General features: G+C 46.6%; 48 protein-coding genes and 1 riboswitch (1 of these 49 running past the window's edge). Of the genes, 15 read left to right on the top strand and 33 right to left on the bottom strand.

Features of this window, described 5'->3' with window-relative positions; genetic code table 11:
- Positions 1 to 332: 332 nt before the first annotated feature.
- The 6 genes from AC0YNT_RS12975 to AC0YNT_RS13000 form a co-directional block, all read right to left on the bottom strand.
- Positions 333 to 1,319, bottom strand: coding sequence for a Gfo/Idh/MocA family protein (locus tag AC0YNT_RS12975; RefSeq protein WP_475804960.1), 987 nt, complete (start codon positions 1,317 to 1,319; stop codon positions 333 to 335).
- A gap of 76 nt (positions 1,320 to 1,395) precedes the next feature.
- Positions 1,396 to 2,328 carry a DMT family transporter gene (locus tag AC0YNT_RS12980; RefSeq protein ID WP_475804961.1) on the bottom strand — a complete coding sequence of 311 codons (933 nt, stop codon included), beginning with the start codon at positions 2,326 to 2,328 and terminating at the stop codon, positions 1,396 to 1,398.
- A 126-nt stretch (positions 2,329 to 2,454) separates the two neighbouring features.
- Positions 2,455 to 2,619, bottom strand: a riboswitch (FMN riboswitch).
- Positions 2,620 to 2,703: 84 nt separating this feature from the next.
- A complete protein-coding gene (locus AC0YNT_RS12985; protein WP_475804962.1) occupies positions 2,704 to 3,759 on the bottom strand; it encodes an LLM class flavin-dependent oxidoreductase in 1,056 nt (351 codons plus the stop codon).
- A 205-nt stretch (positions 3,760 to 3,964) separates the two neighbouring features.
- Positions 3,965 to 4,861, bottom strand: coding sequence for an NAD-dependent epimerase/dehydratase family protein (locus AC0YNT_RS12990; protein WP_475804963.1), 897 nt, complete (start codon positions 4,859 to 4,861; stop codon positions 3,965 to 3,967).
- 3 nt (positions 4,862 to 4,864) lie between these two features.
- On the bottom strand, positions 4,865 to 5,632 hold the full coding sequence (gene rfbF / locus AC0YNT_RS12995; protein WP_475804964.1) for a glucose-1-phosphate cytidylyltransferase: 768 nt from the start codon (positions 5,630 to 5,632) through the stop codon (positions 4,865 to 4,867).
- Between the two features lie 14 nt (positions 5,633 to 5,646).
- Positions 5,647 to 6,405: a glycosyltransferase family 2 protein gene (locus AC0YNT_RS13000; RefSeq protein ID WP_475804965.1), complete on the bottom strand. Its 759-nt coding sequence runs from the start codon at positions 6,403 to 6,405 to the stop codon at positions 5,647 to 5,649.
- 401 nt (positions 6,406 to 6,806) lie between these two features.
- Here AC0YNT_RS13000 and AC0YNT_RS13005 point away from each other — a divergent pair, with 401 nt between their 5' ends.
- The 6 genes from AC0YNT_RS13005 (at position 6,807) to AC0YNT_RS13030 (ending at position 12,740) form a co-directional block, all read left to right on the top strand.
- Positions 6,807 to 7,670, top strand: a complete 864-nt coding sequence (locus tag AC0YNT_RS13005) for a PRD domain-containing protein (RefSeq protein WP_475804966.1) — start codon at positions 6,807 to 6,809, stop codon at positions 7,668 to 7,670.
- A gap of 46 nt (positions 7,671 to 7,716) precedes the next feature.
- A complete protein-coding gene (locus tag AC0YNT_RS13010) occupies positions 7,717 to 8,205 on the top strand; it encodes a PTS sugar transporter subunit IIA (RefSeq protein ID WP_475804967.1) in 489 nt (162 codons plus the stop codon).
- A 25-nt stretch (positions 8,206 to 8,230) separates the two neighbouring features.
- On the top strand, positions 8,231 to 9,676 hold the full coding sequence (nagE, locus tag AC0YNT_RS13015) for an N-acetylglucosamine-specific PTS transporter subunit IIBC (RefSeq protein ID WP_475804968.1): 1,446 nt from the start codon (positions 8,231 to 8,233) through the stop codon (positions 9,674 to 9,676).
- 96 nt (positions 9,677 to 9,772) lie between these two features.
- Positions 9,773 to 10,033: an HPr family phosphocarrier protein gene (locus AC0YNT_RS13020; RefSeq protein WP_475804969.1), complete on the top strand. Its 261-nt coding sequence runs from the start codon at positions 9,773 to 9,775 to the stop codon at positions 10,031 to 10,033.
- Positions 10,034 to 10,042: 9 nt separating this feature from the next.
- Positions 10,043 to 11,797, top strand: coding sequence for a phosphoenolpyruvate--protein phosphotransferase (gene ptsP / locus AC0YNT_RS13025; RefSeq protein ID WP_475804970.1), 1,755 nt, complete (start codon positions 10,043 to 10,045; stop codon positions 11,795 to 11,797).
- A 250-nt stretch (positions 11,798 to 12,047) separates the two neighbouring features.
- Complete coding sequence (locus AC0YNT_RS13030) at positions 12,048 to 12,740, top strand: hypothetical protein (RefSeq protein ID WP_475804971.1); 693 nt, start codon at positions 12,048 to 12,050, stop codon at positions 12,738 to 12,740.
- Positions 12,741 to 12,802: 62 nt separating this feature from the next.
- On the opposite strand, the gene AC0YNT_RS13035 is transcribed toward AC0YNT_RS13030, so the two are convergent.
- The 4 genes from AC0YNT_RS13035 to AC0YNT_RS13050 are packed head-to-tail and all read right to left on the bottom strand — an operon-like array spanning position 12,803 to position 18,613.
- A complete protein-coding gene (locus AC0YNT_RS13035; protein ID WP_475804972.1) occupies positions 12,803 to 14,383 on the bottom strand; it encodes a SagB family peptide dehydrogenase in 1,581 nt (526 codons plus the stop codon).
- 56 nt (positions 14,384 to 14,439) lie between these two features.
- Entirely contained in the window at positions 14,440 to 16,380 is a 1,941-nt protein-coding gene (locus AC0YNT_RS13040) for a TOMM precursor leader peptide-binding protein (RefSeq protein WP_475804973.1), read from the bottom strand.
- On the bottom strand, positions 16,377 to 18,272 hold the full coding sequence (locus AC0YNT_RS13045) for a putative thiazole-containing bacteriocin maturation protein (RefSeq protein ID WP_475804974.1): 1,896 nt from the start codon (positions 18,270 to 18,272) through the stop codon (positions 16,377 to 16,379). Before AC0YNT_RS13045 ends, AC0YNT_RS13040 begins: the two co-directional genes overlap by 4 nt.
- Positions 18,273 to 18,301: 29 nt before the next feature.
- The gene (locus AC0YNT_RS13050) at positions 18,302 to 18,613 is read right to left on the bottom strand and encodes a hypothetical protein (RefSeq protein ID WP_475804975.1); all 312 of its coding nucleotides are present in this window, start codon (positions 18,611 to 18,613) and stop codon (positions 18,302 to 18,304) included.
- Between the two features lie 451 nt (positions 18,614 to 19,064).
- Here AC0YNT_RS13050 and AC0YNT_RS13055 point away from each other — a divergent pair, with 451 nt between their 5' ends.
- From AC0YNT_RS13055 to AC0YNT_RS13065, 3 genes are all read left to right on the top strand, one after another.
- Positions 19,065 to 19,946 (top strand): pirin family protein, encoded by an 882-nt coding sequence (locus tag AC0YNT_RS13055; protein ID WP_475804976.1) that lies wholly within the window; start codon positions 19,065 to 19,067, stop codon positions 19,944 to 19,946.
- A gap of 112 nt (positions 19,947 to 20,058) precedes the next feature.
- Positions 20,059 to 21,318 carry an oxalate decarboxylase family bicupin gene (locus AC0YNT_RS13060; RefSeq protein WP_475804977.1) on the top strand — a complete coding sequence of 420 codons (1,260 nt, stop codon included), beginning with the start codon at positions 20,059 to 20,061 and terminating at the stop codon, positions 21,316 to 21,318.
- An 81-nt stretch (positions 21,319 to 21,399) separates the two neighbouring features.
- On the top strand, positions 21,400 to 22,065 hold the full coding sequence (locus tag AC0YNT_RS13065) for a cupin domain-containing protein (protein ID WP_475804978.1): 666 nt from the start codon (positions 21,400 to 21,402) through the stop codon (positions 22,063 to 22,065).
- Positions 22,066 to 22,194: 129 nt separating this feature from the next.
- Here the strand turns inward: AC0YNT_RS13065 and AC0YNT_RS13070 are convergent, their stop codons facing one another.
- Genes AC0YNT_RS13070 through AC0YNT_RS13080 form a run of 3 tightly spaced genes read right to left on the bottom strand, consistent with a single transcriptional unit; the run spans position 22,195 to position 26,109 of the window.
- Complete coding sequence (locus AC0YNT_RS13070) at positions 22,195 to 23,283, bottom strand: ABC transporter ATP-binding protein (protein ID WP_475804979.1); 1,089 nt, start codon at positions 23,281 to 23,283, stop codon at positions 22,195 to 22,197.
- Complete coding sequence (locus AC0YNT_RS13075; RefSeq protein ID WP_475804980.1) at positions 23,280 to 24,977, bottom strand: ABC transporter permease; 1,698 nt, start codon at positions 24,975 to 24,977, stop codon at positions 23,280 to 23,282. Before AC0YNT_RS13075 ends, AC0YNT_RS13070 begins: the two co-directional genes overlap by 4 nt.
- A gap of 1 nt (position 24,978) precedes the next feature.
- Positions 24,979 to 26,109 (bottom strand): ABC transporter substrate-binding protein, encoded by a 1,131-nt coding sequence (locus tag AC0YNT_RS13080; RefSeq protein WP_475804981.1) that lies wholly within the window; start codon positions 26,107 to 26,109, stop codon positions 24,979 to 24,981.
- A 168-nt stretch (positions 26,110 to 26,277) separates the two neighbouring features.
- Between AC0YNT_RS13080 and AC0YNT_RS13085 the strand changes: the two genes are divergently transcribed.
- The 4 genes from AC0YNT_RS13085 (at position 26,278) to AC0YNT_RS13100 (ending at position 31,216) form a co-directional block, all read left to right on the top strand.
- Positions 26,278 to 27,186: a LysR family transcriptional regulator gene (locus AC0YNT_RS13085; protein WP_475804982.1), complete on the top strand. Its 909-nt coding sequence runs from the start codon at positions 26,278 to 26,280 to the stop codon at positions 27,184 to 27,186.
- Positions 27,187 to 27,284: 98 nt separating this feature from the next.
- Positions 27,285 to 28,907 carry a spore germination protein gene (locus AC0YNT_RS13090; RefSeq protein ID WP_475805315.1) on the top strand — a complete coding sequence of 541 codons (1,623 nt, stop codon included), beginning with the start codon at positions 27,285 to 27,287 and terminating at the stop codon, positions 28,905 to 28,907.
- 22 nt (positions 28,908 to 28,929) lie between these two features.
- Positions 28,930 to 30,033 (top strand): GerAB/ArcD/ProY family transporter, encoded by a 1,104-nt coding sequence (locus AC0YNT_RS13095; RefSeq protein WP_475804983.1) that lies wholly within the window; start codon positions 28,930 to 28,932, stop codon positions 30,031 to 30,033.
- Entirely contained in the window at positions 30,026 to 31,216 is a 1,191-nt protein-coding gene (locus AC0YNT_RS13100) for a Ger(x)C family spore germination protein (RefSeq protein ID WP_475804984.1), read from the top strand. The genes AC0YNT_RS13095 and AC0YNT_RS13100 overlap by 8 nt, the downstream gene beginning before the upstream one ends.
- A gap of 65 nt (positions 31,217 to 31,281) precedes the next feature.
- On the opposite strand, the gene AC0YNT_RS13105 is transcribed toward AC0YNT_RS13100, so the two are convergent.
- The 5 genes from AC0YNT_RS13105 to AC0YNT_RS13125 are packed head-to-tail and all read right to left on the bottom strand — an operon-like array spanning position 31,282 to position 36,660.
- Positions 31,282 to 32,139, bottom strand: coding sequence for a TolB family protein (locus tag AC0YNT_RS13105; RefSeq protein WP_475804985.1), 858 nt, complete (start codon positions 32,137 to 32,139; stop codon positions 31,282 to 31,284).
- A gap of 29 nt (positions 32,140 to 32,168) precedes the next feature.
- On the bottom strand, positions 32,169 to 32,774 hold the full coding sequence (locus AC0YNT_RS13110; RefSeq protein WP_475804986.1) for a pentapeptide repeat-containing protein: 606 nt from the start codon (positions 32,772 to 32,774) through the stop codon (positions 32,169 to 32,171).
- Positions 32,775 to 32,828: 54 nt separating this feature from the next.
- A complete protein-coding gene (locus AC0YNT_RS13115; RefSeq protein WP_475804987.1) occupies positions 32,829 to 33,941 on the bottom strand; it encodes a GerAB/ArcD/ProY family transporter in 1,113 nt (370 codons plus the stop codon).
- Complete coding sequence (locus AC0YNT_RS13120) at positions 33,938 to 35,125, bottom strand: Ger(x)C family spore germination protein (protein ID WP_475804988.1); 1,188 nt, start codon at positions 35,123 to 35,125, stop codon at positions 33,938 to 33,940. The genes AC0YNT_RS13115 and AC0YNT_RS13120 overlap by 4 nt, the downstream gene beginning before the upstream one ends.
- A 2-nt stretch (positions 35,126 to 35,127) precedes the next feature.
- Entirely contained in the window at positions 35,128 to 36,660 is a 1,533-nt protein-coding gene (locus AC0YNT_RS13125) for a spore germination protein (protein WP_475804989.1), read from the bottom strand.
- A 99-nt stretch (positions 36,661 to 36,759) separates the two neighbouring features.
- Between AC0YNT_RS13125 and AC0YNT_RS13130 the strand changes: the two genes are divergently transcribed.
- A complete protein-coding gene (locus AC0YNT_RS13130) occupies positions 36,760 to 36,963 on the top strand; it encodes a hypothetical protein (RefSeq protein WP_475804990.1) in 204 nt (67 codons plus the stop codon).
- A 129-nt stretch (positions 36,964 to 37,092) separates the two neighbouring features.
- On the opposite strand, the gene AC0YNT_RS13135 is transcribed toward AC0YNT_RS13130, so the two are convergent.
- The 14 genes from AC0YNT_RS13135 to AC0YNT_RS13200 form a co-directional block, all read right to left on the bottom strand.
- Complete coding sequence (locus AC0YNT_RS13135; protein ID WP_475804991.1) at positions 37,093 to 37,479, bottom strand: GIY-YIG nuclease family protein; 387 nt, start codon at positions 37,477 to 37,479, stop codon at positions 37,093 to 37,095.
- A 363-nt stretch (positions 37,480 to 37,842) separates the two neighbouring features.
- Positions 37,843 to 38,805, bottom strand: a complete 963-nt coding sequence (locus AC0YNT_RS13140; protein WP_475804992.1) for a hypothetical protein — start codon at positions 38,803 to 38,805, stop codon at positions 37,843 to 37,845.
- Positions 38,806 to 39,036: 231 nt separating this feature from the next.
- Complete coding sequence (locus tag AC0YNT_RS13145; RefSeq protein ID WP_475804993.1) at positions 39,037 to 39,492, bottom strand: SRPBCC domain-containing protein; 456 nt, start codon at positions 39,490 to 39,492, stop codon at positions 39,037 to 39,039.
- Between the two features lie 222 nt (positions 39,493 to 39,714).
- Positions 39,715 to 40,815: an AbrB family transcriptional regulator gene (locus AC0YNT_RS13150; protein ID WP_475804994.1), complete on the bottom strand. Its 1,101-nt coding sequence runs from the start codon at positions 40,813 to 40,815 to the stop codon at positions 39,715 to 39,717.
- A 33-nt stretch (positions 40,816 to 40,848) separates the two neighbouring features.
- Positions 40,849 to 41,499: an MBL fold metallo-hydrolase gene (locus AC0YNT_RS13155; protein WP_475804995.1), complete on the bottom strand. Its 651-nt coding sequence runs from the start codon at positions 41,497 to 41,499 to the stop codon at positions 40,849 to 40,851.
- Positions 41,500 to 41,550: 51 nt separating this feature from the next.
- Positions 41,551 to 41,952 carry an RrF2 family transcriptional regulator gene (locus AC0YNT_RS13160; protein WP_167279913.1) on the bottom strand — a complete coding sequence of 134 codons (402 nt, stop codon included), beginning with the start codon at positions 41,950 to 41,952 and terminating at the stop codon, positions 41,551 to 41,553.
- 131 nt (positions 41,953 to 42,083) lie between these two features.
- Entirely contained in the window at positions 42,084 to 42,224 is a 141-nt protein-coding gene (locus tag AC0YNT_RS13165; RefSeq protein ID WP_475804996.1) for a hypothetical protein, read from the bottom strand.
- Between the two features lie 52 nt (positions 42,225 to 42,276).
- On the bottom strand, positions 42,277 to 42,822 hold the full coding sequence (locus AC0YNT_RS13170) for a hypothetical protein (RefSeq protein WP_475804997.1): 546 nt from the start codon (positions 42,820 to 42,822) through the stop codon (positions 42,277 to 42,279).
- Positions 42,823 to 42,920: 98 nt separating this feature from the next.
- Positions 42,921 to 45,284 (bottom strand): glycoside hydrolase family 95 protein, encoded by a 2,364-nt coding sequence (locus AC0YNT_RS13175; protein ID WP_475804998.1) that lies wholly within the window; start codon positions 45,282 to 45,284, stop codon positions 42,921 to 42,923.
- Positions 45,285 to 45,356: 72 nt separating this feature from the next.
- Positions 45,357 to 47,078 (bottom strand): ABC transporter substrate-binding protein, encoded by a 1,722-nt coding sequence (locus tag AC0YNT_RS13180; protein WP_475804999.1) that lies wholly within the window; start codon positions 47,076 to 47,078, stop codon positions 45,357 to 45,359.
- A gap of 80 nt (positions 47,079 to 47,158) precedes the next feature.
- Positions 47,159 to 48,067: a carbohydrate ABC transporter permease gene (locus AC0YNT_RS13185; RefSeq protein ID WP_475805000.1), complete on the bottom strand. Its 909-nt coding sequence runs from the start codon at positions 48,065 to 48,067 to the stop codon at positions 47,159 to 47,161.
- A 14-nt stretch (positions 48,068 to 48,081) separates the two neighbouring features.
- Complete coding sequence (locus tag AC0YNT_RS13190; RefSeq protein WP_475805001.1) at positions 48,082 to 49,044, bottom strand: ABC transporter permease; 963 nt, start codon at positions 49,042 to 49,044, stop codon at positions 48,082 to 48,084.
- A gap of 158 nt (positions 49,045 to 49,202) precedes the next feature.
- Positions 49,203 to 50,726 (bottom strand): response regulator transcription factor, encoded by a 1,524-nt coding sequence (locus AC0YNT_RS13195; protein ID WP_475805002.1) that lies wholly within the window; start codon positions 50,724 to 50,726, stop codon positions 49,203 to 49,205.
- Complete coding sequence (locus AC0YNT_RS13200) at positions 50,719 to 52,509, bottom strand: sensor histidine kinase (RefSeq protein WP_475805003.1); 1,791 nt, start codon at positions 52,507 to 52,509, stop codon at positions 50,719 to 50,721. Before AC0YNT_RS13200 ends, AC0YNT_RS13195 begins: the two co-directional genes overlap by 8 nt.
- Positions 52,510 to 52,678: 169 nt before the next feature.
- On the opposite strand from AC0YNT_RS13200, the gene AC0YNT_RS13205 reads away from it, so the two are divergent.
- On the top strand, positions 52,679 to 55,492 hold the full coding sequence (locus AC0YNT_RS13205) for a glycoside hydrolase family 3 protein (protein WP_475805004.1): 2,814 nt from the start codon (positions 52,679 to 52,681) through the stop codon (positions 55,490 to 55,492).
- 120 nt (positions 55,493 to 55,612) lie between these two features.
- Here the strand turns inward: AC0YNT_RS13205 and yicI are convergent, their stop codons facing one another.
- On the bottom strand, positions 55,613 to 57,671 hold the 3' portion of the coding sequence (gene yicI / locus AC0YNT_RS13210) for an alpha-xylosidase (protein WP_475805005.1). It continues 254 nt past the right edge of the window; 2,059 of the gene's 2,313 nt are visible here — the last part of the coding sequence; the start codon falls outside the window, past its right edge; its stop codon occupies positions 55,613 to 55,615.

Raw genomic sequence — 57,671 nt, forward strand, 5'->3', positions numbered from 1 at the left:
TTGAAATTGATGCCTCCAGCAAAGTTTTCCGAATGGGTAATGAAGCTGGAGGATCGAAGTATGTTCTATAGAGCCATGTAAATTGCTGAAATAATGAGCATGGCTACGTAAATTCGTTATTTGGTCGGAGATACTCCGGATTTAAGGGGTCGAGCCGGAAATCCAACGTAGAAGCTATAGCAGTTGAGGCATACAATTATGGTTGTATAAAATCCAATCTAATGTGTTTGCACGACAATTCCACAACCTGCTGATAAGATTGTGATCCACTTCAAAATAAAAAAACACTGCTTCAGTAGCTGAAACAGTGTCATTGTAACCTATAATATTTATTATTCAAATGGATAACGAAGTCCCCATTGCTGACGGATACCATCCATCATACGCATCAGTTGCAGCGTTTCATCCAGTGAGATGATATCGCTCTCGAGCTTCCCTTCGCGCAGATATTGTCCTGCTGCCTCTGCTTCATAAACATAACCAAGTGTTGTACGATCATCAGCAAACGTCTCTTCCGTTCCGTCTTCTGCAGTAATGGTCGCAGTTTTCGCATTAAAGAAGGATGGAACACGAATTGAACCTGCAGTACCAATTATGTAGGCGTCGCTTCCTGAATTCAGCCTGATCGCTGAACTCAACATCGCGGTTTGACCACCCTCATACGATAAAAGGATGTTGCATTCCTCATCAACGCCAGTCTCACCGAGCTGCGCAGTGCTTAATACTTGCTTTGGATTCGCACCAAGTAACATAGAAGCAAAGGATAACGGATAAATACCAACGTCAAGGAGCGCGCCGCCGGCAAGTGCCGGGTTAAACAATCGTCCTTCAGGGTTCACTCCTGTACGGAAGCCAAAGTCTGCTTTAATCAGGCGTACCTCGCCAATTCGGCCTTCAGCAATCCATTCGCGGACTTTACGGATAACTGGCAGGAATCTTGTCCACATAGCTTCCATCAAGAAAATCTTATTCTCTCTGGCGAACTGTACAACTTCCTCTGCTTCTTTCACATTTACCGTAAACGGCTTCTCACAAATGACTGCTTTGCCTGCACGCAGACACTGCAGTACATGCTCTTTATGCGAAGGGTGAGGCGTTGCTACATAAATAATATCGATCTCAGCATCATTAACTAATTCTTCATAGCTGCCATAGGCACGCGCAAAGCCGAACTTTTCTGCAAAAGCATCAGCCTTTTCCTTTGAACGTGAACCAACTGCAGTAAGCTTCACATCTTGTGCATGTGCCAAGTCACGGGCAAATTGGGATGCAATCCAGCCTGCTCCAAGAATACCCCATTTTATCGTTTTATTTTCCATTATTTCTACACCTCCAACCGCAGTATATCAGCATTTCAGCTGATATGAAAGCGGTTTAAGACTCAGAATCCAGTCCTTAATTCTGCTGTCTCGAAATGAAAAATAACGTAAACCATATAAATACAAAGCCAACAAGTTGCGCCATTGTAATCACTTGCCCAAATACTGTCCAGTTGAGCAGTACGCCTACCATCGGGAAACTAAGCTCGGCAATGGTTGCATAAGACGCTTTAATCACACTTAACCCTTTATAATAAACAAGCAAACTAAGAAGTCCCGGCAGCAGTGCTTGCAGCAGCAAATTGACGATAACAGCCGCAAGATCACTTCCTTCGGACATCTTCCATGCGGCCCCTTCGGACCAAGTAATAACCAATAACAAAGGTAATGCCAGCATGAAGCGAAGCGATGTAACCGTCTCATATTTCATGCTGCCAAGCAGGTAACGTCCCATTACCGTTGAGCCGCCCCATAATGCAGCTGCACCAAGTGACAACAAGCTGCCTACCTGAACAAATTCGTTCATATGGCCAAATGGCAGCGTAAAGCCAAACGTAAGCAAGTATGTTCCAACAAGTGCGATTACAAGCAGTGGTCCAATCTTTGCTGGCAGCAGTTCTTTCAGCAGCACCCTTGCCAACACGATGGCAAACAAAGGCTGCAGCTTCTGCAAGAGCAGTACGGCATTGGGGTTTCCGTGCGCAAGCCCTTGCGTGAACAAGATCGTCGCCAGCGCCGAGCCTCCCCAAGAAATAAAGAGCAAAGCACCTAGTTGACGGAGTCGGACTCCTCGCAGCTCTGCACGATGTTTCCATAATACAGGCGCTGCCGCAAGGAACAAGATCACATGCTCCAGTAATACGATTTGTGTGGAAGTGAGTGTTTTCAGCAAAATAATACGAAATACCGGATCAACGCCCCATAGCGCTGCCCCCAGTACGACCAGCCAGAATTCTGCCCGGATTGGTGTTTTTGTCCGAATCATTGGTGATGCGGTAACATTGTTCATCTTAATTACTCCTTCTGAATACAGGACGAGAGCAAAAAAGCCCCGAATCACGCTTATCGCGCGAATCGGGGCCGACTTAAATAAACATGCATTCGAACGGTTTCCCGCCTTCTGCAAGCTTAATCAAGTGATCTTCTATCATCCGGACTATACCGTCGGCCTTGGAGTTCCACCAAGTCAGTCCCCTTGCCGAAAGTCAGCTCAGGGAGTCGCGGGCTTTGCCTTCACCTCTTAATAGATAGATAAGCATTTACCGCCGGTCAGGAATTACACCCTGCCCCGAAGATCCTTATTCCATTTTTTTAATTGATTGGATTGAGTATAACGCCATTTATCCGAGTTGTCTAGTGTGAATAGTAAGATTTAGGAAGCAGCTTATTTCTTTAATGCCTCTCTAACGAGAGGAGCTACTTCCTTGGCCAACAACTCCATCGAATTCATGACTTGAGACAGTGGCATACCACCGATGTCCATCTGAGCCATAAACCGGGAATGACCAAACAGCTCATGCTGTGAAATAATTTTCTCCGCAATCAGCTTAGGGCTGCCTATAGCAAGAAACTGGGCAATCACTTCAAACTCCTCTCGCGAAAGAGGCTTTCCACTGTCCTTGCCACCCATAAACTGCGAATAATAGGTGCTATAACCTACGAAGAATTCATCCAATGCCTGCTCTGTCGTCTCCGCAACGTAGCAATGTCCGGTAATGGCAACTCGCAATTCTTCCTGCCGATATCCAGCAGCAATGCCCGCTTCTCTATAACAATCGACCAAATGCTTATATTTAGACGGTTCTCCCCCAAGCAGCGCAAGTGCCATACCTGCCCCTTGTTTACCTGCGAGAGCTGCACTTTCTGCCGTACTGCCAACACCAACCCATAACGGAAGCTTTGGCTGTGCCGGACGTGGTGCAATCTCCGCTTCATCCAGTGGAGTCCGAAGTCGGCCTCTCCATGTAACTCGTTCAGATAAATTGAGCTGATTCATTAATTCCAGCTTCTCTGCGAACAGCTCTTTATAATCATCCAGTTCGTAACCGAACAAAGGAAAAGATTCAATATAAGCGCCGCGTCCGGCGATAATCTCCGCTCGTCCATCCGAGATGAGATCAAGCGAAGCAAAGTCTTCAAACACTCTGACTGGATCCGCAGTTCCAAGGACCGTTGTTGCACTCGTTAGTCGAATGCGGGATGTAGCCTGTGCGATCGCCGCCAATACAACCGGAGGTGAGGAGAGAACAAAGTCCAGCCGATGATGTTCACCAATCCCAAATACATCAATCCCCGCTTTATCAGCGATAATTGCAGCCTTAATAATTTCTTTCATGCGATCTCCGGCATTTTTTAATTCCCCGGTTTCGGAATTAACCGCAAGATCACCTAGTGTATAAATACCAAATTCAAATTGTCCGTTATTCCGTGATGAATCCATCTGAATGTCCTCCTCAGCAAAGCTAAACGTGATGACATCATCTAATGATTAGCCATGCTTCCGTTCCTATCCAAATACGTAAAGTAAGTTATATACGTATAGTAAGTAACCTTTATAAGTAATTGTGCCTAATATTACAGCTTTCGTCAAGCAAACCCGCAAAAAAAGAAGCGGCCAATTCCGTGCAGGCGATGCAGAATAAGGATTACTCCATCTGCGCGGCATGCCATTGAATTGTTCGCTTGAGCCCTTCAGTTAGTGTGTACCCTGGCTTCCATTGTACTTCATTCGTCAGCCTTGTGACATCCGCCCCTATGAATAGAGGCTCAATTGGCTCATCTTTTCCGAATCTAATGAGACTATCTTCCCCCATCTGTTCTCCTATTAAGCCTACGAGCTGCTGTAATTGGACAGACTTTCCGGAAGCTATATTAACAACACCTTGGCAACGGCTTTCCAACAAGGCAACAAGCGCATCTGCTGCGTCCTCAATATATAAGTAATCCCGATATATTCCGCCATATTTGCAGAATGCTTCTTCCTTCTTCAATAAAGCATTAACTATTGTACTAACAAGCCGGTTTCCTGGATCATGTGGACCGTATAGATGGAACACTCTCCCCCATGCGGCACTAAATCCTGCCATTTCGGCGTAAGATTGCAGCCAGATTCGAAGACTATTCTTACTGGCCGCGTATGCATGGGTATACGAATCACGAGAGGTTGTCTCTGACAAAATCCCTTCTTCCCATACATATTCTGCTCCAGTACCAGCCACAACTACTCTCTGACCACCTGACTGGACAAAATGATGAATCAGCGCCATACTGCTCCTTGTCCATTCATAATTAGATAAAGAACGGTAGCAATGAGGCGGCACCGCGTCCCAAGCCAGATGAATAAGCGAGTCAGGCTTTACCTTTTCAATAAACTTAATGGCTTCCTCTCCACTCAGTAAATTCACCTGATGCCAGGTTCCGCCGACAAATGGAAGCGGCGACCGTCTATAGGTGGCATGAACCTCATAACCTTTGGCAAGCAATTGGTTTACAACATATCGACCGATCCACCCAGTACCACCGGTAACCGCTACCTTATGCACCTTCTACCACACCTTCCACGGCGCTGAACCGCTTTCCCACAGATCAAGCAGTTTTTTCTTATCACGGAGCGTATCCATCGGCTGCCAGAAGCCTTTATGCCGATAAGCGGAGAACTGATCAAGTTTCACTAGCTGGACGAGAACATCCGTCTCCCATACGGTCTGGTCACCATCAATGATGTCAAATACATTTGGCTCCAACACAAAAAAACCGCCGTTTACCCAGCCGTTATCCCCCGCCGGCTTCTCCTCAAATTCCTTCACCGACCGATCCTGCAATTGCAGTGATCCGAACCGGCCCGGTGGTTGGACAGCCGTTACCGTTGCCAGTTTCCCTTGTTTCTTGTGATAAGCAATCACCTCTGTGATATTCACATCACTCAGCCCATCACCGTAGGTAAGGCAGAACGTTTCATCTCCAACGTAAGAAGCGATTCTTTTTACCCTTTCTCCTGTCTCGGTTCCTTCTCCCGTATCAACAAGAGTAATGGTCCATGGCTCAGTATGGCGCGTATGGTAGATCGTCTCATGATTTCTCCAATCAAAGGTAACGTTCGACATCATTAAATGATAATTGGCGAAATATTGCTTGATGACTGGCCCCTTATATCCTAAGCATATGATAAAATCATGAATACCGTAATAGCTGTAAAGCTTCATAATATGCCATAAAATTGGTTGTCCGCCGATCTCAATCATTGGCTTTGGGATAAGGTGAGTCTCCTCGCCGATTCTTGTACCATATCCGCCTGCCAGAATGACAGCTTTCATCGTATCACCACTTTCTATTTAAGCCTTAACATCCGGTATTCAGGTATTTTTCGCAAATCCGCTGTAATATTCGCTAAAGCCAAATAGCTAAATTCAAGTTCCTGACGGTTCAGAAGATGGTGATTGCCCATGCCTAGGATCAATAACTCCTTAGCTAAGGTTGGACCAATCTGCAGCTTCCTCTTAAGCATGGCGTCATTCCATGGGCTGAATGAAAATTTAAACACGAATGCAGGATAGACCAATACCTGATAAGGTTTTTTTGTCCAGTGCCTTCCCGGGGTGTATTCTCCGCTCTCATATTTATGAATGTATCTTCCAATAAACATCACATTTGGATCGGGAGGAAATAAACCGTGATGTCGCTGCGTTACAAGCGGCTTAGAGTAAACGGGATCGCCGTAATAGCCGGGAGGATCAACCATCGTAATGATTCGGATGGAGTACATCTTCCCACCTAGCGAATCCAGGACCGGGAATAGCTGCTTCCCCTGGCGACTGACTAGGAACTCCGTAGTATTCAGCACCATTTTCCAGCCTGATACCTGTTTCTCTATATCCATGACTTCACGATCGACCTCGACCGCATGGAAATCGAGCACCCTTGAATTCCGAATTTCCCAATGGGGCGCCATCCTCTGGATAATCTCTACAGATCGGTCCGTAGAACCTCGGTTAATTAATATACCATGATCAAACAAAGGGACATGGTGCATGAGCCACCAAGGCAGCAAATATTCTTCATTGTAGAAATGAGAAATAACCGTTGTCATCTTTTCACCCCCAAGGATCTGTTTCTATTAAACTACCTTCACATAATCTGCGATACTTCCTATCTACTACTATATGAAATCCGATTAGAAGGGGTTCTCCAAAGCTCCTAGTTAAGCGTGGATTTGACGGCCAGAGAAAGCGTTATCATTACAGACCCTTCTTGAACTTCCGATAGAGTGAATCATTGTGAAGGAAAAAGACAATTGAATATTTTTCAATTGACGTAAACGGTTCCATGTTTTATAGTGATATCGAGCCAAATATATAACAAGCCTTTTGGCATGTTACTAGTCCGACTAGGCATGAGCCAAGGAGAGTATCCGCCCGTAATACGGCGGTCTCTTTCCTTGGTTTTTTTGTGCTCAAAATGGGGAATTTACTACTGAGAGGAGGGATTGGCGTGGGACTTACGGGGCTGCTTCGGATCGATCGGATTGTTGGGAACAATGTCATACTTACGATGGAACCGAACTCATCGAGAGAATATGTGCTGTTTGGCAAAGGCATCGGCTTCTCGTGCAAAGGCCAAAAACATATCGATGCGGAGGACCCACGAATTGAGAAGCGTTACCGGCTGGACGACCGTGACAAAGCCTTGCAATACCACTCATTGCTTGAGGAGCTGGATCAGGATGTGGTTCACATCTCTGAACAGATCATTGATGAGATTAGGGAAAGGCTTGGGACACCTGTCGATCCAAAAGTGTATTTTGCCTTGCCAAGTCATATCCAGTTTGTCGTCTACCGGTTAAGAAATGGCATGGAAATCGTCAATCCTTTTCTATACGAAACGAAAATGTGTTATCCCCAAGAGTACAAAATTGCAGCTAAAGCAGCCAAGATGATTAGCGAGAAATTCGACGTCATTATCCCTGAAGATGAAGTTGGATTTCTAACGTATCACGTGTATTCAGCAGCAGGGTCCGTAACAGCGGGACAGCTTGTTCAGCTAACGGAGCTGATGAACGAGATCGTTGAGCGAATTGAAGAATGGCGCGGAGTACCTCTGCAGAGGAAAAGCTCTGATTACGCAAGGCTGATCATGCATCTTAGGTACATGATGGAACGCATTCTGCAAAGCAAAGAGTCAGCCAATCCGTTCGCTGCAGAGATTAGAGACAAGATACCTACTGAGCATCGTCAGGCGGAAGTAATTGCTCAAATGATTGGAGAAAGACTTAGTGTTACAGTCTCTCCCGATGAAGTTGGTTACCTCGCCATGCACTTGTATCGGTTATTCCGGTCAGTAGATGCAGACAATTAAACATACAGACAACATGACTAAACATGGATAGCAAGGAGTAGATCATATGAAATGGTTTGGCAAAAAAACAAATAATGCTGTAAGCGTAGCTGCACCAATCAGCGGTAAAGTTGTTCCACTTAGCGAGGTGCCGGACGAAGCATTCGCACAAGGCTTAATGGGTGACGGCGTTGCGATCGAGCCTACTGAAGGTCTGGTCATTGCACCTTTCGACGGAACCGTAAGCCATCTGATCGATACGCATCATGCCTTGATTATTGAGCATTCATCAGGACTGCAGCTGCTCATTCACGTCGGTATCAACACCGTGGCGCTGAACGGCGATGGCTTCAGAGCACTCGTGAAGACTGGGGATGCCTTCAAAGCTGGTCAAGCACTTCTCGAATGCGACCTGGACAAAATCCGCAGCGCGGGTTATCCGGTTGTAACGCCAATTATCGTGGCGAATGAAGACGGTGCAGAGAAAGTGGAAAGCACCTATAAGACGGTAAAAGCCGGTGATCCGGATACCATTACGGTCGTTATGAAAACATAAACTAATGAACATGGAGTGAGATAAGATGCTCGGATTTCTGCAAAAAATCGGTAAATCTTTAATGCTTCCTGTCGCAGCACTGCCTGCGGCAGCTCTGTTACTACGCTTTGGTAATATCGATTATGTCAAAGATTTTGGATTTGGTAACTTCGGTGAATTCCTGAACCAATATATCGCCCCGTTCCTCGCTGCAGGCGGATCTGCGATCTTTGACAACCTGCCTCTGATCTTCGCCATCGGTGTTGCGATTGGGATGGCCGGTGACGCGGTTGCGACACTCGCTGCCGTAATTGCTTACCTCGTCCTCACCAACGTGCTTAGCAAAATCCCTACTGTATTTTCGGGACTTGTTGAGAAAGACACGACGCTTAATATGGGCGTGCTAGGCGGTATCATTGCAGGTCTTGTTGCTTCTTACCTTTATAATAAATACCATGATATCAAACTGCCGGACTGGCTCGGCTTCTTTGGCGGCAAGCGGTTTGTACCGATTGTTACCTCGTTCGCAATGGTTATCGTAGGTCTAATCTTTGGTCTGATCTGGGGACCTGTCCAATCGTGGCTCGATACGTTCGGCCGCTGGATTGTAGACCTTGGCGGAGTTGGCGCATTCCTGTTTATGACGGCGAATAGACTTCTTATTCCATTTGGTCTGCACCACGTTATTAATGCAATCGCTTGGTTCCAAATTGGTGATTACACAGATGCAGCAGGTAATGTTGTTCATGGTGACCTGCATCGCTTCTTCGCAGGCGATCCAACTGCGGGCATGTTCATGACAGGCTTCTTCCCAATCATGATGTTCGCCCTTCCGGCTGCAGCGTTTGCGATCATTCACACAGCTAAACCGGAAAAACGCAAGCTCGTCTCTTCCATCTTTATTGGCTCGGCTCTTGCCTCCTTCCTGACAGGTATTACAGAGCCGCTTGAATTTGCTTTTATGTTCGTAGCACCAGTACTTTATATCATCCACGCCGTATTGACCGGTATCAGTGCATGGCTGGTTGTTGAGCTTGGTATTCACCATGGCTTTGGCTTCTCGGCAGGCTTCCTTGATTACGCGATCAACTATCCGCTGTCAACGAAGGGCTGGTTGATTATTCCAATTGGTCTGGTATACGCTATTGTGTATTACGTCCTGTTCCGCGTCGTTATCGTGAAGCTAAATTTGAAAACACCTGGACGTGAAGATGATGTCCTCGAGGAAGAAGAAGGCAGTGGTGAAGTCGTTAACGCCGACGATAAAGCAGGCAGAGTACTTGCCGCACTTGGCGGTTCCGGAAATATCGAGAGCATCGATGCTTGTATCACCCGCCTTCGCTTGATCGTAAAAGACGAAAAAGCCGTAAATGACGCAGAGCTCAAAAAGCTTGGCGCAGCAGGCGTAATGCGTCTTGGCAAAGGTGCCGTTCAGGCTATTTTTGGTACACAATCGGAACGTTTGAAAGAACAAATTAAAAAACGCATGTAAGATACATGTAATTAGAGAATGCTTTCGAAGTAAGAATCGCCAGATATGGCTAGAGGTAAGCCACATTAGTGGCAATTCTTTTTAGGAGGATCTATAGTGGAGAAATCATACGTAGTTGCAAACCCGACGGGCATTCACGCCCGTCCTGCTAAAAAAATTGTTGAAGCAGCAAAGCTGTGTGAAGGTACGGTTCATATCGAGAAAGGCGGACGCAAAGTAAGTGCGAAAAGCCTGGTTAACGTGCTCTCGATCGGCGCCAAACAAAATGATACGGTAACGGTTAGTGCCGAAGGAGAGAAAGCTGAAGCAGCGGTTGACGCCATTGGTGCTGTTCTAGCTTCTGCGGAAGCAGAGTAGGAGGCAGTTATGATGGCAACCGAGATTAAAGGGATCGCCGCATCGGAAGGTTATGCAATCGGCCGAGCGGTCATCCTCCGTGAAGAGACCATCCCGCAAGGCGTAACTTATGTCGATGCGGGAGAAGAACAAGCCGAGCTTAGCAGGTTCAATTCTGCAGTAGCTGCTGCCCGCGGCGAGCTTGAAGAGCTTTTCGAGAAGATGAAAGCGGATGGCCGTGAGAATGAAGCCGAAATCTTCGAAGCGCATCTGATGCTGCTTGAAGATGAGGAGTTAATCGGAGCTGCGCAGGAGCGGATTAAAGGACAACGTTACAGCGCAGAGGCTGCCATGAATGAATCGGGCGAAGAAGTTGCTGTGATGCTTGCCGCTCTTGACGATGAGTATTTGCGGGAACGTGCGGCAGATGTTCGTGATGTCAGCCGTCGTGTAATCCGTAAACTTAGCAATAGCACTGAATCCGAGGCCGTTCAAACCTCGGCAGCTGGATCAACTGAAAAGTCCATCTTGTTCGCCGTTGATCTGACTCCATCGGATACGGCTCAGCTTGACCCTTCCGTTATTGGCGGATTTGTAACGGCAGCCGGAGGACGAACCTCCCACTCTGCCATCATCGCTCGATCCGTTGGTATTCCTGCTATCGTTGGCGTTGGTGATGCTGCACTTCAGATAGAGGATGGACAGCTAGTTATCGTAGATGGTACTGCAGGGATTGTTCTTGTCGAACCTGAAGCAGAAGAACTCGCTCGTTATCAGTCGCTGCAGCAGCATGCGGTGAATCAACGCGCAGAGCTGGACCAATTCCGCGGCAAACCTTCCGTTAGTGCGGACGGTCACCAGGTTGAGCTCGTTGCCAACATCGGTTCTGTGCAAGATGCTCGCCAAGCTCAGGAGCGCGGCGCCGAAGGCGTTGGCCTTTTCCGTACAGAATTCCTGTATATGGGCCGTCCTGATCTGCCGACCGAGGATGAGCAGTTCACAGCTTATAAAGAAGCGGCAGAAGCATTTGGCCAAGATGCTCCAATCGTCATTCGGACGATGGACATCGGCGGCGACAAGGAGCTTCCAAGCCTTCAGCTCGAGAGAGAAGACAATCCGTTCCTCGGCTATCGGGCAATTCGGATTTGTCTAGATCGTCCTGATCTGTTCAAGACACAGCTTCGAGCCGTCTTAAGAGCAAGTGCATTCGGCAACCTGAAAATTATGTTTCCGATGATCGCCACTCTTGGTGAATGGCGTGCAGCTAAGGCGTTGCTCGAACAAGCTAAAGAAGAGCTTAAAAACGAGAACATCGCCTTTAACGAACAGATCGAAGCCGGTATTATGATTGAGATTCCAGCTGCTGCTCAGATGGCTGATCGTTTCGCGCGTGAAGTCGACTTCTTCAGCATCGGGACCAATGATCTCGTGCAATATACGATGGCGGCAGATCGGATGAATCCGAAGCTTGGCTATTTATCCGATCCTCTACACCCTCCTGTCTTACGTCTGATCCATCAAGTGATACGGGCAGCGCATCAAGAGAACAAGTGGGTTGGCATGTGCGGTGAAATGGCCGGCACACCAATCGCCCTTCCTATCCTTCTTGGTATGGGCCTGGATGAGTTCAGTATGAGTGCTTCTGCAGTCCTCCCTGCCCGGGCTATCCTCTCTCGTCTCGATCGTTCGAAGCTTGCCGCTCTTGCAGAAGCCGTGCTTGATATGGACGATGCAGAGGCGGTACGGACTTATGTAGAACTACAGGTTCCGGAACTTATGGCTTAAAAATAAAAAGACGACTTTCAACCAATCATCATTGACGAAAATCCCGATCAGAATTTCTGATCGGGATTTTGACTTATTTTATTTCCGATTACCGCGGTTCGCTAAAAACAGAGATTGATATAGAAAATAGATCATATCACAGCCATTCGTCCTATTCTTACATACTTAGGGTTACAGCCTATTTTATAGGGATAAGTGCCCTTTTTTCGTTCAAAGCATATTGTAGAGTATAATAAAAAGGAGGCACACCATGTTACGCAACCAATCTTTTATGCCACAATCGGCTGTTATGCCTGAGTATCACCAACAAATGCAAACAAACCCGAATCAGGCCAATTGGGGACATCAAATGATACAATCAAGCCCAAATCAGGAAAATTGGAGTCCTCAACTGCAATCAAGCCCGAATCAGGTCAATTGGAGTCCTCAACTGCAATCAAGCCCTAACCAGGAAAATTTGGGACCTCAAACTGTTAAAGAGCAGCCAGCTCCCCCCTCATATCATTGCTGCGTTGATGTTAGTCAGATGCATCACTTTCCTTACATGTACGACGACTTCCACCACATGCATTACTACCATCCAATGATGGATGACTATCATCCAATGATGCATGACTACCATCCAATGATGCATGACTACCATCCAATGATGCATGACTACCATCCAATGATGGATGACTATCATCCAATGATGCATGACTACCATCCAATGATGCATGACTATCATCCGATGCATGACTATCATCCGATGATGCATGAAATGTGGGATGAGCACATGCTCTTCGATCATCATCACGATGGATGGGAGCTCGATACATTAGATTATCATCATGCTTGGTTCCATCCTATGATGCATGTTCATCATCACCTGCATTACCCAGTCAATTGCCAGCCAACTGGTGAACTGCAAAAGAAGGCAGAATTTCATCAGCCTGAAGGTTAATATTATAAAAGAGTAGATTGAATGGTAATGACATTCAATCTACTCTTTTATTTCAAAATCATTTATTGTGATAAACTGCCCTCAAGCCGCGAACGACCCCGACAGGGTCCGATCGGGATTTGGATCAAGCTCGTTTGTCTGAGCGGGGTCAATCCATAAAGCTCATTCATGGAATTAACGTCAAATCCAAGCAGCGGACGTCCTTCCATTCCGGATGCACAGGCAGCAAGCAGCAAGCGCTGAACCAACATCCCCGTTTCCATTTGTTGAATCCGATAGCCGCGGTAACCAAGCTCGGCATGATGATGCCCCAGATCGCCCGTCACATGGAAGCTCAGCGGTACCTGGAATAAGTTCACATTATCCAAGGACATCCCATTCTGAAGCCATGGCCTTTGATCACCAGCCCTAACAAGCTGCAACGCATGTGCTATATTGTCATATTGATAGGCACCATTACGAATTCCTTCAACGCCATAAAAGCAGCCATATAGTTTTACGCGAGGCATTGGACTGCGGATCGAACCATCCAGATCATTTCGATAGTGATAGGAAATCATAATCTCTTGCAATAGTGCCGCTAAATCCGACTGACTCACTGCTTCTAATACAAATTCATTTTCAGGCGAATAACGCTGCCTGCACACCTCTGCTAAATCATACGTCAGTCTATTTACTTGAGGCAAAGTGTAATTATCGCTTTGATAGACTACCTTTTGCTCCCTTCCTAGCTGTTTAAATGAAAGGGTGGAACCCAGTATGGACGCTTCGTTCAGCTTGGTCAGCATTGGATAGTCCAGTACTTTTTTTGAACGCATATAGTGATCGTGCTTAATGATTGGAAGCTCATTGCATAATTCTGCTGACGACATCCGATTTTTATTGCTAATGTCATTGCGGAACCATTCAATGCTTGAATCTACCACAAGTGGAATTACAGCATATACACTTTCCTCTGCTTCAGATAATCCAAGCAAATGGTTGATGGCACGGTCAAGAAACTGAAAGTACACTCCCGCCTCAAAGTCAAAACGCTTCGCCACCTCAAGCAGCTGGCCTATTAACAAACCTGCGTCCAGCCCCTGCAAACGATACGAGAAATTATTGTATTTATAAAAGTTTTTCCAAAATACAGTCGAAACAAAAGCAACCGCGAAGCAGCTTGTTACTTCGCAGCGATTACCTAAGGCTTTGCCCACATAGGAATCAAATTGACCTTCACGCAATAAGATCAAACGATGATGAGCCGCATCATAATGATAAATCCCATAAGGCAATTCCTCCAGCTTCAAATACAAATACATTTCACTCGGATAAAGACCTCCACCTGAAGGAGCAAATCGTCTGCAAAGCTGCAATGAGCTTTCCCATGCCTCCCCCGTATATTGCTCCATAACAGATTGACTAAGCTGTGCCAGACCGAAGGTGTACCAAAGAAAATACCCGATATCTCGAAGGGTTGCTTTCTCTTGCCCACGCTTTCCCGTTAGTTCTAGCGGAACATCGGAAGCAAGAGGAAATACAGGCAAATGACGATATAACTTATACGGCAGAGGCGCGTCCTCCCAATCAACCTCCACATCTTGTGGTTTCGTTTTGTCAGGGTCGTATTGCAGTTGGTGCAAAAATGCCTTCAGACTCATTTCTCTTCCTCCTAAGTTCCAGTACAAGGAAAAAAAGCGTACACGAGAAGAAACTCCTACGGAAACGGATGCGGATGACAATTAAGTTGTTCTTGTTTAAGCTGCTCCTTTACATAGCCCAGCTCTGCTGGTATTCGCAGTACCCGCTCCAGGCCAGTCAAGCGGACAAGGTGTTGGCCAAACGTCATGGGAAGCATGCCGGGAATGAGCACCTTCACACAATGAAGTCCATTTCTCAGCGTCTCTGGCGTTGATTGATTAACAACAATTACCTCCAGATTCAGATTACTGAACGTTTTGATCAACATGTTTAATTCATCGGTTAAATCCACATGCTTCGTCCTTGGCTTAAAAGCTTCTTTAAACGAGAGGACCGGACGATCATTAGCGAGCAGGAAATTCAGACGTTCCTCTGCTTCCTTCAATCCGTACAACATGGAGTGATCCTCCATTTGCCGAACGAGAAAAGGATCATGCAGCATTTGTTGATATTGCCCGCGGTTCTCCTCCAACTTTTCGTTAAACGCAAGCAGCATGCCCGCTATCTCATGAATCGCACCTTTTGCCGCCCTCACGGGATCAAGATGCGCCCCTGCGGCGCAAATCATATTTATGCCTTGATTTGTTCTGTTTTTGGCAAGCACCCACACGCTTGGAATGCCGTGCTCCATCGTCGAATCGAACACATGCACATCATAACCGAAGACATCGCGCAGTCGCTGGACCATTAAGTTCATTTCAAGATCACCCGTGGAATAGGGATCTAATGGAACGAGAGGCAGCTGCGCATACCACGTCATTAGAAAAGAATCCCGTTCCACAACCTCCAATATCCCGTAAAATACAGCTTCCTCCAAGCTTCCTCCTATTGCGCAGCCATTCGAGGTTTCATATACAAAGCCGTGACCGCAGCCGGAGCTGTAATAAGCGAGCAGTTCTGGCACGAGGATCGGCTTTTCCTGCAAGAACGAATACCCCCATACCCAATCGATTTTCCTGCTTGGATCAAAGGGTTGAAACGAAAAATCGGGCCGCTCATACTGCGCCTTATCATGTGTTCCTACTCGAGAGGGGTCCAGCGCAATCTCTGTTAAATGATTGAAACTGTCATGAACTGCTGTCTTCTTTCCTCGCGGCGATATGCCGCAATAACGTTCCAATCCTTCCAATATCGCTGTCATTTCACTGTCCTCGAAAGAATTCGTACGACCCGCGCAGCCTTCATCCCCTGAGAACATCGGTAAAATGATGCTGGCGTCAGCAAATGGCGATATAAGGTCAATCATTTTTCCGTTCAAAAGGCCGCTGCGATTGTCCAGATAATCATGGGAAAGAACCGCCTTTAACTCAACCATTGAACGGCTGCGGTAGCTGTTTTCACTGATTTTCGGGCTGGACTGCAGCTGTATTCGCGAAGCTGTCGCGGTGTCATCCGGTATTTCCCCGCATACAGTACACTGCGGATCTGGTAAAAAATAATGAGCCGAGCTGTTGAGCGTTTGCAAGTGTATGAGCTTAATATGATTTTCAAGATGAGACGTATGACGGATAAGAAAGCTGCGGACTTCTGCTGCAATAAGATGAGCCATATGCAATAGTCCGCTGCGAGAAGACCAAATATCGGGAAAAACTTCTCCATGCATGAACAAATGCTGCAGCTCCCACATGTCCTTTCGATCATTTCCAGCCATTAAACGCCGCAGATCGGCGCATTGCGAGCAGCCTGCCTTCCCATGAACGACAAGCGGACCAATAACGCCTTCACCAAATGCTACAAACCCGCGCAGCCATGGAATACCCGATTTCTTGAAAACATCCTCTGCGATAAGATGAGAGGATGCATCGTTGCCATCACTAAGAACGAGCGCAAGTTCAGTCGTTTCTGGCAACTTGGAAGCCAGTTTATTCACTCTTACAAGCTGACAACTTGTAGATAAAATATCGTTTACATAGTCCGCAAGCTGGCCTACGCCTACAATCGCCACAATAGCGCTCATTCTTCAACCACCTCTCGGAGCGAGACTCCGTATACGCCCGCCAGTCCCTCTCTCAAATAAGGTTCTGGCGTTAAGTCAAATACGAGCAAACGCTTGTGGATGCGATTCAATTGCTGCATGGCCATCCGCAAAACCTCTCGATGCTCGAATGGATCACAAGCGGGTATCGAAATAGAGTCCATATTCGATTCTTTTACATCAATTGCAACATGATGCACGTTCCCCGCAATTGGATCAACTTTGTTTTGAGCATCAAATAAGGCATTCATTAACACGCTACGAAGTGCCCTAGTTACATTGAGATCGGCGGCATCATACCACCGGTCATTTGCATGCAACCATACAATAGGAAAACCTAATACATCCTTCCCTCGTCCAAACGTTGGTGCCCCTTGCATCGTTGTTAGAGCATTTATATAATAACGGCATCGTTCATCCGCTACATGACTCAGCTTCACCGGCGTGATCGACGGTTCATGAGTTTCATACAGCTTTATCCGTGCATTCATTAAGTACTTTTGCAAGGCGCGGCAAACGCCTTCCTCGATCGTCTCGCCCGCGCCTACGCTGGCAATCTCATCAAAATTCATATGCGACACGTAAGCCTCGATTCCACGAAGACCCGCTTCCCTTCGTGCTTCTTCATGCTTATAACCATTGCAAATCATTTCAGGAAGAAGAAACGCTGGGCCAACTGACAGTGGATCAACAGGCTGAACACGACACTGCGAAAGCGGAAGCTGCCCTAGCTCCCCTTCCTCCCAAATATGGAAAATACCTGTCTCCGTTGACGTTAGCTGACTGAAGAAAGACAGCAGTTCGCTTGAAGCTCGTTTCTCCGCATCCGTTCCCGCTTGCAGCCGGGCATCTTCGATCCACTCGGCGAATCGGTGTCCATGAACGAATGGATGGGGAAGAAACGAATGCCAATTTCCTTCCAACGTCTCTAAATTAAGCAGAAACAGTTTATTATTTTTCTCTAGTTTTGTTACTTCTGCTGCTGTTTTCAACCATTCGAAGACGATTACATTAGCGAGCAGCGCTTCCGCAACAGGCGAAGCCGTATGCACATCTGTATCCTTATAAATCGCAGAATGATGGACTCTGCGCCATGCTGATTCCCAATCACCCTCCGAGTTAGAATACGAAAGCGGAACCGCTAGACCAGCTTGCTCAAAAATAACAGCCAGCAGTAGGACCTTGTTTTTTTGTCGGCAACTTTCATTAAGTAATCCAAGCTCCGGTTCACCATCTTGATCCGAGACGAATAATACAGCATCATAAGGCTCTACGATCGAAGACCAATCCACAACCACATTCTTCGGCAAGCCGATCTCGTCCACCTTGACCTTTGAATCAAACTTACGATAATACTGCTCCAGCTCCCGAATCCGTGTTCGATTTTCCGTTTCCAAATTCAAGCCTAGAAAGTGGAATTGCGGCATGCCGGATTCAAATAATGATTTGACAAGTGAAACCAAAAAAGTGCCAGTTCCAACGACTAGCACGCTGGACTGACGATACAATTGAAATCGGTATGCACCTGACCCGTCAAAGCTGTCCAGGAATTCAATTTGTGAATCATATTTCTTAACGATACTCTCTTGCAGTTGATGCGGACGATCCTGACTTACATCTTGGACATAACCGTTCGCATACAATATTTTTGCAATCTCATAAACATGATTACGGTGTTGTTCTGGCAATCCATCCGTTAAATCATGCATCGTATGCTCACCATTAAATACAGGTATTAATTTTTCAATCCATTGATCAATTGTGCTGCCTTCCATTCGAAATGAACCAATATTGTTGCGGAAAAAGACACTTCCGTCCGAGCTGGGGAGAAAAAAAGTATCGCCTCTCACTTTAAGACGCGTGGAAGGATCCAAATTTCATTCCTCCTTTTTATGAAATCTAACTATTCTTCACATGACTTCCTTAATAAAGGTATGTAAGGCCACTTGTCCGTCATGCCCGCACCTGCATAGAAAGACACCTCTGCAAACCAAAAGCGTTTACAGAGATGTCGTGAACCTTTATTTACATGCAATAGATAACTTTTAACGACAACGGGCACAGCCGCCGCAACGGGCACAGCCACCACAACGTGCGCAGCCGCCAAAGCCTCCACATCTAGCACAACCTCCGCAACCTCCACACCCTCCACAGCCTCCGCAAGAACAAAAGCCGATGCAAAAGCCGACGCAGAAGCCAATACATAGACGAGCATTATTAGGATCCACTTGACCTTGACCCGCATTCGGCTTCATACCGCTCGCTTTAAACGCATCCGTATTCAAATTTTGAAGGTTGTTCTTAAACTCATTCATCTTAGTAAGCCTCCGTTATGTTCATGTGATGATCACCAGCACCCAAAAAATAGGAGATGCAAATGAGAACAGCCCAAACTGGTCATATGCCGATAATCGTTCATGAGATATACGTATGAAAAAAACTCCGCTAGTGTTACTAGTCCATCCACCTACTTGCCTAGAGTAAAAGTGAACCACAAAAAAAGACCGCAAAAAGGTCTAACCTTTTTGACAGCCTACCTAGTATTATGATAATGATTAGCGTCTCTTTTGTTTAGGCTCCCCTCTTTACATACTTACTTTTTTATAGTATCTTTATTTTAAGATAATCACTAATCAACAACATTCAGATAAAGGGGTGCTTTGATCATGACAACATTTCGTGCAGTAGAAGGCGTATTTCAAGGGCCTCCGGTTCATATGGTCGGCGACGGCTTCCGGGTATCCAACTATTTTCCAGGAGGCACGAACTTCGGCCAGCGCTTTAGTCCTTTCATTCTAATGGATTATAATGCGCCGTTCGTATTCCCCCCAAGCACTCAAGTTAAAGGCGTTGGCGCACATCCGCACCGCGGCTTCGAGACAGTAACGATCGCTTATGAAGGGTATGTCGAGCATCATGACAACAAAGGAAACCACGGCATTATCGGCCCCGGCGATGTTCAATGGATGACGGCAGGTTCAGGGCTGCTGCACAAGGAGTATCATGAGAGAAGCTTCTCCGAGCGAGGCGGTTTGTTCCAAATGATTCAGCTATGGGTCAATCTCCCCCGCGCGTATAAAATGCATCCGCCAAAGTATCAGGAGCTTCTTAAAACAGATATGGAATATGCAGACCTTCCCGATGACGGCGGCACGGTACGTGTCATCGCCGGCAGCTTTAATGGCGTAAACGGCCCTGCCCAAACCTTCACTCCTGTTAATCTGTTTGATATCTCATTCAAAGCCGGTGGCAAAGCGCACTTTGAACTTCCCGCTACTTACAATACAGCAGCCATGGTACTGAAAGGCAGCGGCGTCATCAATGGAGACAGGAAAGCAGCTGAAGGTGACTTCATTCTCTTCACCAATACGAATGGCGCTATAGAGATTAAAGGCGTAACGAACGATACCGTTATCATAGTCCTGAGCGGTGAGCCTATCGACGAGCCAGTCTTTCAGCAAGGACCGTTTGTAATGAACAGCCGTCAAGAAGTATTCCAGGCCTTTGTGGACTTCCAGGATGGCAAAATGGGATCTGCGGATTTCTAAAACGATGACCGCCGGGCAAATTGCCCGGCATTTTTTCTGCCAGCCTGCCTCATAATAACCAACCCTTCTGTCATATGCATGCTTGAATAGCCTTTAATGAGGAGGGAAAGGTATGAACGACTCGAATTCCAGCGGCAATTCCGATGCTTCAAATAAACATCTTGCTGCTTCAAATGGTTCCCCTGACAAGAAGTATGGGCAAGGCGAGCCTTTTACGGTTCCACAGCCCTATCGGCCAAGCGATAATGCCGGAGGTCCTGATCTAGGCCCTCGCGATATTATGCGGGATTTGGAGAATCCCGATATGCTGCGGCCTCCAGTGACCGATAACGGACTGGTGCCGAACCTGAAATTTTCGTTCTCCGATACCCATATGCAGCTCAACCAGGGAGGCTGGTCTCGCGAAATTACGCAGCGCGAGCTTCCAATTGCCACTACTCTTGCCGGTGTAAACATGTATCTGACGCCAGGCGGCATCCGGGAGCTTCATTGGCATCAGCAGTCCGAATGGGCCTATATGATTTGGGGGAGTGCACGTATTACATCCGTTGACCAGGATGGACGAAATTTCATTGCGGATGTAGGCGCAGGCGACCTGTGGTTTTTCCCAGCGGGACTGCCGCATTCTATCCAGGGACTGGAGCATGGCTGTGAGTTCCTGCTTGTATTTGATGATGGCAAATTCTCGGACCTGAATACGCTGTCGATCTCTGACTGGTTCGCCCATACACCTAAGGATGTGTTATGTGCGAATTTTGGCGTGCCTGAACATGCGTTTGATTCCATTCCGACGGATCAGCTTTATATTTTTCAAGAAGAAGTTCCTGGGTCACTTGAAAGTCAGCAGGTTCACTCGCCTTATGGAACGATTCCGCAAAGCTTCAAGTACCAATTGCTCGCGCAGACACCAATTGTTACCCCAGGTGGTACGGTACGTATTGCGGATTCAACCAACTTTCACGCCGCAAAAACAATTGCCGCAGCACTAGTTGAGATCAAGCCTGGCGGAATGAGAGAGCTTCATTGGCATCCGAATAATGATGAGTGGCAATATTATTTGACCGGACAAGGAAGGATGACGGTCTTTGCCGGTAACGGAGCTGCCAGAACATTTGATTATCGGGCTGGGGATGTCGGCTATGTCCCTTTTGCCTTCGGGCATTACATTCAAAATACAGGTGATCAATCCTTATGGTTCCTTGAGATGTTCAAGAGTGACCGATTTATGGATGTTTCCCTGAACCAATGGATGGCGCTTACGCCAAAGGATCTTGTGCGGGATAACCTTCATGTGGGACCTGAATTATTGAATGCTTTACGTAAGGAGAAGTGGCCGGTCGTCAAATATCCGGGTAAGTCTTACCTGAAATAGACGAACGTCATGCCGGGCGAATGCATAGGATATCCCATTAGACTTTAATCCTTATGTCCTTATTAGAAAGGCGGAGAACTAGTGGCGGTATCCTATATGGATTTCACTTCCCCTAATGTGCAGTTTTGGTATGACGTTAACAAAAATACAACCTTCAAAAAAGACAACCGCAACTTCATTAATACGTTGTCGATTGAACAGTTAAATACACTTGGTAACGTATCTTTGCTTGATATTTACCTCAGCAGATCAAATGTTGTTGAGCCGCATATTCATCAGAACGCAACTGAGCTTGTATATTGTATTTCCGGCTCTGCTGTCGTATCGCTAATAAACCCGTTTACGAAACAACTGCTTAACTTTCCGATTCAACCCGGCCAAGTAGCGAACATCCCACAAGGCTGGATGCATTACGAAATCGCTACAGTCGATAACACTCATCTGCTTGCAATCTTCGACGCTCCTGTACCTGAATTTATTGGGTTATCCGATATGCTGCGCCTAACCCCACCTGGCGTGTTCGCCCATACTTATTGCCTGAACGAACAGATGGTCAAAGAAACATTAGCTCCAATTACCGATACAGTCTTCATTGGACCACCTGCCAATTGCCAGCCACCCCGTGAGCAGGAGGAACAGCAGCCCTACCACCAATTTCCCTATGGACCACAACATCATCCACAGCAATACACGCAGCCGTATCCGCAGCCATTCGGATTTTTTCAGCAGCCAAATTATTTCTTCTAATATGTGGTGTTAAGTGTAAACGGCTGCTCCCGTCTTAGGAGCATATACTTTCTTAAATGCAAAAAAAGAGACAGTTATACCACGCCGCCCCCAAGCGGTTTGTTATAACTGTCTCTTTAACAATAAGCTTTATGCCGACTGCTGCGGGAATACAAAAGCATCTGATGCGCTGATATGCAGGCTGCCTTCCATACCCGCATCCAAATAATCGTCATTTAAGAATGAAATCGGCTGACCGTCTGCGGTCTTCGCCAGCACCCTCCAACGTTTACCTTCAAATACACTATGCAGGATATGGACAGGCAGATGATTGGCCTTCGTCGAAGGGATGGACTGCCAAATCGCTGAATCCGGACGGAACAGCAGATCAACACCCTCTGCTCCTTCCGCTTTCGAAGAACCAGGCGAAATACCAACAATCTCATGCTCAGCAACTCGAACCGTCGCATGCTCACCATGCCGGACAAGCTTACTCTTTAATCGATTGCCTGCACCAAGCAGCATGGCAGCCGACAAAGTCGCCGGACGATCATAACAAACTTGCGGACGATCGATCTGATCAACAGCGCCGGCACGCATAATCATAAGACGATCGGCCATTGCAAACGCCTCGTCTGGATCATGCGTGACATGGAATACTGTCGTACCAAGCTGACGGAACAAGTAAGCCATCTCAGAACGCATCTCGATACGGAGCCTCATATCTAAATTAGACAATGGCTCGTCAAGCAACAGTAAATCAGGCTTTGTGGCCAACGCTCGCGCAATCGCAACACGCTGCTGCTGACCGCCGGATAATTGCGGCGGAAGCCGATCCTCAAGACCTTCTAGATGCAGCAGAGCAACCAGCTCCGCGATTTGTTCGCGGATTGCGGCTGCAGGGATCCTTTGCCTGCGTAAACCATAAGCAATATTATCGTAGATTGTCATATGCGGCCATAATGCATAGTCCTGGAACACCATGTTGATCCCACGTTTCTCTGGAGGAACTAATCGCGATACCGTTGCGACTGTTGTTCCGCGCAGGCGGATTTCTCCCTCATCTGGCTGCTGTAACCCTGCGATAAGCTGAAGCAAGGTTGATTTGCCGCAGCCGGAAGGTCCAAGCACACTAATAATTTCGCCCTGCTTGACGGAGAAATTGATGTCCCGCAAAGCCATATGAGAGCCGCCATACGATTTCCCTAGCCGTTCGACTTCTAATATTGTGTTGGTCATTGTTTTACTCGCTTTCTTGAAGGTTTTATGAGCAGCTCCATCACAGCAATAATGAGAATAACAATGCCTCCGCCCGTCAGTGTGGCAGCTGCCGCGTATCCAAACTGCAAATCCTCAAACGCTTTGTTAATGACAACTGGAAGTGTCATGAAGTTAGGCGGATACAAGATGGAGGAGATCGCCAGATCAAACACGCTTGCGCCAAACGCTGCAAGTCCCGCATAGAGAAGCGCTCCTTTAATTAGAGGAACAAGGATGGAAATGATCCGCTGGTGGAAGGAAGCACCCTGCATCTGCGCCGCAGATAATAATTGCCTTGGCACCTTGGCCATCGCTCCAACAACAACCCTCGTAATTACCGGGATAACACCGGCTACACTAGCCAGGATAAGAATCCACGGCGTACCGTACAGCAAGAGTCCGATTTTCTCCAGCCATGCTTGATTCCAGATGAAGATGTAGCCGATCCCAAGCACAATTCCCGGCACAGCCAGTGACACAAGCGAAATCACATCAATCGTCTTGCGAAGCTTAAACTGCGAATAGGTCAGAACATATGCGACAAGGAAGCCAACCAGTAGACCAATAACAGCCGCAACTGCAGCAATCTCGAGGGAATGAGCAAGCCCTTCGAGCAAGGTGTCATTATCTCCACCGAACAAAGCTTTATAATATTCTAGCGTCAGCTCCCGCCCTTTGCCTGCGGATGAACTGCCGGATATAGACGTGAGCAGGTTGGAGCCAAATGGAATACCAATTACAACAGCAAGGAAAACGATATTGCCGATAACGAGATAAATTCCGCCTTTACGCGGCTTCTTCGGTTCTGATCGAGTCGCCCGTGATGATAAGAAATCGTACCGGGACTTGCGCATCGCATACAGCTGAACGCTCATCGCAAGTGCAATTAGAAGTACGAGATAGAAGGATAATGCCCCGGCCATATCGAACCGGATCGGTGATGTATACAGAGCCGAATAAATCGAGTATGGCAATGTCGGAAATCGGAAAATCGTTGCAATCGATGCCGGTAGACCAAAGTCGCCTACGGTATCCATAAAGACAAGCATTGCACCCGAGCAAATAGCTGGAAGCAGCAGCGGAGCTTCAATCGTCCGCCATACCGTCCATCTCGATCCTCCGGATAAACGACCTGCCTCACTAAGCCGGTCAACTCTCCACTCCAAGGCGGAATAGACCGTCAAATAAGCAAGCGGAAACTTACTAAGTGTCATGACGAAAATAAGTCCAATTGGCTGGAAAATAAACGAGTGCAGACTATGCCAGCCAAACCACTGCGCTGCAAGTCCATCGGCTGATGCAAACATAACCCAGCCTTGTGCTAGTATGAATGACGGTGTAATGATGAGAATCCACACCGCAAAATCCAGCAGCCGTGCACCGCGGAATGCCCAATTGGCACGGGCCATGGCAATGGCTGTCCCAACAAACGTCCCTAGCACCGTAGTACCTATTCCCAGAGTAACGGAGTTTTTTAATGACACATACCAAAGCGGCCGGCGGAATACATCAAGCAGCAGTGATAAATTGCCGAGCTTCAAACGACCAAAAAATACTCCCGGCAGGAGTACTTGGATCACAACAGCAATTAGCGGCAGTAATATAAGTAGGAAAAGGACGGCCAGCACGAGCCAGCCTGTCCGGTTTCCTTGTGATGGGTATCGGAACCTCACGTTATTTTACCGCTTTGTCTGCAAACCATTGTTTAATCTCGCCTTCATGCTCGCCAGCCCAGCCCGCTTCTGCCACAACCAGCTTCGCATCTGCCGCACGATCAGCCTTCGCGTTAACTCCTTTTACGGATGGTTCGAAGTAGCTTTCATCACCTTTATCAATCAATGCCTGCTGGGTTGCCGGATCAAGCAGGAATTCAACAAATGCTTTAGCAGCATCCAGATGCTTGGATTCTTTTTGAATCGCCGCTACACGCACCGATGCAGGAGCACCTTCAGCGGGCCAAATAATATCAACCGGCTCACCAGCATTTTTGAGGGTATAAGCATTACTCTCTTGCAAAGCTGCTGCTTTGATTTCGCCATCAGTTAATGCTTTTGCTACGTTAGGGTTTTTCGGATACACATGCACATCATTTTTGAGCAGGTTGTCAAAATAGCTTTTGCCTTTATCCATGCCTTCCGATTGGAAGAACCATGCTACGAACGGATAAGCTGGTGCTGCTACAGCTGGGTCGGCCATACCAACTGCACCTTTAAATTTGGCATCAAGCAGGTCATCCCATGTTTTTGGAGCGCTGTTTGCGTCAAAGGCTTTCGTGTTATACACGATAACGGATGCGGCATGCTCACCTGTTGGGAAGTAAGTGTTGTTAACTGGAACAAGACCTTTCGCAAAATCCGTCAAGCCGTCCAGATTGCCTGGTGCCCAGCTGTCCAACAGCTGTCCGTTTTTGCCCATTTGGTCAATTGTAGGCATCGAGTCCATCCATACAACATCCCAATGCGGATTGCCTTTCTCCGCTTCGATCCGGGAAGCGATCTCTGCCCCATTACCGGAGACGATCTCCAGCTTGTAGCCTGTTTTCTCTTCGAACATTGGTTTTACGATATCATCAAAGTCGTTCAAATACACAACAAGCGGCTCACTCTTGTCTGCTGAATCTGCAGCTGGGCTTTCCGCAGCGGCATCGACCGTTGGCTCCGTGCTTGCTTCTGTAGTTGCTGCAGCATTAGCAGCTGCTGCTGTATTCGCCTCATTATTGCTGTTGTTGCCACATGCCGACAGTGCTGCTGTTGCCATCAGAACGCTGACAAGCATAAGACCCTTCATTTTATATCCATTTACCATTTCTCTTACCCCTCCAGTATCTTCTTCTTTCATTCTCAGATTAACGAGGTTTTGTAAATGGAAGATTAAGTGAATGATAAGATTACATTAAATAACATCTATCCATATTGATAGGTTCATCGAAATTATCTATAGTATGGCAAGAAGAGATAAGGAGATGAACCCAAGATGAATATCCAGCAGCTACGCGTATTTGCACATGCAGCACGTCTATCCACCTTAACAGAGGTAGCCGCTGAGCTTCAGCTCAAGCAGCCAACCGTAAGCTTTCATTTGAAAAAACTAGAGGAAACAATAGGTGTGGAGCTGTTCTATAAACACCCCCGGCAGCTGCGTCTAACCGATGCGGGACAAACGCTGCTTCCATATGCCAAACGGATCTGTGCCCTGCTGGATGAATCCAGCCAACTGATGAAGGAGCATCGGGAGCAAGGACGTGGACAATTAAAAATAGGCGCCAGTTATACGCCTGCAACGTATTTCCTGCCGCCATATTTGGCTGCTTTTCAAGCGAGCTATGAGAAAGTGATGCCGCAGATGACGGTAAAGAAAGCCGGAACCGTCATGAAGCTGCTGAAGGAATTCGACATTGATGTGGCGATTGTATCTTTAATCGCACGTCCGATGGATGACGTGGAAATTATCCCACTTGCAGATGATGATCTAAAGCTGGTTCTCCCTTCTAACCATCCGCTCGCCCAGCAAGAGAACATTACGATCGAGAATCTTAGAACGCAGTCCTTCCTTCTGCATGAGCATGGCTCGACCTCCAGGGAGCTGTCCGATCTGTGGGCTAGAGAAAACGGGCTGCAATGGCAGGTTGGCATGGAGCTTGGTGCTATTGAGACGATCAAGGAATCTGTTAAGCATGGCATTGGTGTTGGTATTCTTCCATGGCGGAGTGTAACAAGAGAAGTAGAGTCAAAGGAGCTTGTCCTTCGTGATTTACCTGGGAAAGTCCAGCAGCGCCATATCTGTCTGGCTTATCGGAAGGAAGATATGATGGCCTACCATGTACGGACTTTTATCCAATATATGAAGCTATCCTGCCTGGACCACCTGACAACTCCCGGTTAATTATTATGGATTAGTGACTAAAATCAAGCAAACTTTGGAAAACTTGAAAGACAAAAGAAGTTAAATGCAGCTTAGGGAGGAATATATCCTTGTCTTTCCTGTCTTCCATCGTTGATCATATCCCGGACTGGATCGTTTTTTGTCAGGCTGTTATTGCGCTCCTCGTGCCAATCTTGGCAACAAAGATATATAAAACGCTTCATTCTTTTGTTGGAACTGGAAAGAACCTTGACACCAATAAGGTCAGTCAAGATTCTGCGCGTGCCGCCACACCTTTCAGTGGGGATTACCAAACCGATTTACAAACCATCCTTTCGAAAATTGGCAGCAACTGCGACTTGCATACCAGAGAACTTCCGCTCACAAAGCTGAATGCACGAGGAACACTGTTCTGCGTAGATGGCATGCAAAATGAACGCGTTCTTAATATGAAGATGATGGAGTTCTTAATGTTTAAGGCAACAGGCGATGTGCTGGCTGAACCGAGCAAAGCTGAGGATTTTCTTCCATTCAACACCATGTCTACTATTTCCGATATCGACGACTTTAACCACTCCGTTCTGTTTGGACATGCTGGGTTACTTATTGAAGGCATGCCTCACGGACTCCTGATAGAGTTTCCAAACGGGGCTAACCGCTCGATTGAGGAGCCTGTCTCTGAAGCGTTGATTCGAGGTCCAAGACTTGGTTTCTCCGAGGTATTAAGCGAAAATACGTCTATGCTGCGCCGTCAAGGTTTCAGTGACCAATTGGAAATGAAAAGCTATCGTGTAGGTACTCGCTTACAGAAGGATCTTGTACTTGCCTACATGAAGGATATCGTTAATCCTGATCTGCTTCAGGAGGTTCAAACGCGGGTTAGCAGACTGAATTCAGACTTTCTCGCCGATTCCGGTTACATTGAACAATTAATCGAAGATAACTATTTAAGCCCTTTTCAACAGGTTCAAAATACGGAGCGTCCCGACCGGGTTATCAATGCTTTGCTGGAAGGACGGATTGCTATTTTGCTGGACGGGACACCGTTTGCTTTAATCGTTCCTGTTACCTTCAGCATGCTTTTACAAACTCCTGAGGATTATTACGAGCGATGGATTCCCGGCTCCCTGCTTCGAATGCTGCGTTTTGGCGCTGCCTTCGTGGCTTTAATGGGTCCTGCGCTCTATATATCATTAATCGCTTTTCATCCCGGTCTGATTCCGACCGAACTGGCTTTATCTATTATAGAGACTAGGCAAGGCGTTCCATTTCCTGCACTGATTGAAGTGCTCATCCTTGAAGTCTCCATTGAAATATTACGGGAAGCAGGAATTCGATTACCAAAACCGATTGGACCTGCCATGGGCATTGTCGGCGGTCTCATTATCGGTGACGCTGCCGTTCAAGCTGGGATTGTTAGTCCCTTCCTCGTCATCGTTGTCGCGGTAACGGCAATCTCCTCCTTCTCGATTCCAACTTACAGCGCTGGAGTCACGCTCCGCCTCCTGCGATTTGTAAGTATGCTGTTCGCAGCGTTCCTTGGGATGTTCGGAACGATCCTGTTCTTCCTGTTATTATGCAGTCATCTGACCAAATTAAAGAGCTTTGGCGTTCCTTATCTAACTCCTGCCTCTCCATTTCGGGCAACGGACTGGAAGGATCTCTTTTTCCGTGCCCCTCTCTCCCTGATGAAGCGGAGACCGGCTATGATGAAGACAAAGGACAGCAAACGAAAATCATAAGGATATCGTTAGGAGGATTACCTTGTTCAATCGTACAGATGATAAAATCACGACTTCGCAAGCGGCTGTCTTCCTAACGAATACGGTGCTGGGCGCCGGCATTCTCACCATGCCCCGCTATATTACCCAAGCCATGAAGACTCCTGATTCCTGGATTACTATTCTGCTCGGCGGTATCATCGTCATGCTGGCTATTCTTCTCATGGTCAAATTATCGCAACAGTTTCCTGGACAGACCGTCTTTCAGTATGCCGGCAGAATTGCCGGGAAGTTTCCCAGCAAAGTACTGTGTCTGCTGCTAGTCGTTTATTTTATCCTAATCGCGGGCTTTGAGATCCGCTCTCTCGCGGAGGTTACGCTGTTTTTTCTGCTGGAAGGTACGCCAATCTGGGCTGTTATTCTGCCGTTTATTTGGATAGGTACTTATTTGGTCTTAGGTGGTATTAATTCTATCGCCCGGGTATTTCAAATCATATTTCCGATCACGATATTGGTACTGCTTGGTTCTTATGGATTTAGCCTTCGATTGTTTGATATCAACAATTTACGCCCTGTCCTCGGCAACGGCGTCCTCCCGGTACTTCATGGCTTAAAGTCATCTGTCCTGGTGTATACAGGCTGTGAGGTTGTTATGACCCTAGTTGCCTTTATGCAGCATCCCCAGCAAGCCGTCAAAGCGATGATAGGAGGGATTGCGATTCCATTTGTCCTTTATTTTCTGACAATCGTTTTCGTAGTTGGAGGTCTCACCATAGATTCGGTCATCAGCAGCACTTGGCCAACGATAGACCTGATTAGAAGCTTTGAATATACCGGCTTTTTTGTGGAGCGATTGGAATTTCCATTGATGGTTATTTGGCTGATGCAAATGTTCTGCAATTTCTGCAGCTTCTTCTTCCAGGCTTCTCTTGGGATAGCCCAATTATTTAAATTTCCCGTTACTCCGGTCATCTATGTTATGGTTCCAGTGATTTTCCTAGCGACCATGGTGCCTAAAAGCATTCAAGATGTATTTGCCCTCGGTGACGTTATAGGGTCAATGGGACTAATATTATTTCTGCTGCTGCCTGTTCTGCTCTCAATTGTCTGGATCATACGCAAAAAGGGATTAAAACAACATGTATAGACCATATAAAATGCTATTCTTATCTCTTCTCCTTCCTATCGTATTGACGGGCTGTTGGAGCAGTAAAGAAATTGAAGATCTTGCGATGTATACCGGCATAGCGCTTGATGTTGGACAACCGGCTCCTATCGAGAAGGAATTTGAAGCGGAAGGTGCGGATTATTCCAAGCACAATAAGGTAATGACCACCATCCAGATTGTTCCGATGAAGACCGTAGGCACGAAAGACAAAAACAATACGGGTACAAATAAACCTTATATCAATGTCTCTGGCAGTGGTGATTCCATACTGGAAATCTTCCGCCAGTTCTCCATACGTCTCGACCGGCCGATTATCGGTCACCATCTTAAGGTCATTGTCATCTCCTCTAAATTGCTGAGAAAGCAAACCATTGAGCAGGTGACTGACTTTGTCTTGCGTGACAACGATATTCGTCCCAGCACCAAAGTTTATATCAGCCAGGGTCTAGCCAAAGAAACACTTGAATCTAGTGAGCCTAATGAGGTACCTTCATTCCATATTACAGGTATGTACCGTAATCAACTGAGAACAAGCAAAGTGCTTGATTCCGTTACTCTATCCAAACTAGATGCACTGATGAGAACGAAGAGAAGCTTTGTTCTGCAGAACCTTGTGTCAGGAGGTGGGGAAATGGAATTTTCCGGGGCCGTCATCATTAAAGGAGCTTCCGGTCATTTAATCGGAAATTTAAATCAAGAGGATGCGGAATGTCTCGCTTGGATTACGAACAAAGGAAAAGCTGGAGCGATAAAAACTTATGACTGGGACAATCAGCCGTTAACTTACGAAATCAAATCGATGAAAAGCAAAATCACCCCTCATGTGAATGAAGGAAAAATATCCTTTAAGGTTCATCTCGCTGTAGAGGGACGTCTCATTGAAACCTGGAATAAAAACAACATCCCTTCTACAAGTTACTATGCAGAGAAAACCAGTAAGATCATTGAGGAGAAACTTGCACAAATGGTTCAAACGCTAATGAATGATATGCAATCCAAATATAAAGTAGATGTAGCCGGATTTGGTCATCGGCTTGCCATTGTGTACCCTTCCGTCTGGAAGCAAGTAAAGGAGGATTGGGATGATACGTTCAGCCGTTCAGAGGTCAACTTCACCTACGACGTAAAGGTTACGGATTTTGGTTCTTTTACTGAACAATAATTGCTATATGAAAAAGCCGCCTGCTGTCCTACACAAATCAGACAGCAGGCGGCTTTCATGTTCAATTATTTGTCCAATCGATAGCTCACAAAAGCAAGCTGCTTGCTGTCTGGTGACCAGGAGTTGACGTTAATCGTCCCTTGTCCGCCAAACAGCTGGACAAGCGTCCGATATTCGCCGCCACCACTTGGCATAAGTCGGATCTCCACATGCTTGTTCGCCGGGTGATCACCTGGTTCAACATCGCCTTTCCGATAGGTAATATAGGCAATCGTCTGACCATCAGGAGATACATGCGGGAACCAGCTGTTGCTCTCGTCAAACGTCATTTGCGTCTGCTCGCTGCCATCTGTCTTCATCCGCCATACCTGCATGAGACCAGTTCTAACGGAGTTGAACCAGATATACTCGCCGCTTGGAGAATATTCCGGACCATCATCAAGGCCTGGCGTATTCGTCAGCTGTACTTCTTCGCCGCCAATCGCAGGAATCGTATAAATATCGTATTGGCCTTTTCGTTCCGCACAATATGCAAGTGTACCTCCATCAGGCGACCAGCCATGCAGATAGCTAGGTCCCATTGGCGTAACCAATACAGGATCTCCACCCTCTAGTGGAAAAATATAAATGCGAGACTGCCCATCTTCCTTCGTATGATGGCTCACAGCCAGTTCCGAGTTGTCAGGAGAGAGGACATGATCGTTATTGCAATGAACAGCAAATGATGAATAGATCTCTTTACTTTCACCTGAGGTCATATCAAAACAATAAATCCGGCCCTTGCTGTTATAAATAAGGGTCTTGCCATCGCTTGTCCAGTTAGGTGCTTCAATCAAATAATCAAATTGCGCCAGAATGCGGCGCTCGCCTGACTCTACATTCACTGTCTCAAGAAAGCTGGTGATGCCTGCCGTTTCGGCCATGAACGTTTCTCCCCTTTATGTACGAATCGTTATTCTACCTTTGCGCCAAGTGATCTTAGCAGCATAATTGCCTGAGCAGTGTCCATCCGTGCGCCCTTCACATGAAGAACATGCACAGGGATGCCTTCCAGCTCTGCTCCTCGCAGATCAGCGCCACTCAGATTGGTTTGCGTCAAGTTCGCACGTGTGAAATCACATTTGCGCAGATCTGCTTTTTCAAGTGAAGCGCCCATAAGATCCGCTTCCACGAAACGAACCTCCTTCAAACTTTGCTTATCCAATTTAACATGCCTTAAGTTCGTATACGACCAATCACCTTGTACAATCGTAATGCCATTCAATTCTGCGCCTGAGAAATCAGAGCCTGTCATTTTACAAAATGAAAACTTGGCTACGAACAAATTCGCATGTTCGAAGCGGCAGTTCGTAAAGGCCGACTCCGTATGAGTAGAAGCATTAAGCGACGCGCCGTGGAAATCACATTCCATAAACCTGCAGCTCGATGTTGTAACTTCCTCGAAGGAGGTATTGATGAATTTGCACTTGATAAAGGTACAGCGGGTCAGCTCACCTTCTCTAAAGTCTTGTTCGCTGAAATCAATCCCTTCGAATTGTTCGTCCGTATAAGTCAACATTGATCACACCTCCTGCTCGTTGATAGGTTAACGATTGGAGAGAGAATTGTCAATCTATGTGACGGGCTTTGCTTTCAGAAGTTTTTTGCCAAACATCAATCGCAGCAGGAGCAGTAGAATCGGGAGCCCGAAGGCAATGGGGAGTGCTATTCTTGGCCAATATATTTCAAGATATTCAATCGCCCAGAAGTGATCATCTACAATCCAGTAGCCGAATGCGCCAAGAATAAGGCACATCGGCAAAATCATCGGTTTATTGCTTTTTATACCAAAGATCCGGCTGGCGCATACCGAGCTTGCGTACAGACAGAACATGACTTCAAACAAAGCAGATATGGAATATAAGGCGATCATAATCATTTCATAACGCTGCAGGAAGTTGCCGATGTGTGCATTACGAGCCAGCTTCATACAAGATAACGTGTATTGGCTCGTTACTTCTGCCGATAACACCGCTCCCTCCAGCATCGCCCAGATCATAATAATAACCCCGCTTGTCACAATTCCCGCGATACCAAGTTTGGCGCCATATTTTTTGACATCCTTCACTTGAGGGAAAATAAGTGCAGCCAGCATCGTAGCCATCGCCCAATCCGCGTCGAAATGAAGGCTTGCCACAGCCGTCTTCGGCAGACCACTCTCCAGAACAGGCAGCAAGTTGCGAATATCAAACTCATTCGTCGAGCCCATAATAATCAGAACGTTCAACATGAAAATAAACAGCAGGCCAACTAGAGCAATTCTTGCAATAACCTCCAGCCCGTAATAGCAGCCTAATGCACCAACCAGTAGGGAAGCGATAATAAACAGCGAGATCGGCGCTTCAGGCAAGAAGTACTCCTGCAAATGATACACATAAGTGATCATAATTGGCCCAAATGCAGCAACATAGAAGATCAAGATAAGCAATGCGACAATAATCTCAAACCATCTTCCTAGCATCGCTTTCCCTAATTGGATGAAATCCCGGTCTGGGGTTTTTCGGATAGCCAGATAAGTGATGTACATCATCACAATCCCCTGCACCGTTCCAATAGCCGTCGCAATCCACATATCCTGCCCAATGGCGCGGGCAAGCTCACCTTGTGTCACTCCGATTGCTTTGACGAAGATCACATTCACAATCATCGCAATAAACATTCCGTTAGATATTCGGATTTTCATCATTTAATACCATCTCCCGCTGCTTTCACGACTGCAGATTTGATGTTTACTTTAACCTGAACATCCGTTTCTGCCTTCGACAGTACCGTTTCCCAGTCGGAACTGACTGTCTGCCATTCTACTGGATATTTATTGCGAAACACATCACCCAGCTTAAGAAAATCGGAATGATATTGCTTCTGTGCTTTAACCAATACATTTTCTATTCTCGACTTCAACAGCTTCTCTAATCTTGTCGTGGCCTCCCCCCTCAAACTATGAACAGGCGCGTTACAACCGCTCTCTACAATATCAGCCACTGCCTTCATCCGAATGTGGAACTGAGGCGTTTGATTCTGATACGTAGGCTTGATAGTCATATGAGCGTTCTTGAATTCCAGCGTCAATCGCGCATGATCATTATTCGGACAAGTAATAACCTCAATCCCGTTTTTCAATTTTTCTAAAAAAAACAGCGTGGCACGTGCTTCCTTTGGTGTCAGCCAGCCTACCATTTTGTCATGAAGAAAAGCTGCTCCTCCAGCCAATTCAACTTGTTTGATTGAACTCAGCTTCTCTGGCTTCTTATTAGAAATCCCTCGTGGCATCAGTCTCAGCCTTGCCAGTACGGGCTGTGCTGAGTTGCTTAAATAAGCTTCCTCCAAATTCATCATGTTGCTGCCAGGTGCCACTCCGACAACCTCATTGTTCCGGAATAATTTATCTACCGCTTCACCAGGCACAACTTCAATCCCCGTAATCGTTGATATTAACTCCTCAGGCTTATCCGACGTAACGGCTACCCAAGTATTCATGCGCAGCTCATGATTACGCGTAAAGAAGTCGATCATGTCGCCTATCCCTTGCCTCGCATAATCTTCACTCATAACGATAAGGAAGTTATGAGCCCAATAAACACGTCTTGAAGAGACACGTCCCAAGTTACGGATTGCATCAAAAATAGTGCTTCCTTCTGCGCTGATGGAATAGATTGGCTGTCCGGTTCCACCAGCCGGGGCACCAGTCTGCCCTCTCGCATCCGCAGGACGAATAATTTGAGCGGCCAGCTTAATTGTTCCTGGCTTGTCTCCAATATCTAAACCCACAGCTGTTACAATGGCCAATTCATTGATTTGCCTTAAGCCAAAGCATGAAGTAAGCGATAATAAAGCGACTAAAGCAAGCAATAATCCAAGCATACGTTTCATATTCACTCACCCTTTTGCTGTGGCGTTCCCGGCTTCTGATTATCAGCCATGCGCTTCGTATCCTGTGCAAACCCCGGACGCTCATCCAGCATCCACATCGGCAGACGGAGTATCGTATCCCTCTGATCGGATGGCCGGAAGGGACTTGCCGGCGTCAAATAGGATTCACCGAAGGAACGGATCGATAGCGCATGCAGCAGCAGTGCAAAAAACATCGTAGAAAATCCAAGCAAGCCTAAAAAGCCAGAAGCAATGAGAAGCGGAAAACGAAACATGCGTATCGCTAGTGATGAGGAGTAGCTTGGGATTGCAAAGGATGAGATGCCGGTAATGGCCACAATGATAACCATAAACGGCGATACAAGTCCGGCCTGTACCGCGGCCTGCCCGATAATTAGCGAACCAACGATACTTACCGCTTGACCAATTGGCTTCGGCATTCGAAGTCCTGCTTCACGCATTAGCTCGAAGGCGAGCTCCATAATAAGAGCCTCCAGCAGCACGGGAAATGGTACAACCTCTCTGCCAGACGCAATCGTCAAAGCAAGCGCTGTTGGAATCATCTCATGGTGAAACGAGACGAGCATGACATAAATAGAGGGCAGCATAAGACTGATCATAAAAGCGAAATACCTGACAATCCGGAAGAAGGTGCCTACCCAATATCGGTTGTAGTAATCATCCGGTGCCTGTATATACTGCCAGAAGAATGTAGGAACAATTAAAACAACCGGCGTATTATCAATAAAGATGGCTACCCGGCCCTCCAGCAGCGCGGAAGCAACCTTGTCCGGACGCTCCGTACTCTGTACCGTGTTAAACATCGATAATGGCGCATCCTCGATAAGCTCCTCGATATAGCCGCTTTCGAGAATCGAGTCGATCTTGATTCGAGATAAGCGAAGCTTTACTTCATCGACCAGGCCTTCTTTGACCAGATCCTCGATATAAGCAATATTAATGTCGGTCTGCGAGCGTGTCCCAACCACCATCGAATCAAACCGCAGCATCGGATCTTTGATCCTCCTGCGGACGTGTGCAGTATTCGTGCGGATGCTCTCCATGAAGCCGTCCCGCGGACCACGGACGTTATTTTCAGAGGAAGGCTCCTCAATCCCACGGTCCTTCCAGCCCTTCGTGCTGACAAGAAGAGGCTGGTCCAAGCCATCCAAGATAACAAGCGTATCTCCTGAAAGAATGCCGTTAATCCCCGTCTTCACCTCGGCACAATCTTTCACAGCAGCATTATACAAGAGACTAGTCCGGAGCGACTCTGCTGTCGTCAGCTCCGCAGGATCTCGGTTAAGCTGACTGCCGGTCACCACTAATGCACGAAGAATCGCTTCAACAATGGTTGAATCCGCGAGGCCTTCCATATAACAACAGAATCCCGGATAGCTTGCATTACCGCATAATAGAAAGTCACGTTTCTGCATATCCGCCGCACTATTTCCTAAAATTTGCTCAAGCGTTGCCTCATTTTCTTTTGCCGACTGCTTGAAGGTCCCATTAAGCTGCTCTTGAATAGAGGACAAGAGTCCATCACCTCTTTTCTCTAAGATGGTATAGGCCTTGCCATGATCGATCACAATAGTTGGTAAACCTTGGAGTATGACGATGGAAGGAGCAATACCATGGATTTCTATCATTCTTGGTTTTATCAGAAAGTGATGAATACGGAATGGATTTTGTGGGTCATTTTTTATACCCTGCTTGCTGTTAATGTACTGTTTCCACTGATCGTCTGGTATGCCATGAAAGGCAAAAAAACAGTAAAGAAGTACCGCGAAAAGAAAAGTTCTACCCCTGAAATTCAAGTGAACGAAAAGAAAAATTGATCTATACTGGAAATAATGTGAAAATACTTCGGTAGTGTGCATCAAAGCAGTTGTATTTATTCGTCATTGTCACCTATTACGAAAACAACCCGCAGCCTCCAAGGAAGCTGCGGGTTGTTTTATAGAAATCTAATTGGCCCGAGGCCGACGGTTATAGCCGATCTCATCGTAAGGCTGAAGCTTCTCGATCCATAACTCAAGGAGTGCATCAACTTCCGCCTGATATTTTTTCAATTCGGAACGGTCGTTCAAATGCTCTTCGCGTGGGTTGATGGAATCCATCTCTTCAAAGACAAAACAGCTGGCACCATATTTGTTCCAATCCTGTTGTAATTCAAATACGGTGTTCATATTCGTCTGCTGCATAAAGGCCAGTCTGTTTTTCGCCCCATCCAGATCCATACTGCCTAATACTAGTATTTTGCCGTTCTCTACATTCCGAATTTGATAAACGCCCATCCGTCGAAAAGATTGCGAGTAGGCTGTTCCTAGTTCTCTCTTACGCTGCTTTTCCATTGTTTGATCATCTCCTCCATACTTATTTACTAATTTACTAAATAAGTAACGAATTCAAAGATAGCATATGCCCTAGCTATGCGTCAACCACGACAAAAAAGCTTGGCCCGCGCGGCTAACGAATCTACATAACGCTATTTGCTCAAAATCGGTAGGTTTGGAATTGTAACGAATCCTCATAACGCTATTATTCATTTATTCCCATTGTTTTGCCTCCAACAAGCCAAATAGCGTTATCAGGATTCGTTAGATTCGTGAGGCAGATGTTTTTCACTAAATAAGCATCTCACGATTCGTTAGCATGGCCACGAGAATAATTAAAAGCGCCGGGATGCCATGTTCATCCCAGCGCTTTCCTTAATATCAGGCAGTCAACTTAATAATCCTCAACGACGCACTAGCAATCGGCTGGTCTGCCACCCCGCCAAACGGCGGATATTGGATAACCGCGCTAACATTAATGGCAACTTGTGTGCTCGTTGGCGGAATTAATGCCCGAAGCTCTACCACATCATTAGCAGCTAATCGTAAAATGGCCGTCGCCCCTACGTCATTAACTTGCTGGCCATCGGTAACTGCTAGACCCGAAGTTGTAGCAGGATCGAGAACACCGTTTATAAATATCCCAAACGCACAATGGGTAGGTGGCGGCAGGAACGAAACGCTCCAATCCGCTGCATAATCGCCAGCGACTGGAACAGTCAGTGATGTTGCCGTAGCCACAATTCCGCCAGCAATAATAGATGTCGGCTGATCAAATTGATTAAACCGAACAGTCTGACCATTAACTAACGTTTGAGCTGCATTGTCATAAATATTGGCGTAGGCAGGCGAGAATGCTCCAGCTGGCCCTTGTTCTCCTTGTGGCCCAACAGGACCTTGTATCCCCTGCGCCCCTTGCAATCCCGCTGGACCTTGTGGCCCTGCAGGTCCTTGCGGACCAGGAGGACCCTGATTCTCAAATATATTAATCGTATTATTAATTTGATTGATCATTGTATTAAACGTATTTTGCTGCACAGTCGTTAAGTTAACGGTCTCCATGATAATAAACAGCTCATTAATAATAAGTTGCTGCTCAATAACCTTATCAATAATGGAAACTTCTATTCTTTTAAGCAGATCAATAAAATCTCCAATCAGCTTGAGAAGCAGCTTTTTGCGGCACATATCGGATTTCCCTACAAAGTCCATCAACCGGATATTTTGCATCTTTAAATTATGATTATGCTCCGTCTCCATGTGTGTAAGTGCAGTAGGAAGTTCATTATTAATGCCTTCCAAAATACTAATTAAACGTTCAAACTCCGCATTAGTCATACTCACTCTGCAAGGCTTTCTTTTATGACGGCAAATCGCCTTGCGTTTGCAATGCTTATGCTTTTTGGATTTCCGGGATAGGGCTGTCAAACCTGCACCTCCAAGGTTGTTGTCCCGTTAATCTATGTCGGACAAGAGCCCCGTGGTATATGCACTTGTCATGCTTGGCTAAAAAAAGGCTATTCTCACACAAAAAAGCCGTATAAATGGAAGATCCATTTACACGGCTTTATCCAATTAACGAGCTTCTGCGAATCTCTTGATAGCATCCATATAATCGGACTCCGGATAGCTTGCTTTCGCATGCTCATATCCCCGATTTCCTGCTGTCCAATTACAGGTAAGCACCAAACGTGTTGCCTCCCCTTCAGGAATGAGCTTAAAAGTCATATCGCAATAGGTCGTCTCATGATTGGGGTCATAGGCTGGTGCAGCATGCTGCTCATAGGCGAATTCCACATTGGGTTCATAGAGGCGGACAAAACCATACACATGAAGAGTATTATCCCCATCCGCACCTTGACCTCGGAACTCAATACGTGCTCCTGGCTCAAAGGTGGAGTCGATTGAACAGCCAAACAAGGTTTCTCTTGTTCCTTCCGAAGTCGCAATGGCTGCCCATACACGATCTTTAGGAGCTTGAATTAGACTTTCAAATGTAAGCTGATTACGGTCTAATTGAATGTCTTGCATTCTATTACCTCCCAACATAGAAATACACTCCAGCCTAGCATAACACGAGGAATATGGTAAATTCTATAAATCTCTTATTGTTCTAGCAATCGAAGCAGCAGCACGGCTGCTTCGGCACGTGTGGCTGTCCCGTTAGGTACAAACAGACTTGAGACAAAATGTCTCAAGTCCTTAATAAATTTCCCCGCCAAGACGGGTATTGAGAATGCCATCCATAAAAGTTTACTGCGGCTGCTCCGTAACTGAACCTTTCCGTTTGATCTTGAATAATAGGCGCAGAATAGGCGGTACCGCAAAAAAGATAAAGAAAGTCCGGAACAATTGATACCCCGATACCATCGATAGATCGGCATCAATCTCATGTGCCAATATGCCCATCTGGTCCATTCCTCCAGGTGCAAGGCTAAGCAAAGCCGTTGATCTTGAGACTGGATGTAGGACAGTGAGCAGCTCACTAACTCCCCAAGCAAAGATCATGAGGACCAACCCGCTTCCAATAGCAAAAGAAAACGTCCTTACCTTCCGCTGAAGCTTGCCTGGCTTAAGTAATAAACCAACATACGTGCCAATCATCAACTGCGCAGCACTGATTAAACCCGAAGGTAGTGCAGGACCATGCAGGCCAGCGCCTTGCAGAGCAGCTGTTGCAATGGCTGGACCAAGTAGGTAAGCAGTAGGGAAGTTGATCCGGTTACCAGCTATTGCACATATCGCGCAAATTGGAGCAAAAATAAGAATATTGGGGAACAAGTCCGCCCAATTGGCCTGGCTGGTTGTGAGTGACACCGCTGCTGCCGCTGCATCATGCACCTGACCAAAGATTGGGCTGAACACAAGCAGCGGAATACCAATGACAATAATCATCAGCCTGACCACCTGCGTTACCGTAACAACCGTCAGGTTAACGCCTTCCGTCTCCTCCGCTAATGCAAGCACCTGCGATAATCCTCCGGGTATGGCGCCAAGTAATGCGGTTTTGAAATCCGTATCCGACAGCTTGGATACTGCAAAAGCGATACTACCGCATAACAGCAGCAAGATGACCGTCATCAGGCACATCGTAGGCAGCTGATGGCCCATTTCTTTCAGAGCTGCCCCTGTCATCGAAAGACCAATCGTATAACCAACAATAATCATGCCGGAATTACGAATTTGACCGGGCCACCTATATTTGCCCTTCCATACATTTGATCCGATCAATACGGCTATCATTGGCCCAAGGAGCCACGGAATCGGTGTATGAAGGACACTAAAGATCACTCCGCCGCCAACTGCTGTTACAAGTGTTACTATAAATTTGAATCCATTTGAGTCCACCGTCATTTGCCTGCCTATCGTTATTAAATTCCTTATTTGTTAATCATACAGGAAAGTAAGGACACCTGCATAATCGGACAGCGTATCCTTCGTGACATCAAGCTCACGAATTTCCTGCGTCTTAACGCCTGCAGCCGTCGTAAATTTCTCAACCTTTTCGAACATCAGCTTTCCTGGGAGTCCCAGCGCTTTCGTCCGGTAATGCATTGGAATCGCGATTGTCGGCTGAAGCTGACGCATCACCTCTGCGGCTTCAACTCCACCTAATACCATTTTACCTCCTGCCGGAACCATCAGAATATCTACCTTACCAATCTGACGCACTTGTTCCTCTGTTAGCAGATGTCCTAGATCCCCACAATGGCATATGGTCAAATCTCCTGCCTTGATAACAAAGACGATATTAGGTCCACGCTTCTTGCCGCCTGCTTTATCGTGAAAGGTTGCAATCCCTTTGATGGATACCTCTTTTTTCTTATATTCCCTTGGCTGATTAACGAGCATATATTCACCGGACGCTACCTGAATCTGATTATGATCCTTATGATTATGTGTCACAATGACAATATCCGATTCAATACCTTTAGGCATGCGATAGCCAAGAAGACGCCCGTAAGGATCGATTAATACACGTGTTCCTTCGTCTGTTGTCAGTAAGAATGAAGATTGCCCATACCATTTTATTTTCATTTCTCTCACCTTTATATGTGCTATTTTTTGCACAATTTAGAATAAAAAAACTTAGTCCAATAAATCCGCAATCGTATAATTACCGAGCACAAAATAAACCTGTTCGGATATATCCCCCATAATCTTCTGGAAAGACTCGTTCACCTTCTTGCCGAAATGATGTTTGCCCGTTGTATCCAGCATACGATCCCACGGCGGTTCTTCCTCATGAACCGTCTGATATACCTCACGAAGCGTAACCTGCTCCGGCCGTTTGGCCAGCTGGTAACCACCTGAACGTCCTTGCTTTACTTCAATAATGCCGCCTTCGACGAGCTGCGATAAAATTTTACGCAAGGCAGTTGGTTCACAATGAATTTGCTCTGCAATTTCGCTGCTAGTCAGCAGCTCCGACTGAGAAGCCAATACAATTAAAGCTTGTACGCCAAATCCAAACCGTTTCAGTGTAGCCATAGCTGCTCGACTGCTTCCTCCTTCATATTAATATGTGCTAATTTTAGCACATATTATATTTTATCACAAACCGATTACTAAAAAAGGCTGGAATCGCACGATTCCAGCCTACCCGTATATTCGTTTATTTCTTATTCATAACTCCGAATTCGGTCTGTTCGTACCGAAGATGTCTCATGATGATACAGATTGATCAGATCCTCATTCACATCATCATTAAACGTGATATGAATGTCCTGGACATCCGTGGTTTTTGGCAGCGAGACTTCCACCCATTCCTCACGCCATTGTCATTAATGACATATAGGAAAGCCCCTTCTCTATTTATTTCTTCTTTTTACAAGACTTCTTCTTATCCGTCGAAAACTGGATTGGAATTTCGTCAATCACATTACGAAGCACGTTACGGAACACAAATGCCGCTACGTTATTATAGTTGCCGTAGAAATCAGACAGATCATCATTGAAGAACTGAATGACTCTGATTCGGAACACCGGATATACGAATGTATTTCCAAAAATGCTTCTTAAGGCGACAAAATGAAAGAAACGGTTCGTACGGAATGCAATCCTGTACAGAGCTGCAATTTCTTGAGGAGATAATTCACGTTCAATTGGACTAATTACTTTCCCGTTATTTACTACCTTCACATGAATGTTAATTCCCCCAATCACTTTATCAGGGGCAATCAGTGTAGCGAGCGCTTTGGCTTTCTTAAAACCTTTGACATAAAGAGTGACCTCGAATTGACCGTCTCCTAGATCCGCTAGGGGACCGATCCGTACAAGCGGGTCCTTGCCTATCGAATACTTAATCTCGTTGAAATAAGTGAATTCAGGCGGAGATAAACTAATTCTTACCTTCTTCATTTATAAATCTCCTCTCTCACTATGAGCAGTTACTAGTATCATATTTTTAGAGAGAGGAGACTGTTACCGCATTCATCTAGGAGGTGACACCTATTTTTCTAGACAGCAGCAGAAGTTAACGTAACGAAGTAAGAGTGTCCTTTTTCCGCTTCAAACCTTCCATCTGTAAGAGTAATCTCAGTACCATGATCATCCTTAACTTGTACAGACTCGGCATATCGGATCTTGCATGAGCCGCTTTTCTTCACCTCAATAACAGCCTGCTTCAGCTTGCCGTCTGCCCACTGAATTCCAACGATATATCCACCTCTTGCCTTCAAGCCATTGATTTGACCAGCTTCCCATGCAGCTGGCAAAGAAGGCAGCAGCTCAATTTCGCCCAAATGGCTTTGCAGCAGCAGCTCAGCCATGCCGGCACTACCGCCGAAGTTGCCATCGATCTGGAACGGTGGATGGGCGTCGAGCAAATTCGGATACGTTGATCTAGCAAGCAGGGTCTGAACAGCACCATATGCCTGTTTCTCATCTTTCAATCGGGCGAACAAATTAAGCAGCCATGCACAGCTCCAGCCGGTATGCCCACCGCCATTGGCAAGCCTGCGGTCCAAGGAAGCAACAGCTGCTGCAAGCAGCTCTGGTGTGCTTTCATTAATTTCGTTGCCAGGGTACACACCATACAGATGAGAAACATGCCGGTGTCCCGGTTCACTCTCTTCGAAATCCTCATACCATTCTTGCAATTGGCCGTGACGACCAATCTTATAGGCAGGCAAGCGATCAAGTGCGGCGAGAAGCTCGTCACGGAACGTTGACTCATCGTTCTCAAGCACATCTATTGCTTCCAGACAGTTATGGAACAAGTCACGAATAATGGCAATATCCATCGTTGACCCAAACGAAACACTACATGCCTCACCATCAGCGGTCAGGAACTTATTCTCCGGAGATGTCGAAGGATTCGTAACAAGATCGCCATTAGGACCTTCAATCAGCCAATCCAGACAGAACAATGCCGCACCTTTTAGAAGCGGATATGCTTTTTCACCCAGGAATACTTTGTCCATGTTATACAAATAGCTTTCCCATACCTGCCGGACAAGCCATGCTCCACCTAGAGGCCAGAATGCCCAGCTTGCACTTCCTCCAGTTGGTGTTGTCATCCGCCACAAGTCTACATTATGATGCGCCGTCCAACCCCGGCTACCATAATGGATGCTCGCCGTACGGGAACCAACCACGCTCATCTCTTCCAGCATTGTAAAGAGCGGCTCATGACATTCGCTTAAATTACATACTTCCGCTGGCCAGTAGTTCATCTGTGTATTGATGTTTATCGTGTAGTCACTATGCCACGGAGGCGAGACATGTGGATTCCATATGCCTTGAAGATTGGCTGGCTGACAACCCGGCCTCGAGCTTCCCATCAGCAAATATCTGCCGTAATGGAAATATAGCGCTTCCAAATGCGGATCATTTTTAGTTGCCTGATAATCGATCAGCCTCTGGTCAGTTGGCTTATCTTCTTCTGACTCCTTTTGGGCTAAAGAAAAGGATACTCGGTCAAACAATGCACGATGATCCGCCGTATGACGTTCGCGAAGTACCTCAAATCCAAGTGCAGCAGCAGCTTGAAGCCGATCAGTACAACGTTCCGAGCATGCCTTATGATCAGGAGACATGTTGTAACCTGCGTAACCTGTTTCTCCAGCTAAATACACATTAAAGTACGTGGCATTACGAACTTGCAGGACGTTCTCACTGTTACTTAGCGATCCATCTGTCTCTACCTGAAGGCGGATTTCAAACGGCAGTCCAAGTTCGTCCTCATAGAGAACGTCCAGCGGATGATCTTTATGATAATTACCTGCCACATGGCTTGGTGCTTGTCCAATGAGCCACAATACGCCGTCTTCAGCCTGCTCAATCCGGTAGTGAAGCAGTGAATCCAAAGCAAGATCACGGTTCATCGTACCTTCAGATGCTTCGTATCTCACTACCAGCACTTGATCTGGCGCACTAACGAAATATTCACCACGAACTTTTACTTCCCCATCACGATAGTGCATGGATGCAATTCCATCATTCAGTTGAAGCTCACGACGATAGTCCGATAAAGCCATCTCCGAATCCTCACGCCGAATAATCGACAGACCTCCAAGCGGCAAATACGGCTCTACATCTCGCCCTTGCATGGTCGATTCGATTAAAGCTTCAGCTTCTTCATATTTCCCGGAAAATATGAGCTGCCGTGCTTTAGCCAAATAACGTTGAGCTTCATAATTAATCTGATCTCGTGGAAAACCAGCCCATAAGGTGTCTTCATTCAACAATATCTGTTCCGTATCTGTACCGCCAAATACCATCCCGCCGATACGTCCATTCCCAATCGGCAGCGCTTCTTCCCATACTGCCGCAGGCTGCTCGTACCAAAGTTTCCAATCCTTCACTATCGCTCCGCCCATCGTTCATCCTCCATCCATTACGATGCCAAAGAGAGCCCGCATAAATCGGGCTCTCTCATCGTTACAACCGTATTATTCGTTCCACAATTTAACGCGTGCTTTAACCAGGTCTTCACGGATGCTTTCTGCTTTTTCTACATCAGCCTTAACCAACTCTTGTTGGTATGCATCCCAAATTTTATCAAAGTCTGCTGGCTTAGCCAAGATTGCTTCAGGAATACGTTTCCAAGTAATGTCAGTCAGTTTTTTCTCGATAACTACTGCTTCACTGTCGCCAGGAACTGGAATGTTCCAAGCTGCACCCCAAGGTTTAACTTTGAACTCTTCTTCTTTAGGGAACAAGTCTTTCCAAGTTGTCGCATTGTAAGCTTTAAGAACTTCCTTCTCTACATCGTTAAAGCCAGCTACGATTTGCTCTGGGAAGTTTGTTGTGTAGTAGTTGCCGCTTGGATCTTTCACGCCGTCGCCGTAGTGGCCGCTCAGCAGGTTGTAGAGACCAATACCTGTTTCTTTCGTGAAGTTAACAGCATCGTTGATTTTGCGGTTGTTAACATCTTCAGGGATAACGCGTTTGCCGTCAACAACATTGTATTGCTTGCCTTCAATACCCCAGTTCATAAGCACTTGGCCTTCATCGGAAGCCAGGTAGTCAAGGAATTTGATTGTACGAACCGGATCTGGATTGTCTACGGAGATCGCTACGCCGCTGCCAGCCATGAAGCCTGTTGGCCAGAACGATGCTTCCTTCACATCTGTAGACATCGTAACTGGGTAGTGGCCGTAGCCTTGATCGAATTTACCTTCTGCTTTCAGAGCTTTCTCGCCATCGCCGTAATCCCAGTCTTGGTCAATCAAGCCAAGAACGCGGCCGGAAGCGATTTTCGCTTTGTATTGATCGTATTTTTGAACGAAGCTTTCTGGATCAAGCAAGCCTTCAGCGTTCATATGGTTCAGCCATTTGAAGTATTCTTTCTCTTCCGGACGACGGAAGTGGTACGTTACTTCTTGTGTATCCACATTGATGTTGAACTCGCCGTCATCGGAACCGCCAGTTGCAAGGAATGCTGGGTTCGTTACCGAAATGTACATATGCCAGTCATCAGCATTCAAAGTCAGACCGACATTCGGGTTGCCGTTCTCATCTTTTGGATGAAGAGCAAGGTAGTCTTTGATTGCTTTCTCATAGTCTGCAACCGTACGAATTTGCGGGTAGCCGAGTTCTTTCACAACACGGTGCTGCAGCTCGAAACCGCCGCCTGCGTTGTAGTATTGCTGTCCAATACCGTTGTACGATGGAATAACATAAATGGCATGGTCATCATCGCTGTAACGAAGACGGTTCATATTACCTTCAAACAGTTTCTTTAAGTTAGGAGCATATTTATCAATCAGATCAGTCAAATCCAGCACAGCGCCAGCGTCAACGAATTTTGCGATGCTTTGTTTAGCGCTGATCAGGTCAGGGTATTCGCCGCTTGCCGCAATCAGGGACGATTTTTGAACCGCGTCGCCGACTGCGAATTCTGCATCAAGAGTAATACCTGTTTTCTCTGTAAGGTTTTTACCGATTTCGTCCTGCATGTTTGCCCAGTTTGGTGATGGATCTTCGCTGTAATACGTCAATTTGAGCGGCGAAGTATCTTCCGGAGCAGCTGACTCTGTGCTTGCATTGTTGCTTGCATCTGGACTAGCTGTGTTTTCTTCATTATTGTTATTGCTGCCGCATCCAGCCAGCATGCCTGCAACTAATGTTGTTGACAATGCGAGGCCTGACCACTTCTTGATTTGATTCATAAAAATAACCCTCCTATATATTTATGAAATCCATATTGTATTAACGGGTTTCCCCAGGAATACCACTTCTAATCATTAGATCAGCCTTTTACAGCGCCTAATGTCATCCCTTTGACGAAATACCTTTGCAAGAAAGGATAAACCAGCAGGATTGGAACCGTAACGACGATGGTAATCGCCATTTTTACAGATTCAGGCGAGACGGTCGACATCATTTGTGTCATGTTCGAGTTGTGGATGTCCACGTTATTGCCTGATGTCGTACTTTGCAGCACTTTCATCAATTCGAACTGCAAGGTTGTCAAGGCTTCGCTCGAACCGTTGTACAGATAAGTATCGAACCAGGAATTCCATTGCCCAACGGCCAGGAACAATGCGATTGTTGCAAGCGCCGGCTTCGACATTGGAAGAATAATGCGCCAATAGATTGTGAAATCATTTGCACCATCAAGCTTTGCAGACTCTTGCAGGGCAAACGGGATACCATCCATAAAGGAACGGATAACGAATACGTTAAAGGCACTTACGAGACCTGGAAGGATATAAACCCAGAACGTATTCATCATGTGAAGGTCACGGATCAGGAAATAGACTGGAATTAACCCGCCCGATACATACATGGTCAGCGCCAGGAAGACCGAGACGAACTTACGTCCCTGGAAATCCGGCCGGCTCAGCGTAAACGCGAGCATGGAGGCACTGATCAAACCAACCACCGTACCGGCTACTGTCCGGAATACGGAGATTTTGAAACCTGTGATCAAACCGCTGAAGGAGAAGATAACTTTGTAGTTTTCCCAAGTCCAATCACGCGGGAAGATCGTAATACCGCCTCTTACACTGTCTACAGAATCATTGAATGAAAGAGCAAGCACGTTCAGAAACGGATATAAAGTGATGACCATAACGAATATGACGAAAGCGTATACGATCACACTTAGAAGCCGGTCTGACAGAGGCGCGCCGCCCAATAGTCCTTTTGATTTCATGGTTGCACTCCCCCTTACATGATGCTTTCTTTAGTAATTTTTTTGAACAGTCCGTTAGCGGTGAACAGCAGGAAGATACTCACAACCGAGTTGAAAATATTAATCGCTGTACCAAATGAGTAACGACTTAATTGCAAACCATATTCTAGTGCATACAAGTCAAGCACTTGTGAGTAATCTCGAACGAGATTGTTGCCGAGCAGGAACTGCTTCTCGAAGCCGATCTGAATCAAGTGACCGATCGACATAATAAGCAGGATGACAATCGTCGAACGAATGCCTGGCAAAGTAATGTGCCATATCTGTTTAATACGATTTGCTCCATCTACTCTTGCCGCTTCGTACATCTCTTGGCTGATACCTGCAATGGCTGCGAGATAGATGATCGTATTCCAGCCCATCTCTTTCCACACATCAGAGATTGTTATGATTCCCCAGAAGTAATGTCCCTTGGATAAAAACTGAATCGGTTGATCGATGAGCCCAAGCCACATGAGAATCTCATTGACTGTGCCATGATCAGCGGACAGCATCTTAGTCACAATGCCCGCAACAACAACCCAGGATACAAAGTGAGGCAAATACGAGATCGTTTGCGCGAACCGTTTGAATGCCATACTCCGAACTTCATTAAGCAAGACTGCGAATACAATGGGTACTGCAAAGCCTGCGATAATCCCCATAAAACTCATCGCGAGCGTATTTCGCATGACCAGGTAGAATGTATCGTCCTGGAAGAGCGTTTTAAATTGATCGAAGCCTACCCAATCCTGCTCGCCAAATGATCTGGCTGGCTTGTACTTCTGGAAGGCCATTGTCCAGCCCCATAGTGGGTAATAACTAAATACGAATACCCAGATTACGAAAGGCAGCGACATCATGTATAAGTATTTGTTACGGATAACTGTTCTCCAAAAATTTCTCTCTCTCTTTAACTTGCGCGTCTGCTGCTGAACGCTAGTTGTGACCGCTTTCATCGGTATCCCTCCTGCCTTATGCATTTATGATAACGGATTCATGGCAGATTACGGTACCCAAAGGATTTGGCATAAAATCATATAAAAATTAGTGTAAGCGGATTCAATCACTAAAAAACGCATGTTTTTCTCAGGGGAGAGAAAAACATGCGCTCTTTTTACGATTCTTTCTTCTTATACACGGAAGGCGAAGAACCTACATACTTACGGAATTTGCTGTGGAAATAGTCGACGTTTGCATAACCAACCATCTCCGCGACTTGGTAGACCTTAAGCCCTTGCTCAAGTAATATTTTCGCTTGTTCCATCCGTACTTTATCCAGATACGTGTTGAAGTTTTCCCCTGTAACCTGTTTAAACAGCTTGCCGAGATAAGCACTGTTGTAATTAAATAGTTCGGCAAGCGTCTCCATTTTGAGGTTCTCTTTATAATTCCGGTGAATGAGATCGATCATACGCTTGATTTGCTTGTCCGCCGAAGTATTATCAAGGGAATCAGTAATCTCTTCGATAATGGCGGTAACCCGTCTGGCAAGGGAGTTGAATCGATATTCCCGGTACAGCTCCGGAATCCGTAGACGGTATTCACGGACAGGAAGCTCCGGACGCTTGGAAGCAAGCTTATCGAGAACAACCGATACCAATTCTACAAAAGCAGATTTAATCTCGGCTTCTCCGAATCCCATCGCCTTCATCGCTTCGGCAGACTCTTCGATGAGCTGCCTGATAGCATCCCTATTCACAATTTCAAGAGCCAGATACAGTTTCTCTGCAGTCCCCGTCCAATCAAGTTTGGTTTCGTAGATGCTTACGGGCTGCAGAATATCCTCCTGCATGATCTTGCCGCCTTCCAGGAAGAACCTAAACCTCATCCGTTCCAGTGCTTTCTGATAAGCACCCGGAATATCAGCTATACCAGCAGCTGCCTTACCGCCCGACACGACCGTAAAGTCAGAACCATGCTCTTCACAGGCATCGGCAATAATCGCATACACATCACGACAGAAGGCCTCATTGTCCAGGCCTTTGTTCACCAAGATTAGCATGTACGGCTCCATCCCAATGGCCAGACCTGCCCCGGATTGCTCAAGCCGTTCGGAGAGTCTCCGCTTGATCTGGGCATGTCCTGCCATATCCTCTTCACTTCGTTCATGCGTCTTAATTAGGAGCAATTCGTACTCCTTCCAATCAAGGGATGTTTGCAGCTGTGACACATTGCCTAAACTGCCTTGAGCTAGGAGCTGCTTCAAATCCTCCTCCACATTCCCTTGACGCATATCCTGCTGCTTCTGCCGGGCTTCATATTCGATATCCAGCTCTTTCTTCAAGGAATTCAAATAGTCGATCAGCTCATCCTCATCTACGGGCTTAAGTAAATAGCCATCTATACGCTGGACAATAGCCTGCTTGGCATATTCGAAATCCGCATAACCACTTAAGATCAGTACATGCATATTGCCGCCATTTTCTCGAATGGTCCTGATCAGCTCAAGCCCGTTCATCTCCGGCATTCGGATATCGGCAATAATGAGATCCAGCTCATACTGCTCGCATTTGCGAAGAGCATCTTTTCCATTAGCTGCCGTATCTACAACCTCGTAGCCAAGGCTTTCCCATTCCAGCAAGGTGCGAAGACCTTCACGGATCATCGGTTCATCGTCTACAAGTAATACTTTATACATATAAATCCTCCCCAAAAGGTAAGGTAAAGGAAACCTTTGTCCCAATACCTGGTTCGCTCTCGAATTGAAGACCATGCTCCTGGCCGTAGGTCAACTGCAGCCGAAGATGAACATTGCGTAGTCCAATTCGATTGTTCTCAGCGTCTTCCGTTTCGCTTAATTGGTCAGCTACACTATCGATTTTCTCCTGCGTCATTCCCGCCCCATTATCAATCACTTCGATCCGGACAAGGTCACCTTCACTAGTTGCGCGAACGATCACAACGCCGCCCTCCACCTTATTCTCAAAGCCATGAATAACGGCATTCTCAACCAGCGGTTGAATGATAAGAGGTGGAATCGATACTTTCTCCACAATCGGATCGATATGAAGCTCGTAGGATAAACGATCCTCATATCTGAATTTCTGAATATCCAAATAACAACGGACAATATCCATCTCGTCAGCAAGGTAGGTCATGCGCTGCGTCACCTCAATACTACGCCGCATCAGCTTGCCGAGCAGACGGACAACTTGGGAAATCTCCTTTTCCCCTTTCAAATGAGCCTTCATCCGGATCGATTCCAGCGCATTAAACAGGAAATGGGGATTAATCTGGCTCGCCATCATTTTCAGCTTGATTTCATTTTGCTTGGATTCAAGCAGGTTCTTCATCTTGTTCGTTTCCTGCACTTCTTCGACCAGACCATTAATGCTCGATACCATGGAGTTAAATTGCCGGGATAACTGGCCAATCTCATCCTTGCCGTCAATTTCCATCACGATATCCAGCTTGCCTGTGGCAACCTTCGTAATATGCTTGCTTAACCGAAGCATCCTCTTCGTAATAATGGTGGATACTCCGATTATGAGAAATATAGCAATAATCAAACTGATTGAAATAACCGTAAACGCCAATGATTTAATGTGATTGGCATCCTTCACGATGGTATCTACAGAGAAGACCGAGATGATCCGAAGCGTGTTGCCGCTTGATTCCGGTACAAGAGGCTCAATCAGCACACGAGAAGCTTGGCCGTCGATATCCGCCGAATACATGCCGCTCTTCTCCTGTACAATACTTTGCTCGAAATCAATTTCTTGCAGCGTTTTACCGGTTCTCCCTATCCTGTTAGCCGCAACAATCTGGTTATTATCATCAACGATCATGGTCTCAAAGGATTCCTGATTCAAGATACTGTTCATCATCGACATATTTAACGTAATGACGAGGACACCACTTGTGTTGTTGTCTGCAAAATTTATCTCGCGCACCAGACTCAAGTAATTTCGTTTATCCCGCTCGTCTTCAAGGTAATACCAGTTTACCCCACTTCCAGGTGTCAATGCGGTCTTGTACCATGCTGCTTCCTTAATGGACTTGTCCGGCTGAATAAAGTCCCAGTTATTGAGCATCGTAGGATTCTCCATATAGAACCGGATGTTCGCTACTTCATCATGCTGCTGGCGAATTTCATTGAAGTCGGTGTACTCCCGATAAGCAGCTACTACTTCGTAGGTCGATTCATAACGGCGGTTCGTAACGGTCTCCAGCCGTCCGTTATTTTCCAATCGATAGGCACTGTCGTACGCGACATTCATTAGCTCGGTTGTTCTTGCTTTCACACGTTGAACGTTTGTATGTGTCTGCTCCATCGCATTATCCAGCGCCATATTGCGCAGCTCGTTAGTCAGGAACACGCCAACAATCAGAATTGGAATGAAGAGGACTACGATACAGGATAGGATGAGCTTTGTTCTCAGTTTCACATTATTAAGCAGGTGTGAGAACATATGAAACATCTTGCCAGCCCCCTGTCACCAGAACAGAAAATTTGATTGCGTTTACATTCTAGGCGTTTAAACGCTAATTGTACAGGGATTTTATCTCCAATTGTTCGGGTATGAACTGGAACTCCCACATGTTAGAATCGTTGAAACCCCTTACAATTAAAAGGAGCTGACCTTTTTAATGACTCAGAATTATCCATTCCAAAACCCCGACCTGCCACTTGAGCAGCGTGTTAATGATTTGGTTAACCGATTTACACTCGAGGAAAAAATCAATCTGATGTGCCAATACCAGGACGAGATCACTCATCTTGGCGTCAAAGCATACAAGCACGGAACCGAAGCTGCACACGGTATGGCATGGCTTGGCGAAGCAACTACGTTCCCTCAGCCAATTGGTCTTGCTTGTACATGGGACAAAGGTTTATTGAAACAAATCGGCAGCGTGATTGGCGATGAAGCCCGCGGCTTCTATCACCAGAATCCTTCGCATAACGGTCTGACCTTATGGGCGCCTACTGTCGATATGGAACGTGACCCGCGCTGGGGCCGTACTGAAGAAGCTTACGGTGAGGACCCACATCTGACTGGCAAGCTGTCAGCAGCAATCACTCAAGGTATTCAAGGCGACCATCCTTTCTATGTGAAAGCAGTCGCTTCGCTTAAGCATTTTATCGGCAACAACAATGAGATTAACCGAGGAGAATGCTCCGTCAGCCTGGATCCGCGCAACAAGCATGAATACTATTTGAAAGCCTTCGAAATTCCATTCAAAGAAGGTGGAGCACTGTCGATGATGACGGCTTACAACTCTGTGAATGGTGTCCCTGCCAACCTTAATCCTGACGTAAATACGATCGTCAAACGGGAATGGGGCATGAACGGCTTTGTTGTCAGTGATGCGGGCGATGTACTTGGCACAGTGAATGATCATAAATACGTGGATACGTATAAAGAAGCTGTCGCCCTGACTATTAAAGCCGGTGTAGACAGTATTACCGATGATCATCCGATCTCGAAGCAAGCCATCCGTGACGCCCTTGCAGATGGCATGTTAACGGAGAACGACCTGGATATTGCGCTTCGCAATACGTTCCGTGTGCGGTTCCGCCTTGGTGAATTTGATCCTGCATCTCGTAACCCTTATGCGGCGATCGATGATTCCGTTATTATGAAGCCTGAACATGCCGAGCTTGCACTGGATTCTGTCCGTAAAAGCATCGTGCTGCTTAAAAATGACGGTATCCTGCCGCTGCAGTCAGATAAATTGTCCAAGGTTGCGGTTATCGGCCCACTTGCCGGCATTGTATACCGCGATTGGTATAGCGGCTTGATGCCATATGCCATTACACCATTTGAAGGCATTAAAGCCAAGATGAATGGTCCTGAGCAAACCGTAAGCCTTGCTACCGCAAGCAATCGAGTTAAGCTGAAATCGCTCAAAAATGGCCGTTACGTTACGCTCACAGATGGCGAGAAAAACCCGCTTGCCGCAAATTCACAAGCATCCAGCTCAGCAGAAGTGTTCGAGACAACGGACTGGGGCTGGGACAACCATACAATCGTTGCAGAGAACAACAAGCTGTATTTATCAACGGACGATGAGAAAGTCACTGCATCCTCAGAGCATATTTGGGAATGGTTCACGAAAGAAGTGTTCCACGTTCGCCCGCAGCAAGATGAGAATGTCGTAACCTTCACTACTTGGAACAACCGCCCTGTTACGGTTAACGCCGAGACCGGCACTCTTGAAGTGCAAGACGGCGATGCTATTATTGCCGAACCATTCGCAGTAGTAAAAGAAACAGATGGCCTTGCGGAAGCTGTAGAAGCTGCCCGTCATGCTGAGGTTGCTGTCGTTGTAGTAGGTAACCACCCACTCATTAACGGCAAAGAAACCATTGACCGTCCTGACTTAACGCTTGCTGCTTATCAAGAAAAATTGATTCGTGAAGTGCATGCCGTGAATCCAAATACGGTTGTTGTTATTGTTGGCAGCTATCCATTTGCGATACCTTGGGTTCAGCAGAACATTCCTGCTATCCTCTATATGTCACACGCAGGTCAAGAACTTGGCCATGCCTTGGCAGATGTCTTATTCGGCGATTACAATCCTGCAGGACGCGTAAACATGACCTGGTACGAGTCGACCGATCAGCTTGGCGAGTTTATGGACTACGATATTATTAAAAGCGAGCGCACTTATCAGTACTTTGCAGGCAAACCGCTTTATCCATTTGGTCACGGCTTGTCGTACAGCCGCTTCCAATATGAAGCTCTTAACCTTGAACAGTCCGCTGATTCGGTTACGTTAAACTTCCGTGTAACGAATGTCAGCAATGTTGACGGCGAAGAGGTTGTCCAGCTTTATACGAGAGCGCTTGATTCACGTGTTAAACGTCCGCTCAGACAGCTGCAATCGTTCGAAAGATTGGCTTTGGCTGCTGGTCAATCGACTGAAGTCCGCTTCGAGATAGACATTTCTGAGCTGGCATTCTGGGACGTAACACGAAACAAAATGTGCGTAGAGCAAGGCAATTATGCGTTCCTCGTTGGCGCATCCTCCGGCGATATCCGCTTGGAAGGAACATTAAGTGTTGCTGGCGAAACGATCCCACCTCGTGATCTGTGCCAAGTAACTGCTGCAGTGAACTATGATGTCTATTCAAATGTTATCATCAGCGACAACACAGAAGGCGGCGACAGCGCTGCAACTACAGCGTCCGGTGCATGGCTCCGTTACGATGATGCCGTGTTTGGCGAAGAAGTCTGCTTCTTTGAAGTAAGAGCACAGGCACTAAGCGCCGTAACCATTGAGATTAGACTAGATGCGCCAGATGGTCCATTGGCCGGAAGCTGCACATTGCAAGCTGGTACAGCGAATTGGCAGACGGCATCCTGCTCTATTGAGCAAGCCGCCGGTCACCACAGCCTGTATCTGGTTGTACAAGGCGAAGGTGAAACCAAGCTTGGCTGGTTCCGTTTCGGTAAATAATATTGAGTCCGGAAGTGTGAAAGGCGTGAGCCTTAAGCCTTCCGGGCTTTTTTTATACGAATAAAGCGAATTCGCAAACAGCCGCTTACTCGATTGAGTAAGCGGCTGGTCGTGATTCAATTACAGGTTAACAATAATCTTTTGTCCGTGAGGCGTAAGCTTCAAGCCTTCTTGGCTTGTTTGTGTGCCTGCACCTTCAACTGAAGCTGCTTGCTCGATACCACGCAGAACAACATGCCATGGCTTGCCTGTGCCTTCATAGCTGATCTCGATTGTGCTTCCTGTACGAACAGCTGTTGCAGTTGCTTGCGGCTTACCGCTCAGATCATGAATAACGGCAGTAGCTGTTGCACCGTCTTCAAGCTCGAACAGGTGCAGCGTAACGTTATCTGCATAGTCGTAGTCAGGCTTTTGGTTGTCACTGCCAATCGCAAGAAGCGTGTTTGGACGAACAAGCAATGGAATCGAGCTGTAACCGTGATGCTCTTCTACCCATTTGCCGCCTTCAACTGCAGTGCCATCGATCAAGCTTGTCCATTTGCCTGCTGGTACATAGTATTTAACCGTACCTTCAGTATTGAAGATTGGAGCAACAAGCAGGTTTTCACCCAGCATGTATTGACGGTCCAAATAATGAGTAGTTGGGTCCTCAGGGAACTCCAGAACCATCGCTCGCATCATTGGCAGTCCTTTCTCCGTTGCTTCAACTGCATGATTGAACAGGTATGGCATCAAGCTGCTCTTAAGCTCGGTGAAGTAACGAAGCACATCAACGGACTCTTCGTCGAACAGCCAAGGTACGCGGTACGATTCATTGCCGTGCAGACGGCTATGCGAGCTGAGCATACCAAAGGCAACCCAACGTTTGTAGATGTCTGGTGGTGCTGTCCGTTCGAAGCCGCTAATATCATGGCTCCAGAAGCCAAAGCCGGAAAGACCAAGCGACAGACCGCCGCGGAGGGATTCCGCCATCGAGTCATAGTTCGCTGAGCAATCGCCTCCCCAGTGAACTGGGTATTGTTGACCGCCGGCAGTAGCCGAACGTGCAAACAGCATTGCTTCGCTCTTACCACGATTTTCCTCAAGCACTTCAAATACGGCTTTGTTATACAGCTGTGTGTAATAGTTGTGCATCTTCATTGGATCAGAACCGTCGAAGTAGACAACATCTGTTGGAATCCGCTCGCCGAAGTCTGTTTTGAAGCAGTCAACGCCCATGTCCATCAGACGTTTCAGATGGCCTTTGAACCATTTCACAGCTTCCGGGTTTGTGAAGTCAACAAGACCCATGCCCGCTTGCCATTTGTCCCATTGCCATACGCTTCCGTCTTTCGTGCGAACCAAGTAGCCATTTTCCATTCCTTCTTGGAACAGCGGCGATTTTTGAGCGATGTAGGAGTTAATCCATACGCAAATACGGAGTCCGCGCTCTTTCAAACGGCGCAGCATCCCTACTGGATCCGGGAACATGTCTGCATCCCACTCAAAGTTACACCATTCATATTCTTTCATCCAGAAGCAGTCGAAGTGGAAGACATGAAGCGGAAGGTTACGCTCTGCCATACCTTCGATGAAGCTGTTCACCGTTGCTTCATCATAATCCGTTGTGAATGATGTTGTCAGCCAGAGGCCAAACGACCATGCAGGCGGCAATGCTGGCTTACCAGTCAGCTTGGTGTAGTTGTCGAGAACATCCTTCAATGTATTACCACCAACGATGAAGTATTCCAAATGCTCGCCTGGTACGCTGAAGCCAACCTTCGATACCGCTTCAGAACCAACCTCAAACGATACGCGTTCCGGATGGTTAACGAATACACCATAACCTGCGCTGGACAGATAGAATGGTACGTTTTTGTAAGCTTGCTCGGAGCTTGTGCCGCCGTCTTCGTTCCAAGAATCTACGACTTGTCCATTCTTAATGAAAGGTGTGAAGCGCTCGCCAAGACCGTATACTTGCTCCCCTACCCCAAGATCCAGCATTTCGCGGAAGTAAGGTTTACCTTGGTCTTTCACATAAGCAGCAGCTTTATGCGCTGTGCCTGTCATCCTGCGGCCATTCTGATAGAACTCAAGGCCCCATGATGGCGATTTGCGAATGCGAGCCTGCAGGCCGCCGCTAGTCAGGGTTGTGTACTGCTCGTCACTTTCGACAGTAACGCTATGGTTAGCATCTTCG

The sequence above is a fragment of the Paenibacillus sp. J22R56 genome (assembly GCF_056269375.1).

Excerpts from the sequence above, each read along its gene's own strand:
- AC0YNT_RS13145 (WP_475804993.1), bottom strand. The coding sequence starts at position 39,492 with ATGCAAGACATTCAATTAGACCGTAATCAGCTTACATTTGAAAGTCTA.
- AC0YNT_RS13060 (WP_475804977.1), top strand. The coding sequence starts at position 20,059 with ATGAACGACTCGAATTCCAGCGGCAATTCCGATGCTTCAAATAAACAT.
- AC0YNT_RS13050 (WP_475804975.1), bottom strand. The coding sequence starts at position 18,613 with ATGCTCGTCTATGTATTGGCTTCTGCGTCGGCTTTTGCATCGGCTTTT.
- AC0YNT_RS13030 (WP_475804971.1), top strand. The coding sequence starts at position 12,048 with ATGTTACGCAACCAATCTTTTATGCCACAATCGGCTGTTATGCCTGAG.
- AC0YNT_RS13055 (WP_475804976.1), top strand. The coding sequence starts at position 19,065 with ATGACAACATTTCGTGCAGTAGAAGGCGTATTTCAAGGGCCTCCGGTT.
- AC0YNT_RS12975 (WP_475804960.1), bottom strand. The coding sequence starts at position 1,319 with ATGGAAAATAAAACGATAAAATGGGGTATTCTTGGAGCAGGCTGGATT.
- AC0YNT_RS13120 (WP_475804988.1), bottom strand. The coding sequence starts at position 35,125 with ATGAAACGTATGCTTGGATTATTGCTTGCTTTAGTCGCTTTATTATCG.
- AC0YNT_RS13195 (WP_475805002.1), bottom strand. The coding sequence starts at position 50,726 with ATGTATAAAGTATTACTTGTAGACGATGAACCGATGATCCGTGAAGGT.
- AC0YNT_RS13130 (WP_475804990.1), top strand. The coding sequence starts at position 36,760 with ATGGATTTCTATCATTCTTGGTTTTATCAGAAAGTGATGAATACGGAA.
- AC0YNT_RS13190 (WP_475805001.1), bottom strand. The coding sequence starts at position 49,044 with ATGAAAGCGGTCACAACTAGCGTTCAGCAGCAGACGCGCAAGTTAAAG.
- AC0YNT_RS13115 (WP_475804987.1), bottom strand. The coding sequence starts at position 33,941 with ATGATGAAAATCCGAATATCTAACGGAATGTTTATTGCGATGATTGTG.
- AC0YNT_RS13180 (WP_475804999.1), bottom strand. The coding sequence starts at position 47,078 with ATGAATCAAATCAAGAAGTGGTCAGGCCTCGCATTGTCAACAACATTA.
- AC0YNT_RS13200 (WP_475805003.1), bottom strand. The coding sequence starts at position 52,509 with ATGTTTCATATGTTCTCACACCTGCTTAATAATGTGAAACTGAGAACA.
- AC0YNT_RS13160 (WP_167279913.1), bottom strand. The coding sequence starts at position 41,952 with ATGGCTACACTGAAACGGTTTGGATTTGGCGTACAAGCTTTAATTGTA.
- AC0YNT_RS13150 (WP_475804994.1), bottom strand. The coding sequence starts at position 40,815 with ATGACGGTGGACTCAAATGGATTCAAATTTATAGTAACACTTGTAACA.
- AC0YNT_RS13110 (WP_475804986.1), bottom strand. The coding sequence starts at position 32,774 with ATGTTGACTTATACGGACGAACAATTCGAAGGGATTGATTTCAGCGAA.
- AC0YNT_RS13040 (WP_475804973.1), bottom strand. The coding sequence starts at position 16,380 with ATGAGCGCTATTGTGGCGATTGTAGGCGTAGGCCAGCTTGCGGACTAT.
- AC0YNT_RS13070 (WP_475804979.1), bottom strand. The coding sequence starts at position 23,283 with ATGACCAACACAATATTAGAAGTCGAACGGCTAGGGAAATCGTATGGC.
- AC0YNT_RS13205 (WP_475805004.1), top strand. The coding sequence starts at position 52,679 with ATGACTCAGAATTATCCATTCCAAAACCCCGACCTGCCACTTGAGCAG.
- AC0YNT_RS13080 (WP_475804981.1), bottom strand. The coding sequence starts at position 26,109 with ATGGTAAATGGATATAAAATGAAGGGTCTTATGCTTGTCAGCGTTCTG.
- AC0YNT_RS13085 (WP_475804982.1), top strand. The coding sequence starts at position 26,278 with ATGAATATCCAGCAGCTACGCGTATTTGCACATGCAGCACGTCTATCC.
- AC0YNT_RS13100 (WP_475804984.1), top strand. The coding sequence starts at position 30,026 with ATGTATAGACCATATAAAATGCTATTCTTATCTCTTCTCCTTCCTATC.
- AC0YNT_RS13135 (WP_475804991.1), bottom strand. The coding sequence starts at position 37,479 with ATGGAAAAGCAGCGTAAGAGAGAACTAGGAACAGCCTACTCGCAATCT.
- AC0YNT_RS13000 (WP_475804965.1), bottom strand. The coding sequence starts at position 6,405 with ATGACAACGGTTATTTCTCATTTCTACAATGAAGAATATTTGCTGCCT.
- AC0YNT_RS13170 (WP_475804997.1), bottom strand. The coding sequence starts at position 42,822 with ATGAAGAAGGTAAGAATTAGTTTATCTCCGCCTGAATTCACTTATTTC.
- AC0YNT_RS13175 (WP_475804998.1), bottom strand. The coding sequence starts at position 45,284 with ATGGGCGGAGCGATAGTGAAGGATTGGAAACTTTGGTACGAGCAGCCT.
- ptsP (WP_475804970.1), top strand. The coding sequence starts at position 10,043 with ATGATGGCAACCGAGATTAAAGGGATCGCCGCATCGGAAGGTTATGCA.
- AC0YNT_RS12985 (WP_475804962.1), bottom strand. The coding sequence starts at position 3,759 with ATGGATTCATCACGGAATAACGGACAATTTGAATTTGGTATTTATACA.
- AC0YNT_RS13105 (WP_475804985.1), bottom strand. The coding sequence starts at position 32,139 with ATGGCCGAAACGGCAGGCATCACCAGCTTTCTTGAGACAGTGAATGTA.
- AC0YNT_RS12980 (WP_475804961.1), bottom strand. The coding sequence starts at position 2,328 with ATGAACAATGTTACCGCATCACCAATGATTCGGACAAAAACACCAATC.
- rfbF (WP_475804964.1), bottom strand. The coding sequence starts at position 5,632 with ATGAAAGCTGTCATTCTGGCAGGCGGATATGGTACAAGAATCGGCGAG.
- AC0YNT_RS13035 (WP_475804972.1), bottom strand. The coding sequence starts at position 14,383 with ATGAGTCTGAAGGCATTTTTGCACCAACTGCAATACGACCCTGACAAA.
- nagE (WP_475804968.1), top strand. The coding sequence starts at position 8,231 with ATGCTCGGATTTCTGCAAAAAATCGGTAAATCTTTAATGCTTCCTGTC.
- AC0YNT_RS13185 (WP_475805000.1), bottom strand. The coding sequence starts at position 48,067 with ATGAAATCAAAAGGACTATTGGGCGGCGCGCCTCTGTCAGACCGGCTT.
- AC0YNT_RS13010 (WP_475804967.1), top strand. The coding sequence starts at position 7,717 with ATGAAATGGTTTGGCAAAAAAACAAATAATGCTGTAAGCGTAGCTGCA.
- AC0YNT_RS13155 (WP_475804995.1), bottom strand. The coding sequence starts at position 41,499 with ATGAAAATAAAATGGTATGGGCAATCTTCATTCTTACTGACAACAGAC.